The organism is Streptomyces sp. ISL-94 (genome assembly GCF_018614075.1).
GTDB lineage: Bacteria > Actinomycetota > Actinomycetes > Streptomycetales > Streptomycetaceae > Streptomyces.
Genome location: NZ_JAGGOZ010000042.1, coordinates 1 through 55,468 on the forward strand (window position 1 = coordinate 1; position 55,468 = coordinate 55,468).

A 55,468-nucleotide genomic window follows, 5' to 3' on the forward strand; every position below is an offset into this window, starting at 1 on the left:
CCGCCGCCGCCCCCGCCGCCGAGGCGGAGGAGCCGGCCGCCGCGGCCCGCCAGCCCGTCCTGGTCGGCTACGGGGTCTCCACCGCCTCCACCAAGCGCCGCCCGCGCAAGGCGGCCGCGGGCGCGCCCGCGCGGAACGGCAGCGCCCCGGCTCCTGCTGCGGCGGCGGCTCCGGCTGCTCCCGCGCCGGCCGCCGTCCCGGCGCAGCCGGCCGGCGAGCGGCCCCTGGCCAAGCCGCCGGTGCGCAAGCTGGCCAAGGACCTCGGGATCGACCTGGCCTCGGTGGTGCCCACCGGCGGCGGCGGCGTCGTGACCCGCGAGGACGTCCACGCGGCGGCCGCCGCGGCCGTCGCCCCGCAGGCCGAGGCCCCCGCGCCCGCCCCCACCCCTGCGGCCGCGCCGGCTCCGGCCGTGCAGGTCGCGCAGTCCGCGCGGGAGACCCGTATCCCGGTCAAGGGCGTCCGCAAGGTCACCGCCCAGGCCATGGTCGGTTCCGCCTTCACCGCACCGCACGTCACCGAGTTCATCACCTTCGACGTGACCCGGACGATGAAGCTGGTCCAGGAGCTCAAGGCCGACCCGGACCTGGCGGGGCTGCGCATCAACCCGCTGCTCCTCATCGCCAAGGCCGTCCTCGTGGCGATCCGCCGCAACCCGGACGTCAACGCGTCCTGGGACGAGGCGGCCCAGGAGATCGTGCTCAAGCACTACGTCAACCTGGGTATCGCGGCGGCCACCCCCCGCGGCCTGATCGTCCCGAACATCAAGGACGCCCACGCCAAGACGCTCGGCGAGCTGTCGACGGCCCTGTCCGACCTGGTCGCCACGGCCCGCGACGGCAAGACCTCCCCGGCCGACATGCAGAACGGCACCATCACCATCACCAACGTCGGCGTTTTCGGCGTCGACACCGGTACGCCCATCCTGAACCCCGGCGAGTCCGCGATCCTCGCGGTCGGTGCGATCAAGCTCCAGCCGTGGGTCCACAAGGGCAAGGTGAAGCCGCGACAGGTCACCACCCTGGCCCTGTCGTTCGACCACCGGCTCATCGACGGCGAGCTCGGCTCCCGTTTCCTGGCCGACGTCGCAGCGGTCCTGGAACACCCCCGCCGCCTCGTCACCTGGTCGTAGCGGACGAAGCAATCCCGAGGGCCGGTCTCCCCCACGGAGACCGGCCATCGGTCGTCCGGCGAGATCGTGGACGGCCGGGCCTGGCGCTGATCCGGTGAAATCGCTGGCCACGGGGACGGCCCCGTGTGACCATCCCCGGATGATTTTTCGCGCTGCCACCGCAGACCCCGCAGACATCCACCGCGCCCTCGCCTACCCGGCCGACGGCCCCGTCGCCGCCCTGACCGCCGAGCAGATCCGTGAGGAGCTCGCCGACAACCAGTTCCGGGCCGAGTGGATCTGGTTCGCCGAGGACGAGGACGGGCAGATCCTGGCCCGCGCCCTGTGGTGGGGCCGCGCCGACAGCGAGCGGCCCATCGCGCTCGACTGTCTCCAAGTGCGGTCCTCGATGGCCGATCCGGCCGCCGTGGCCGCCGGGCTGCTCGCGGCCGGGCACGCCGCCTTCGGGAATCTCCCGATCTACAACATCTCGCTGCCCCGCGGCTGGCGGACCGACCCGGAGCTCGCCGCGGCGGTCGCCTGGCGGCAGGAGGCCGCGTACAAGACCGGCCTCACGCGTGAGATCGAGCGGCTGCGCTACGAGTGGACCCCGGAGGCCGGGACCACCGAGCCCACCGGCCGGCTGGTCTTCCGGGAGGGCACCGACGAGGAGTTCCTGGACGCCTTCGTACGCCTGTCGGCCGGCAGCCTCGATCTGCACACGCAGACCGAGCTCCAGTCGATGGACGCGGAGCAGCTGGCCCGCGAGGACATCGAGTTCTACCTCGACTGCCCCGGCGAGCGCTCCTGGTGGCGCCTGGCCCACCTGCCGGACGGCACCCTGGCGGGCATGGCGATCCCCTCGGCGACCCCGTACCACCGCAACGTCGGCTACCTGGGCGTCGTACCGGAGCAGCGCGGCCAGGGCCTGATCGACGAGATCCTGGGCGAGATCACCCGCTTCCACGCGGGCGAGGGCGCCGAGCGGATCACCGCGACCACGGACACCGTCAACGCCCCGATGGCCGCCGCCTTCGACCGTGCCGGGTACGAAGTGACGGAGATCCGCCTGGTGTTGGAGGAACCGTCCGGGGTCTGAGGAGCGTTCTTTCCCTGGGGCACTGTTCGCACGGGAGGGGAACAGCCAATGGAATTGACGGAAGAAATCGCGGCATACCGGGATGGCAGGGGTGAACCCGGCCGTCTGGTGGGCGAGTTCCGGCGGGCGGTGCTGCTCGCCCCGCTCGCGAACGGGGCCGACGGAGGCCTGATGTCCGCCGTCCAGGGAGGTATCCGCTGGCTGTACGCCTTCACGGACGAGGCGGCCCTCGCCCGCTTCGCGCAGGCGCGCGGCGCCGGGGACCGGGAGTGGGAGTACCTCTCGGTCCTCGGCGCGCGACTGGTCGACGCGATGGTCCCGATGATCGACGGTCCGGCCGGGGTCGCGGTGAACGTGGCCGACGAGGACGGCTCGATGCTCTTCCCGCCGGTCGTGGGCATCGTGCCCGAGGCCTGCGCCGTCGACCGTACGGACGCTGCCTGATGGCGGGCGACGGGGACCTGGAGCTCGCGCCGGCAGCGGTCGCGGGCATCCAGAAGGGCCTGCGCGCGGCCATCGCGGAGCTGCGCGAGTCCTCGGACGCGGCGGGCGCCTCCCAGGGCGCCGGTTTCAGCGACCTGTCCATGACCGGCATGGAGGCCGGACACATGGGCCTTGCCGCCGACTTCGAGGACTTCTGCGAGCGCTGGGAGTGGGGCGTGCGCAGCCTCGTGCAGAACGCGAGCACCCTCGCGCGCTCCCTCGGCATCGCCGCCGGCACGGTGTGGGAGGAGGACCAGTACGTCCAGGGCGCGTTCAAGGTCGTGGTGAACGCCGGGTACGGCAATCCGCACGCGACCGAGGACGAGATCGAGCAGAAGGCCTGGGGCGACATCTTCCGGGCCGACGTCTACAAGCCGGACTACAGCGCGGAGTCCTTCGAGAAGAGCGCCGAGGACATCAAGCAGACCTGGTCGGACACCAAGGACAAGGTGACCTCGACGGGGAAGATCGGTTCGCTGAAGGATCTGCTGGACCAGGCCGACGGGGGTGAGGGCTGATGGGGTGGCGGGACTTCGTACCGGACTCGGTGGAGGACCTGGCCGAGGACGCGACCGAAAAGGTCGGCGATGCGATCGAGTGGGCCGGCGACAAGACGGCCGACCTCGCCGAGGAGGTCGGCCTGGACGACGCGGGCGACTGGATCCGCGACAAGAGCCGCTCGGCCGCCAACCAGCTGGGCGCGGACGTGGCGGAGCTGGAGCTCGGGCAGACCGAGGACCCGAAGAAGCTGGTCTACGGCAGCGTCTCGAAGATCCGCGCGCAGGTCTCGCACCTGAGTGACTTCGAGCTCTCCTTCACACTCGTCGGAAACGGCATCAAGGCCCTGCAGGGCGACGGCCTGAAGGGCAAGTCTGCGGACGCCTTCCGGGAGTCCATAGCGAAGGAGCCGCCGCGCTGGTTCAAGGCGGCCGAGGCCTTCGGCAAGGCCGCCGACGCGATGAACCGGTTCGCGGACACCGTGGAGTGGGCGCAGGGCAGGGCGAAGGAGGCCCTGGAGGACTACAACAAGGCGAAGAAGGCCTCCAACGACGCGCGCGACGCCTACAACAAGCAGGTCGACACCTACAACGACGCGGTGAAGGCGAAGCAGGAGCACCTGCCGCCCCGACCGGCCGACGATTTCAACGACCCGGGCAAGCTGATGGCTGCCGCCGCGCAGGACAAGCTCGACAATGCCCGCAAGCAGCGCAACGAGGTCGCCGAGACGGCCCGTGCGGCGGTCCGCGCGGCCCGTGACGCGGCCCCGCCGAAGCCCTCGTACGCCGAGCAGCTCGAAGACGGACTGGACTACCTGGAGCTGGCCAAGACGCATCTGGCGGGCGGAGTCCTCAAGGGCGCGGCCGGCATCGTCAACTTCGCCCGCGCGCTCAACCCGACCGACCCGTACAACCTGACCCACCCGGCCGAGTACCTGACGAACCTGAACTCGACGGCCGCCGGGCTGGTCACCATGGCCAACGACCCGTGGGGCGCGGGCAAGCAGATGCTCGACGAGTTCATGAAGGACCCGTCCGAGGGCGTCGGCAAGATGCTCCCCGAGCTCATCGGATCCAAGGGCCTGGGGGCGCTGAAGAAGGGCGGCTCGGTCGCCAAGCACCTGGACGACCTGGACGGCCCGGGCCGCAAGGGCACCGACAAGCACGGCCCGCACCACGGCGAGCGGTCCGACGCGGACAAGGCCAGCGAGGGCACGGACCCCGTCGACCTCGCCACCGGCCGGATGTACCTCCCGCAGACGGACGTGGTCCTCCCGGGCATCTTCCCCTTCGCGTTCCGGCGCCGTGCGGAGTCCGGCTACCGGGCGGGCCGCTGGTTCGGCCCGACCTGGTCCTCCACGATCGACCAGCACCTGGAGATCGACGCCAAGGGCGTCGTCCTGGTCTCCGAGGACGGTCTCTTCGTCGGCTATCCGCATCCCGCGCCCGGCGTGCCGGTCCTGCCGGTGTCCGCGTCGGGTCCGCGCCACCCGCTGGAGCGCACCCCGGACGGCGACTGGACGCTGACCGACGCCCTGACGGGCGAGGTCCGCCGCTTCACCCCGCCGGCGGACGGCGCCGAGGACGGCATCGCGCCGATCGCGCAGCTGGAGGACCGCAACGGAAACCTCGTCGTCTTCGAGTACGACGAGCACGGTACGCCGCTGGGCATCGCCCACTCCGGCGGCTACCGGCTCCGCTTCGAGACCGACGGCGGCCGGATCACCGCCCTGCACCTGGCCGGCGGCCCGCGCGTCCTCGCGTACGGCTACACCGACGGGAACCTGACCGAGGTCACCAACTCCTCCGGTCTGCCGCTGCGGTTCACCTACGACGACCGCGAGCGCATCACCGCCTGGACCGATACGAACGACCGACGCTACGAGTACGCCTACGACGACCTCGACCGGTGCGTCGCGGAGGCCGGCGAGGCGGGCCACATCGCCCTGACCTTCCGCTACGACGAGGCGGACCCGCAGACCGGCCACCGCGTGACGCGGATGACCACCGCCGCCGGGCACACCCGCAGCTACCTGATCGACGACCGGTACCGGGTGGTGGCCGAGACCGACCCGCTCGGCGCGGTCACCCGGTACGAGTACGACAGCCGGGGCCGCCAGATCGCGCAGACCGATCCGCTCGGCCACACCACCCGCAGGACCTATGACGACGCGGGCCGCCTGGTCTCCTACGTCCGGCCCGACGGCCGGGAGGCACGAGCCGAGTACAACGAGCTCGGCAAGCCGGTCAGGATCGTCGCCGTGGACGGCACGGTCGTCCGGCAGACCTTCGACGAGCGCGGAAACCGCACCTCGGTCAGCCGCCCCGACGGGACGGTCACCCACTTCGGCCACGACGAGCGCGGCCACCTCACCACCGTCACCGACCCCCTGGGCGCGGTCACCCGGGTCCGCACCGACCGGGCCGGGCTGCCGCTCGCCGTCACCGACCGGCTCGGCGCCACCACCACGTACGAGCGGGACGCCTTCGGGCGGACCACGGCGGTCACCGACCCTCTGGGCGCGGTCACCCGCATGGAGTGGACGGTCGAGGGCAAGCCGCTGCTCCGGACCGCCCCGGACGGGGGCCGGCGGTCGTGGACGTACGACGGCGAGGGCAACTGCCTGACCCGTACGGACGGTCCCGACGGCAGGGCGGTGCGCTTCGAGTACACCCACTTCGACCTGCTCGCCGCCCGGACCGACGCGGACGGCACGCGCCACGAGTACACGTACGACGCCGAGCTGCGGCTGACCGAGGTCCGTAACCCGCAGGGCCTGACCTGGGAGTACGCGTACGACCCGGCGGGCCGGCTGATCCTGGAGACCGACTTCGACGGCCGTGCGCTCGGCTACGACCACGACGCGGCGGGCCGGCTCGTCGCCCGCACCGACGCTCTCGGGCAGCGGATCATGTACGAGCGCGATGCCCTGGGGCACACCGTCCGCAAGGACGCGGGCGGCACGGTGACGACGTACGAGTACGACGTCTTCGACCGGCTCGCCTTCGCGCAGTGCGGGGACAGCGTGCTGACCCGGCTGCGCGACCGGGCGGGCCGGCTCCTCCAGGAGACGGTCGACGGCCGCACCCTCGCCTACACCTACGACGCCGTGGGCCGCCGCACCGGCCGGACCACCCCGACGGGTGCCGTCGCCGCCTGGGCCTACGACGCGGCGGGCCGCCACGACGCCCTGACCACCTCCGGCCGGAGGATCGGGTTCACGCACGACGCGGCGGGCCAGGAGCTCAGCCGCACCTACGGAGAGGCCGTCACCCTCGACCAGGCGTGGGACGAGGCCGGCCGGCTGGTGGAGCAGCGGCTCACGGGCACCGGGCCCGGCGTGGTGCAGCGCCGCGGGTACTCCTACCGGTCCGACGGGCTCCTGACCGGCATCGACGATGTGCTGGCCGGCCCGCGCAGCTTCGATCTCGACCCGCGGGGCCGGGTGACGGCGGTGCACGCCGAGAACTGGACCGAGCGCTACGCGTACGACGAGGCGGGCAACCAGAGCTCCGCGTCCTGGCCCGGCTCCCATCCCGGCGGCCAGGACGCCACCGGACCGCGCACCTACGAGGGCACCCGGCTGATCGGCGCCGGCCGGGTCCGCCACGAGTACGACGCCCTCGGCCGGGTCGTCCTGCGCCAGAAGGCGCGGCTCTCGCGCAAGCCCGACACGTGGCGCTACGAGTGGGACGCCGAGGACCGGATCACGGCCGTCACCACCCCGGACGGGACGCGCTGGCGGTACGCGTACGACCCGCTGGGACGGCGTACGGCCAAGGAACGGATGACGCCGGACGGGCTGGAGGTGGCCGAGCGCACCGTCTTCACCTGGGACGGCAACGTGCTGTGCGAGCAGACCGGCACCACGGCCGGGGACGACCGCGGGATCGCCGTGACCTGGGACCACCGCGGCCTGCAACCGCTCGCGCAGACCGAGCGGATCCTGACGGCCGACCAGGAGGTGGTGGACGAGCGGTTCTACGCCATCGTCACCGACCTGGTGGGCGCGCCCACCGAACTCGTCGACGAGCACGGCGAACTGGCCTGGCGCAGCCGCTCGACGCTGTGGGGCTCCACGGCCTGGAACCGGGACGCCACGGCGTACACGCCGCTGCGCTTCCCCGGCCAGTACTTCGACGCCGAATCGGGCCTGCACCACAACTACTTCCGCACCTACGACCCCGAGACCGCCCGCTATCTGAGCCCGGACCCGCTGGGCCTTGCGGCGGCCCCCAACCCGGTGGCGTACGTCGCCAATCCCCACCGGTGGTGCGACCCCTTCGGGCTGGCCCCCTACTCGGACAGCACCCGGGCGGCGCAGGGCGTCGACCACCAGCTCAACGAGGCGGAGAGCGGCAAGTCGAACCACTACCTGGAGGGCATCGGCGGCGACGAGGTGAAACTGGAGAAGTACCTGCGCGGCCACCTGCAATCGCCGGCCAACTACGTCGACGCGGAATCGGGCGCGCGGATCATCATCGACCGCAGCCTCGACCCGTCCAGGCCGGTGGCCATCATCCGCCAGGACCATATGATCCACGCATACCACATCGATCCCGAGGACCTCTCCAACTACATCACTCCGCGGGACGGCAAGGACACGGCGAAGTGGCGGACCCCGAATGCGGACGAAGTGAATGAGTAGCCCCGGACCCACACCCCGGAACCCGGCGCCCGGCTGGCCGGGCTACCGCGCCGAGCCGTCCTACGACCCCGGCCAGAGCCGGGTCTTCCCGGCCCCGGTACCGGCGGGCCTGCGGGCCCTCGGGGACGAGGTCCGGGCGGCCGACTGGCCGGTGCGGCTCGCCTTCCGCGGTTCCCGGATCGCGCTGCTCGACACCCTCTGCCGCTGGCAGACCCTGCGCGCGCTGGCCTACGTACACCTGCTCGCCGCCCGCACGGCCGACGAGCGGCTGGTGGCCGACCTGAGGGTGGTCCCCGGCCCGGACACGGCCGGCGATCCGGGCCTGCCCGAGCTGCTGGCGCGGCTGGAGCGGGCCGCCACGGACCTCCCGGCGGACCTGCTGGACGCGGTCGTCTGCGACAGCGGCGGGCTGCTCGCGGACAACCGGTTCGCGGCGTCGGTGCTGGCCGCCGGGCTCACCGCCGATTCCCGCCCGGTGGACGGGGACGAGGCGGTCTCCCGCGCCGTGGTGCTCACCAGCTACTGGTACGAGGTCCCCGGGCAGCGCGGCGCACTGGCCCTGGCGTGGAGCGCGAACCTGTTCGTCCGCTCCTGGCTGTGGTGGTCGCAGCGGTTCGCGTACGGCGACCCGGCGGGCGGCATCGGCATCACCAGCGACCCGCGCCCGGCCCGCCCTGCGGCGTCCGCCCTCCCGGACTGGGCGGCGCCCCTGCTCGACCGCGTCGCGCGGGGTGACGGGTAACCTCCTGCTCTGGGAAGGGGGTTGGGGTGCCCATCGCCGAACTGCAGGTGTACTCCGTCGAGGAGGCCGACGTGACGGGCGGCGTGTGCGTGGTGCGGTGCATCGGCGGGGTGGCGCGCGCCGGGCAGGTCTACGCGGCGGGGGAGCTGCGGCTCGGGCTGCGCCGCATCGAGCGCTACGGGCGCAGCGTCGGCTTCTTCGATGCCGGGCACGTGGCGAAGGTGCACCTCACGGGCGCCGTGGTCGCCCTGCTCACCCGCGGCCAGGTGCTGACCTCCGTACCGCCCGACGGGCACTCCCTGCAGGAGCTGGAGGACTGGCTGGCCACCGACCCGCCGCTGGCGGACGAGCCGCATCCGCGGACCCTGCGCGTCCTGGCCGACGCGCGGATGCGGGACGACGGGCTGCCGGACGCGATCCGCCTGCGCTGGGGCCGGGTCGCGGTGGCCGCGACGCACCGCTGCGCGGCGGCGGAGGGCACGTCCGGGCTGGCCTGGTGGGCCGAACTGGCCTCCGCGCGCGGGTACATGATCCGGACCTTCGGCCCGGAGCGCGGCGGCGACCCGGCCGCCCTGTGCCGGGAGGTGCTGGACCTGTTCGACCTGACCCCGTCGCAGGCCGCGGCGCAGGCCCGCACCTGGCGCGACCTCCCGCCACCCCGGATCCTGCACCTGCGCCGGATCAAGACCCTGATCGCCCGCCTCGCCTTCGTACGCTCCTGCCTCCAGGACACCGACCCCCTGGCGGAGGCGGTCGACGCCTGGTCGGAGGTGCGGCCGCACCTGCCGTAGGGAGGCGGGTGGGGGTGAACCACCGAACTCCGCGGGCTGCCGCTGGGGTTGCAGGTGGAGAGGACGGCGGGGTGCGGGGTGTCGAGCAGCCCTCGTACGGTGTCGTCCAGCGCAACAGCCGTGCCGACCAGGCTGGTTGCCGGTGGCGGTCAGCTGTTCGTCCGGGTCTCCCAGCTGAGCCTTTCGCCGCACGACTCCGCGAACCTGATCGACGCCATCAACAAAGGTATGTAAGCCCATGAGCGAGTTCGAGTTCGTGAAGTCCAGCTACAGCGGCGACCAGGCCAACTCTGAGTGCGTGGAGGTGGCGACCAACGTCCCCGGCACGGTCGCGGTCCGGGACAGCAAGCGGACAGCCGGGCCGGTCATCCGGGTCACCGACGCCGCCTGGGAGGCCTTCGCGGGGGCCCAGTAAGCGCCGAGCACTCTCTAGGCGGGGCTTTCTGCGGTCTCCGGCCGGTTTCCCGTTGTGTTCCGGATGTTCGGCACGGTCTTCGGGTACGCCACCCACTCCCTTGACGGGCGGAACCTGGGGGAAGTCGCCGTGGTCGGCCCCGTGACTCCTGGTGTCGAGTGGGGCCGGTTGTGGCAGATGGCCCGCACCATGTGCCGTCCGCACACGGGGGACGACGAACGCGCCCGCTGGATCACGGCGCAGGCAAACCGCTCGTTCATCTGCGGTAGCGATGTCGTCGTGAGGTTTCCCCAGGGGACGTGGAAGCTGGCGCGCGGCAAGCGGGCCGATCTCGGCGGGTACTGCAACCGTGACCACCTCTGGACCGGGGCCCTGACCGTGGAGGAAGCAACCCCTGACCAGATAGCTGCGTACGCGCCGATCTACACGGCGTAGCCAGGGGCGTCCCCGGCCGGCCGGGGCTGTGACCTGACGCCGTTCCTGGTGGCAGCCTCGGAGACCAAGCCCGGCGCCACGCTCGTCGCCCTCCTCACCGCGCTCGGCCTGCCGCTCCCGCCCCTCCCCGTCCCGATGCCCGTCCCGCTCCCCGGGTCCTGACGGCGAGCGCCGCCTCCAGCCGTGCCACGTCCTCGGCGTCCTTCGGACGCCGGGGGCGGCCCGGTACCCACACCGGCATCATCCGCTTGATCTCGATCTGTGCCGCCGGGGACACCACGGGGCACTCCAGCCGGCCCAGGCGACCGAGGACGACCGGCTCCAGCATTCCGCCCGGCCACGGAGTCCCCGCCCACGGGCCGCCCGCCACCACGACCCGGCCCGCCGGATCCCGTGTGACCAGCGCGAAGCTCAGGTCCTCGCCGTCGCGCGCGAGGTCCAGCTGCTGGTCGTCCGCACGCTGGACCTCGTATCCGCGTGTCATGAGCAGCTCCGTGAGCCGCTCCGTGTCCCGTGACCACGCGAACCAGTCCACGTCCTCGTGGTCCCGCGTCGGCCCGCCGCCGAGCCAGAAGTCCATGGCCCAGCCGCCCCGCAGCCACACCTCCACGCCCAGGCCGAGTGCCTCCTCGATCGCCGCCAACTGCCGTTCCGTACGCGCCTCGTCCATCACCGCACCCTACGAGCCCCCCGTGCGCCCGCGCGACCGCGCGGACCCCCTTGACCGCTACCGGGGGCAGGGAGACGCTCCCGGGGTTCGGATCCGAACGGGTGCAGCTGGGGGGCCGCCATGCCGGAGGAGTCTGTCCAGACGGTGGGGGAGTTGCGGGCGCAGCTCGTGGCGCGGGGGGCGCGGTGGTCGGTCATCGAGCACCTGGCCGGCGAGGAGCCCGTGCCGCGGCCCTCGCTCGGCCTGGAGCCCGGGGCGAACCTGACGCCCGCCGAGGCGGTGCGGGACGTCGATCTGCGGGTGCTCATCGGGCGGGAGAGCGCCAATCCGCACCTGACCCGGCGCAGGGCCGCGCACGGGCTCCTGCCCGGCGGGCCGACCGCCGGCGCGCCCCGCCCCACGGCCGTGGACTGGCGCAGCCGCTGGGGATGGCCCTGGATCACCAAGGTCAAGGACCAGAACCCGTGTGCTTCCTGCTGGGCCTTCGGGGCCGCCGGGCTGGTGGAGTCCATGGCCCGCATAGAGCACGCCGTGTGGGCGAAGCGGTCCGAGGGGGACGTGCACGACGGCATGCGGTTCACCTGCGGGCAGGGCTCCGATCCCGAGACGGCCCTGGACTGGATCAAGACCAACGGCGGGCTCGCCGACCCGGACTGCCGGCCGTACAGCACCCCGCCCGCCGGTCTGCCCGCCGCCCGCCGCGACGCCTGGCGCGCCGAGTACACGCCCAGCTGGGACCGCTCCGGCCGGACCGTCCGGATCACCGACTACGTCCGGCTCGGCGACGTCGAGCAGCAGAAGGTCTGGCTGGACACGGTCGGCCCGCTCACCGCCTGCTTCGACGTCTACGACGACTTCTTCGGCCTGGGCTCCGGGGTCTACCACCGCACCAGCGACCATCTCGCGGGCAGCCACTGCGTGTTGATCGTCGGATACGACGACGCGGCCGGCTGCTGGCTGTTCAAGAACTCCTGGGGGACGGGCTACCACGTCGGCGGCTACGGCCGGATCGCCTACGGCGAGGTCGACATCGACTACTGGGCCAAGTGCGGCCTGCGCGGCACGAACATCGACCCGTGGAGCAAGCGCCGCCTCCACACCGGGAACATCTACGAGAGCGGCAACGGCCGCGCCCACCGCAACTTCGAGCTGCTCGCGGCCGGCGGCGCGGGCCGCCTCCAGCACTGGTGGCGCGAGGGCGACGCCCCCTTCGCGTGGGCCCGCGCGGGCACCTTCGCGAACGACGCCTCGGGCCAGCCCGCCTTCACCGGGACCACGTACAACCGGAACATGGAGTCCCTGCACGTGACCACCGGCGGCCGGCTGCGCCACTGGTACTTCGAGCAGTCCGTGCGCGTCTGGCGGGACGGCGGCGCCTTCGGCCCGGGTGACGCGGCCGTCGGCTCGACCCCGGCGTTCATCCAGAGCGACTACGGCAAGCCGGGCAACTTCGAGGTGGTCGTCCGGACCGCCGACGGCCGCCTGAACCACTGGTGGCGGATCAACGGCGCCCCCTGGACCTGGAACGACGGCGGCCGCTTCGCCTCCGGCATCGCCCACTACGGCCCCGCCCTCGTCCAGACCCGCGGCCGCCACCTCGACCTCGTCGCCGCCCGCACCGACGGCCGGATGCAGCTGTGGTGGCGCGACGACGCGAACGGCTTCGCCTGGTGCCCCGGCGAGGTCTTCGGCAGCGGCACGGCAGCCATCTCCGCGCCCTGCCTGATCGAGGGGCAGTACGGGGCCGCGGACGAGGACACCGCCGGGAACTACGAGCTGTGCGTGGCCGTGGCGGGCGGGCGCGTCGAGCACTGGTGGCGCGGCAACGCGGGCGGCGCGGCCTGGAGCCGCAGCGCCGTCTTCGGACACGACGTCCTGTCCGTCACCGGGATGCTCCAGGGCAGCTTCGGGTTCAACCTGGAAGTTGTCGTCCTGCGCACGGACCGCCGGCTCCAGCACTACTGGCGGGACTGCGGGGGCTGGCACGAGGGGGCGGTGATCGGCCCCGCCTGAGAGGAGCGCGGTGGAGGTTCGGAAGGTGGTCCTGGGCCCCGGTGAACCGTACGAGCTGCGGCTCACCGGGCGCGGGGCGCGCGGCTACGTGTGGACCTGGCAGGTCACGGGTGACGCGGACGCGGTGGAGGTCGCCGAGCGGGCGCCCGCGCCGGAACCGGTGCCGCCGGGCGCGACGGTCGACCGGCTCTACGTCGTCCGCGGCCGGGCGCCGGGCGGGCGGGCCGGGATCCGCTTCGCGCAGGTCCGGCCGCCCTACCCGCAGGAGGCCCCGTACGACGAGTTCGTGCTCGATGTGACCGTGACCTGAACGCTGCCTGGCGCAGCCGGGTTCTGGAGTCTTGGATGCTGAGACGGGATACGGGTGTATCTGGCATGTATCTATGCTGTACGCATGCAAGCCCCAGCCCCTTCCCCCGCATCCGTGCACGCCGCACCCGCACCCGCACCCGCACCCGCACCCGCCGCCGACCGCGTCTACCGGCACATCAAGCAGGGCGTCCTCGACCGCCGCTACGAGGGCGGCACACTCCTCACCGAGGGCGAGGTCGCCGAGGCGGTGGGCGTTTCACGCACCCCGGTGCGCGAGGCACTGCTGCGCCTGGAGACGGAGGGCCTGATCCGGCTCTACCCCAAGAAGGGCGCGCTGGTGCTGCCCGTGTCGGCGCAGGAGATCGCGGACGTCGTCGAGACCCGGCTGCTGGTGGAGGAGTTCACCGTACGGCGGGCCGTCCCGGCGCCGGCCGCGCTGCTCGGGCGCCTGGAGGAGCTGCTGCGGGCGCAGGAGCGGCACGCGGACAGCGGCGACCTGGCGGCCTTCGCGGTCGAGGACCGCTGCTTCCACGCCGAGATCGTCCGGCACGCCGGCAACCAGATCCTCTCCCGCCTGTACGACCAGCTGCGCGACCGGCAGCTGCGGATGGGCGTCGCGGTGATGCACGCCCACCCGGACCGGGTCGCGCAGAACCTCGTCGAGCACCGCGAGATCCTGGCCGCACTGCGCGCGGGCGACGCCGACCGCGCGGCGGCGAGCGTACGGGCGCACCTGGGCCGGGTCGGCACCCTGATGCGCGGTGACGCCCGATGAGCACGAGCGCCGTCGACCCCGCGGGCGCCCGGAGCGCGCTCGACCCCGCGGGCGCCCGGAGCGCGCTCGACCCCGCGGGCGCCCGGAGCGCGCTCGACCCTCCCGGCGGCCGCAAGGCCGTCGCCGTCTGGTGCATCGGCGTCGCCGTCTACTTCGTCGCCGTGATCTTCCGTACCAGCCTGGGCGTGGCCGGACTCGACGCCGCCGACCGCTTCCACGTCAACGCCTCGGCGCTCGCCACCTTCTCGCTGCTCCAGCTGCTGGTCTACGCGGGCATGCAGATCCCCGTCGGCCTGATGGTGGACCGGCTCGGCACGAAGAAGGTGCTGACGCTCGGCGCCGTGCTCTTCACCGTCGGGCAGCTCGGCTTCGCGCTCTCGCCCTCGTACGGGACGGCGCTCGCCGCCCGGGCCCTGCTGGGCTGCGGCGACGCGATGACCTTCATCTCGGTGCTGCGGCTCGGCACCCGCTGGTTCCCGGCGCGGCGCGGGCCGCTGATGGCGCAGCTGGCCGGGCTGGTCGGCATGGCGGGCAACCTGGTCTCCACGCTGGTGCTGGCGCCCGTCCTGCACGGTGTCGGCTGGGTGCCGGCCTTCGCGGGCAGCGCGGCGGCGGGGCTGATCGTGCTGGTCCCGCTGGTGCTGTTCCTGCGGGACCACCCCGAGGGGCATGCGGCGCCGCCGGTCGCGCGGGGCGCGGGCGGGGGCTTCGTCCGCCGCCAGATCCGGGAGTCCTGGGCCGAACCGGGCACCCGGCTCGGCCTGTGGGTGCACTTCACCACGCAGTTCCCGGCGATGGTGTTCCTGCTGCTGTGGGGGATGCCGTTCCTCGTCGAGGCGCAGGGGCTGTCGCGGATCACCGCGGGCGGGCTGCTGACCCTGGTGGTCGCCTCGAACATGGCGCTCGGGCTCGGCTACGGCCAGATCGTCGGCCGCCGCCCGTCCTCCCGGATCCCGCTGGCCCTGGGCACCGTCGGCCTGACGGCGCTGCTCTGGGGCTCCGTCCTCGTCTACCCGGGAGACCGGGCGCCGATGTGGCTGCTGGTCACCCTGTGCACGGTCCTGGGCGGCTGCGGCCCGGCGTCGATGATCGGCTTCGACTTCGCCCGCCCGGCCAACCCGCCCGAACGGCAGGGCACCGCCTCCGGGATCACGAACATGGGCGGCTTCCTCGCCTCGATGACCACGCTGCTGGCGGTGGGCATCCTGCTGGACGCCACCGGCGACAACTACCGGATCGCCTTTTCGACGGTGTTCGTCCTGGAGGCGCTCGGCATCGCCCAGATCCTGCGCCTGCGGCCACTGGCCCTGGCCCGCGAGGCGTGGCGCACGCGCGTCACGATCCCCGCGCAGCAGGCGGCCGCGGGACCGGACCCTCGCGCGCGTCCCCTGCCGGAGACCGCGGGGCGCGAGGCATGCGGCCCCTCCAGCCCCGCCGGCGTTTGAGGAGCGGGTCTGGGGCGGAGTCCCAGGTCCCGGCGGAGCCGGGCTCGCCTCGCCCGGCCCTGCTCCCGCGTCACGCGGTCCCGGCGGAGTCCCAGGTCCCGGCGGAGCCGGGCTCGCCTCGCCCGGCCCTGCTCCCGCGTCACGCGGTCCCGGCGGAGCCCCAGGTCCCGGCGGAGCCGGGCTCGCCCCGGCCGGCCCCGCTCCGTGTCACGCGGTCCCGGCCCGCCTACGGCGTAACGGCAAAGTTGGCCAGGATCGCGTCCGCCAACTCCCCATCCCCCTCGACCTTCACGCGGTCGGCGACCGAAGCCGCCCGCACCCGCCCCGCCGCCAGCCGTACGTACGTCTCCCAGTCCAGCGTCAGCGAAACGGCCGGCCCCAGCGACGGCGCCTTGTCCAGGGTGCCCTTGCCCTCCGCGTCGACCCGTACCGTCCGCATGAACTCCAGCGGACCGTGCACGTCGATCACCACCGCCGAGTTCGCCGGCGCCCCCGCCCGCTTCGCGACCACCTTCGGCAGCCCCGCCAGCAGGATGTCCCGCGCGACGTACGCACCCGGCGAGTCCCAGTTCCCCGGCACCCGCAGCGCCGCCCGCAGGTCCTGCTCGTGGATCCACACGTCGAACGCCCGCAGCCGCAGCGCGTGCTCCAGCGTCACCTGGTCGCCCAGCGGCCCCCGCACCAGCGTGGCCGGATCCCGCTTCTCGTTCCGCAGCTGCCGCGAGCGGCGGATGACGGTGTACTCCAGCTCCGAGGTCATCTCCGGCGCCGTGTGGTGGCGCCGTACGTCGACCTGCACCTCCATGTACCGGCTGAACTCGTCCACCACGTGCCGCAGATCACGCGCCACGGTGTGGATCGGCCGCGGGTCGCCGAGCTGCTCGCATTCGATGCCGATGATGTGTGACACGACGTCACGGACCGACCATCCGGGGCACGGCGTCGCCCGGTTCCACTCGCCCTCCGGCAACGGGAGGACCAGCTCGGATATCGCCTCGATGGAATGGGTCCACGCGTCGGCATAGGGCTGGAGGCTGGGATGGACGGTCAACGGGACCCCTCGCGTGCTGTTCAGTGGCGCGTTCTGGAAGCTCTGGACATCGGAGACTCGGGTTCCAAAACTACGCTGCCGGTGAGCACCCCGGCAGTGCTTTCGTGTGACGATCGTAGGCCCGAGTTGACGGCTTGAATGCCAGGACGGTGGTAGTGTGCGCGCCTCGCTGATCCAAATCGCAGTGAATGAGGGCGAGTCGGTGTCTTCCCGGCGGGCCCGGGCGGCCGACCTCGTACGGGACCAAGGCGGCTCCGACCTCGTGGTCCTCCCGGAGCTGTGGACGGTCGGGGCCTTCGCCTACGAACAGTTCCAGACGGAGGCGGAACCGCTGGACGGCCCGACCTACCAGGCCATGTCCAAGGCCGCGCGCGACGCCGGCGTCTGGCTGCATGCCGGCTCGGTCGTGGAGCGCGCGGGCGACGGCTCGCTCTACAACACCGCCCTCGTCCTCTCCCCGGCGGGCGAGCTGGCCGCCACCTACCGCAAGATCCACCGCTTCGGCTTCGACCAGGGCGAGGCCGTGCTCATGTCCGCGGGCGACTCCCTGACCACGGTGGAACTGCCGGAGCAGACCCTCGGCATCGCCACCTGCTACGACCTGCGCTTCCCCGAGCTGTTCCGCGGACTGGTCGACGCCGGGGCCACCACGATGGTCGTCGCGGCCGGCTGGCCCGCTCGCCGCCGCTCGCACTGGACCCTGCTCAGCCGGGCGCGCGCCGTGGAGGAGCAGTCGTACGTCCTGGCGTGCGGGCTGGCCGGCACCCACGCGGGCGTCGAGCAGGCGGGCCACAGCCTGGTGGTGGACCCCTGGGGCGAGGTCCTGGCGGAGGCCGGCCCCGGCGAGACCGTCCTGACCGTCGACCTCGACCCGGCAAAGGTCTCCGACACCCGCACCCAGTTCCCGGCCCTCAAAGACCGCGTACTGGGCGTTCGCCCCCCGACCCGATGACCACACCCACCGCCCCCCGTCCGTAGCCTCGGCCCGCCCCGATCACGCGGTGGCCGGTTCCGTCTCGTCCACCGGAACTAAAGATCATGAACTGGTTCCGGCGCACTAGCCTGTTCCGGAACCACTGGGGGGTGGACACATGAGCGGTGACACCGGCAGTGACCTGGAGATGGATCCGGTCGCGGTCAAGAACATCACGGACGGGCTCCGCGCAGCCGTAGGTGAGCTGCGTGAGTTCGGCCAGGCAGGCCCGTCCTCTATGGGCGCCGGCTTCAGCAAGCTGGTGCTGACGGGGATGGAGGCCGGGCACGACAATGTCGCATCCGTCTTCGCGGACCTCTGCATGCGCTGGGAATGGGGTGTCCGGGGTCTCGTCATGGAAGCGAGCAAGCTGGCCGGCGATCTGAAGATCGCGGCGGGGCTGGTCTGGGAGGAAGACCAGTACCGCGGGGGCACGTTCAAGGTCGCGGCCAATGCCTTCGTGGGAAACCCCCACGCGGACGAGGACACGGTCGAGCAGCAGTCCTGGGACTCGATCGTGCGGAACCCGGTCGTGCGGGAAACTCCGGAGCAGGCCCAGCAGGCGACGGAGGACTTCGACGCGGCCTGGGCCGACGCCAAGCACAAGGTGCTGAACGAGGGCTTTGTCGGCGACCTGGTGGAGCGGAGCACCGAGTTCGCCGGGATGACGCCCGAAGAACTCGAACGGATCCGCAATCCCGACGGGGCTGAGCGCTGATGGCCGGCAAGGGGTGGCTGGAGACCGGCGCCGACCTGGTGGGCGAGGGCCTCGAATGGGCCGGAGACAAGGCGGCGGACAGTCTGGAGGGGATGGGCTGGCAGGGCGGCGCGAAGACGCTCCGCGGGGCGACGAACTCGGTCGCGAACCTGATCAGTGGCGAAGCCCACGAACTGCAGCTGGGTGAGACCGACGACCACCGTCGGCTGGTCCACGGCAGTGTGTCCGCGCTCCGCGCCACGGTCGCCCACCTGCGCGACTTCCAGAATGCCTTCGACCAGACCGGGCTGGGCCTCAAAGGCCTCGACGAGGACGGGATCACGGGCGCCTCGGCGGCCGCCTTCCGCGCCACGGCACAGAAGCAGCCCCCGCGCTGGTTCACGGCCGCGGATGCCTGCGAGACGGCCGCCGGCGCGCTGGAGCGGTACGCGGACACGGTGGAGTGGGCCCAGGGGCAGGCCCGCGAGGCCCTCGACGCGTACCGGACCGCGGTGAAGACGTCCCAGGCCGCTCACGCCGCGTATGCCAAGTGGTGCGACACCTACGAGGCCGCGGTCCGCGACCGGCAGGACCCGCTGCCGGGCCGCCCCATGGGCTTCACCGACCCCGGCGCGGACGGCATCGCGGCCGCCCGCGACAAGCTCGCCGAGGCCCGCCGCCAGCGCGACGAGGCGGCCAGGGCGGCGGTCGGCGCATTGGAGAAGGCCCGGGACGCGGCTCCGCCGATGCCTTCGCTGGCCCAGCAGCTCCAGTCCGACGCGTATGTCGAAGGCGTCAGTAAGACCCATCTGCTCGGCGGCGTCGTCAAGGGCACGGTCGGCATGGTCTCCTTCGTTCGCTCCCTCGACCCGAACGACCCGTACAACCGCGCGCACCCGGTGGAGTACGTCCAGCAGCTCAAGCTCACCGGCGTCGGCCTGATGACCACGGTGAACGACCCGGTCGCAGCCGGTTCGGCCATGCTCGACCAGTTCAAGAAGGACCCGCACGAGTTCGTCGGCAAGCTCCTGCCCGAAGCCCTGGGCTCGAAGGGCGCGGGCACCGCCAAGAGCCTGACGCGGTTGACCAGGCTGGCGGACGATCTGCCAAGCGGGCCCCGCAAGCCGACCCCCGGTGAGGAGCTGCGGGAGGCACCGCACGACAAGTCCCGCGAAGCCGACTGCAAGTCCTGCCGGGACGACCCGGTCGACATCGCGACCGGCCGGATGATCCTCCCGCAGACGGACCTCGTCCTGCCGGGCTCACTACCGCTGACATTCGGCCGAACTTTCGAGTCCTCGTACCGCTCGGGCCGCTGGTTCGGCCCCACCTGGGCTTCCACGGTCGACCAGCGCCTGGAGTTCGACGCCGAGGGCGTGGTACTGGTCCGCGAGGACGGCAGCCTGCTGGGCTATCCCCACCCTCAGGAGCCCGGCATCCCGGTGCTCCCGAGCCTCGGCCAGCGCTGGCCCCTCACCCGCGACCCGGACGGCGGCTACACGGTCACGGATCCGGAGTCCGGCCGCGTCCGCCACTTCTCCGAAGACGGCCGCCTCACCCAGCTCGACGACCGCAACGGCGCGTGGATCGCCTTCACCTACGACGAGGAGTCGGGTGCCCCGCTCGCCCTCTCCCACAGCGGCGGCTACGAGGTCCGCCTGACCTCAGCGGACGGCCGTATCACCGGCCTCGCCCTGGCCGACGGCACCCACGTACTCCGCTACGGCTACACGGACGGCCACCTCACGGAGGTCACCAACTCCTCGGGCCTCCCGCTGCGCTTCGCCTATGACGAACTGGGCCGGATCACCTCCTGGACGGACACCAACGACCGGCACTTCGACTACGTCTACGACGAGCGGCACCGGTGCATCGCCCAGTCCGGCACCAACGGCCACCTGAACGTCCGGTTCGCCTACGAAGACGGCCTCACCACCCACACCGACTCCCTGGGCCACCGCACCCAGTACGTGGTCAACGATCGGGCGCAGGTCGTCGCGGAGACGGACCCGGCCGGGGCGACCACCCGCTTCGAGCACGACGCCTACAACCGCCTCCTCTCCCGCACCGACCCGCTGGGCCGCACGGTCCGCCTCGCGTACGACGAGTCCGGCCGCCTGACGTCGGTGACCCGCCCGGACGGCCGGGTCTCGCGCGCCGAGTACAACGAGCTGGGCCTGCCGACACTGGTCGTCAACCCCGACGGCACGACGATCCGCCAGACGTACGACGCGCAGGGCAACCGCACCTCCCTGACGGACCCGTCCGGAGCCACGACCCGCTTCGGCTACGACGCCCGCGGCCACCTGGCCTCGGTGACGGACGCCCTCGGCCACACGACCACGGTCCACTGCGACCCGGCAGGCCGCCTCGTGTCGGCCACCGACCCCCTGGGTGCGACGACGACCTACACCCGAGACCCCTTCGGCCGCCCCACCGCGATCACCGACCCCCTGGGCCGCACCACCCACCTGACCTGGAGCGTCGAGGGCCGCCTCCTGCGTCGAATCAACGCCGACGGCAGCTCGGAATCGTGGACGTACGACGGCGAGGGGAACTGCCTGACCCATACGGACGAGGTGGGCGGGGTGACGGCATTCGAGTACGGCGACTTCGACCTCCTCACCGCGCGCACCGACCCCGACGGTGCCCGTTACTGCTTCACGCACGACACGGAACTCCGCCTGACCGAGGTCACCAACCCCCAAGGGTTGAACTGGCGTTACACCTACGACGTGGCGGGCCGGCTAGCCGCGGAGACGGACTTCGACGCGCGCACCATCACCTACGACTACGACGCGTCGGGCTCACTCATCTCCCGCGCCAACGCCCTGGGCGAGGCGGTCGCCTACGCCCGCAACGCCCTCGGCCAGGTCATAGCCAAAACGACGTCGGCTGGTACGACCACGTACACGTACGACGCCTGCGACCGTCCGGCAGCGGTGTCCTCTCTCGACTCCACCATCACCTGGCGACGCGACGAGGCCGGCACCGTCCTCTCGGAGACGGTCGACGGCCGCACCCTCACCTTCGCCTACGACGTGATGGGCCGTAGGACCACCCGTACCACCCCGACCGGCGCCGTCTCCCACTGGACGTACGACGCAGCCGGCCACCGCACCGCACTCACCACCGCGGGCCGCACGCTCACCTTCGAGCGCGACGCCGCGGGCCAGGAACTGACCCGCACGCTGGGCGCAAGCCTCTCCCTCACCCAGGAGTACGACCTCTCCGGCCGCCTGACCGCACAGACGGTCATCGGCCAGGACGGCCGTACGCTACAGCGCCGCGGCTATAGCTACCGAGCCGACGGCTGCCTCACCGGCATCGACGACTCCCTCATAGGCCCCCGCACGTTCACCCTCGACGCGGCAACCCGCGTCACCGCAGTCGAAGCCCCTCGCTGGTCAGAGCGGTACGCCTACGACGAGGCCGGCAACCAGACCCATGCCACCTGGCCGGAGCGCCACCCGGGCACGGAAGCCCAGGGCGGGCGCACCTACACCGGCACCCGCATCACCCGCGCCGGCGCGATCCGGTACGAGCACGACGCCCTCGGCCGCGTCATCCTCCGCCAGAAGACCCGCCTCTCCCGCAAACCGGAGACCTGGCGGTACGAGTGGAACGCGGAAGACCAGCTGGCGGCCGTCATCACCCCGGACGGCACCCGCTGGCGCTACACCTACGACCCGCTGGGCCGCCGGACAGCCAAGCAACGCCTCTCGGCCGAGGGCACGATAGTCGAGGAAACGCTCTTCACCTGGGACGGCACCACCCTCTGCGAACAGACCAGTGGCCCGGTCACCCTCACCTGGACCCACAAGGGCCTCCACCCCCTCACCCAGTCCGAGCACATCGACGACGATTCGGTCGACGACCGCTTCTTCGCGATCGTCACGGACGTGATCGGCACCCCGACCCAGCTCCTGGCCGAAGACGGCACCACGGCGTGGCACACCCGCAGCACGCTATGGGGCACAACAACGTGGAACCGCGACGCGACGGCCTATACCCCGCTCCGCTTCCCGGGCCAGTACTACGACCCGGAGTCGGGCCTCCACCACAACTTCTTCCGTACCTACGACCCCGAAACAGCCCGCTACCTCACCCCGGACCCCCTCGGGCTCATTCCGGCCCCCAATCCGGCGACCTACGTTCACAATCCCCACACATGGTCCGACCCTCTGGGCCTGGCCCCGTGTGTAGAGGTCACTGAAGGAAAACTGGACTATCTGTTCGACAAGGACATCAAACAGGATTCCCATAACTCGGCTCGGGCCAAGCAGAACGCCCAACAGCTTCGCAGTATTGGATTCGATGACACCCCTGCATCACGTGAGTACGTACGCGCCCACCTGGAGGAGGCTACTTCACGAGGGTTCGACCGTACGTTCAGCAATGAATGGGGTGATTATGGTGTGACAACCTCGGTCATAGAAGGGAGGTTCGGAAGGAGAGAGGTCGAATCCAGCTGGCAAATCATGCCGGACGGCACGCATCGCCTCACTTCGGCAATCTTTAGGGGAGGTAGCTGGTGGACGACCATAACCCCTCCTCCGAAGTAGGGCGGCAGGCTCCGTTTCCGAGTAACAAGCGACCGCATCAGGAAGCAGGCAAATATCCATGGGTGCAGAATTCATCACGCCGGATCCGGACGAGTTCTTGATTGCTTTCGGCGTTGATGCGGAAATCGTAGGGGATACGTGCCGAATGCTCAGATTCAAGGAGGTTTCCGGCGAAGAGCTGGAGTTGTCGTACGACAGCATCGCGTGCTCCGTCAATCTGACCTGGAGGCCCACGCCTGGAGTGACATCCCTGAGGATCTTCCGAGAAGGCGCCACGCTGCTGCGCATCATCGACGAACCGGATGGGGCGGGCGTCCGTGTCGCCTATGCATCAAGCGACACCGCTGGAGAACTGACAGTGAAGATCTTCCCGAGTGTCGTGATCTCCGATGAGAGTTTGTACACGTAATCGCGTCGACGCTGCCGAGACAGCCCGGGCGAAGCTCTGAACTGCCCAGGAGGCGGATGTGGGACGGTACGGAGAAGGAAGAAGAGTTTGGAAAGATGCCTCAAGCGGTGCTGGCAGATTCGGCGACGGGCCGGCAGCTGGCGCTGATGAGAGAGCTGTCGTCCGGGGGTGTTCGGCCCGAGGAATTCGCCTCCTTGTGGCTGGGTGCGCGGAGGGAGGCGCTGCGCGTGGGTGAAACGGATCAGCCCGGTCCTGTCCCACCAGCTCGATCAGGTTCTGTATGCATTGGATGACTATCCGATCGATTCAGCCCTTCGGGAAAGCGGGACGTGACGGAGGCGGAGCTGCTCGCCGTCGTGCGGCAGGTGCTCGCTGCCCTCGACGGGCGGGGCCTCACCGAACCGCGCTGATCCGGGCCCGCGATAGGTTCTGGCCATGGCTCTGCTCTACGTGACCGATCTGGCGTACCCGGCGCGCGGGCGTCGGTACTGCGATGAGGACATATTCCTTACCTCTCGGCTGCGGGCGCACTTTCCGATCGCTCTGTGTCATCCCGCCGACGCCGAGGCGCTGATGCCCGGCTTCGAGGCCGTCGTCGTGCGGAACAGCGGGCCGGTCCTGCACTACCAGGAGGCCTACGACTCCTTCCGCGCGGCGGCGTTGGCCGCCGGGATCCGGGTCTACAACCCGCTCACCGGGCGCGGCGACATGGCGGGCAAGCAGTACCTCCTCGACCTGACGGCCGCCGGCTACCCGGTCATCCCGACCGTCGACGACCCGGCCCGGCTGTCGGAGCTGCCGCAGGTCCCCTCGTACGCGGTCAAGCCCAAGCAGGGCGCGGACTCCATCGGCCTCGCCTTCACCGCGGACCCGTCCGGCCCGGCCGGGGAGATCCTCATCCAGCCGCGCATCGACTTCGCGTACGAGGTGTCCTTCTACTTCGTCGACGATGCCTTCCAGTACGCGCTGTACGCCCCGGACCCCGAACGCCGCTGGGAGCTGCGGCCCTACGACCCGACCGGGGCCGACCTGGCGTTCGCGCGGACGTTCATCGAGTGGAACACCCTCACTCACGGCATCCAGCGGGTGGACGCCTGCCGGGCGCCCTCCGGCGAGCTGCTCCTCGTCGAGCTGGAGGACCTCAACCCGTACCTCTCCCTGGACCTGCTCCCGGCCGAGACCCAGGACGACTTCGTCACCGCGCTCACGGGCTCCCTTCGTTCCTTCCTGTCCTGATCCGGGTCGGTTGAGCAGGGTTGGCGGAATGCCTGCGTCACCTCTGCGGGGCTTGGCAGACTTCCGGAAGGTCTGTCCGACGGCTTGCGCCCTCTCGCCCCTAGGAGCATCTCGTGTCGTCGCAGGAACTCGACTTGACGATCACCCCCGAACAGTCCACCTACGGCGTGATCATGACCGTGACCCTGCCGACCGGCCCCGTCCGCCTGCGCATTCCGTCCGGGACGCGGGACGGCGACCTGGTGCGGGCGCGGGTCGGCGGGCAGGAGGTCTTGGCGCGGATCAGGGTGGCCCCCGCTCAGGGTCAGGGTGCTGTGGCCGCGCCGAGTCCGTTCCTAGCTTCGACCCAGGCGCAGTCCCAGGTCCCCGGGTGGCCGCCGGCCGGGGCCGCCGGACCGCCGCAGCCCGGGCAGCCCGCCAAGAAGGGCGCCGCCGGATGGCTGGTGGCGGTCGGGCTCGTCGTGGCCGTGATCATCAGCCTCGTCGTGGTCGGCTCCGGGGACGACAACACCGACGGCAAGGCGTCAGCCTCTTCGACGCCGACGGCCACGGACACATCCACGCCCACGCCCTCGGGCAGTGCCTGGTCGCCTTCTCCTTATCCGTCCTACAGCCAGTCCTACAGCCCCTCGTACAGCCCGTCGTACAGCCCCTCGGCCAGGCCCTCGTACAGCCCCACGTACCCGGCGACCCCCGCCGCGCCCACCCCGTACGACCGGGGCACCTGCCTCAACGGGACCCTGCCGGACTCGACGACCGCGACGCGTGTCGACGACGTGGAGGAGGTCTCCTGCTCGGCGTCCGACGCCCACTACCGGGTCATCGGGAGCATCCCGATGACCTCCGACATGGACCGCTGCGACGACTACCCCAAGACCGAGTACGCCTTCTCGCACCGCTACACCCTCAACGGCGCCGTCATCAACGAATACGTGTACTGCCTGGTCGGCATCGGCTCGTACGCCCGCTGACCGAACCGCTGACCGGCCTGCTGACCGCAATGGCCGTCGTACGGCCGTGACCGGGCGTTTACGGGCGGATGGCAAGCTTGAAGCATGAACGATGCCGTCCCGGCGCCCACCCCCGCGCCCGCACCCCGCCGTGCCCGAGTCCGTGCCCCCGAGCTGATCGGCAAGGGCGGCTGGCTCAACACCGGCGGGAAAGACCTCACCCTCGCCGACCTGCGAGGACGCATTACGATCCTCGATTTCTGAAAATAGACAACAGACCACCGAACTCTTCGTCACACTGAGTGTGTGCACCAAGACGCGATCTGTGACCTGTACCTTCGCTTGTCCCTTGACCGGGACGGCAAGACCGCAATCGAACGGCAGGAAGCCGACTGCCGTGCCTGGGCCGAACGTAACGGACTGACCGTCCGCAAGGTCCACATAGACAGAGGGCGCTCCGGTTACAAGACCGTTGAGCGCAAGGGCTTCGACGCCGCACTGGCGGCCGTCACGGCGGGCGTCGTCGGCACGTTGATCGTCTGGAAACTGGACCGTCTGTCGCGCAAGGGCATCGGCCAGGTGGGCAAGGTACTGGACGGCATCGAGAAGGCCGGCGGCCGTCTCGTCTCGGTCGTGGACGGTCTCGACACCTCGAACGACTCGGCGCGCATGGTCGTGGCGATGCTCGCCGAACTCGCCCGGTCCGAGTCGAAGAATCTCGGCACACGCGTCGGCCATGCCAAGCGTTACCTACGCAGCAAGGGCCAGTGGATCGGCGGACAGCCTCCGTACGGGCTACTCATCGACCCGCAGACCAAGAAGCTCGTCCACGACCCGGAGCACGCCGTCTACGCCCGTCTGATCGCGGATGAAGCGCTCGCCGGAACGTCGTTGGTCAAGATCGCCCGGCTTCTCAACGAGTACGAGATCCTTTCGCCCAGAGGCGGGCAGTGGAACGCGGCCAGCATCATGCAGCTCCTGCGCTCCCCAGCGTTCGCCGGCCTGATGCCGGAGACGGAGACCGTCGAGACGGACGACGGCGAGCGCAAGTACACAGGCAGGGTCTTCCCGTACCGCGATCCCGAGACTCTGGACACCGTCGAGATCGGCGAGGGGATCATCGCGGTCGGAGAGCGTGAACAGATCATCCGCACCCTGGAATCCAGGACGTTTGTACACGCAGGAAAGCGGCGACCGAAGCCCGAGGGGACGGCGCTGCTCACGGGACTCGTCTTCTGCGCGGTTCCTGGCTGCGGTCGCCGGATGCACCGTGTGGGAGGCAGCTACCAGTGCATGGCTCGCCGCGCGGGCAACCAGTGCATCGGAGCGTCGGCGCTGTCTGAAGCGGTTGACCAGTACGTGACGGAACAGTTCCTCACGAAGCTCCCAGCACTCGAATTGGACGACCCGTTGCTTGTCGCGATCGCAGACCGCTGGGTGCACCGTGTAGACCCGGAGACCTTTGCGAAACGTGATGCGCTTACTGCTGAGATCCAGGATGAGGAAGCCCGCCTCGCCGATCTGGAGGACGCGCGTTACGTGCGCGGTGAGTTCAGCGGCGCAGCAGCAGTGGAGCGTTACAACCGGCTTGCGGAGCGCCTGAGAGGACGCATCGAAGGGCTTAGCAGCGATCTCCGAAAGCTCCCCATGCCGTCCGTGGACGTGTCACCGATGCTCGACGGCCTCACTCTGCGTGAGGCGTGGGCGGACGCGAACAACGAAGACCGGCGTGGCCGGTTGTCGCTTGCCATAGACCGGGTTGAAGTGACCAAGGGGGTGCGCGGCCAGCGGATCATTCCAGAGCAACGCATTCAGATCCACTGGGCGAAGCTGGGCGCCGACACCGCCACCTGAGCACCGGGGTAAACCCCCTTCTGTCGGCAGCGGACACGCGTGACGAAGTGACGAAATGACGCTCTCGCCCGGTTACCTCTTATAGAAGTGTTGTTGTTTCCATGAGTGGATCAGAAGTAATCGTCATTCCGTCACTTCGTCACCAGGGATGTCCAAAGTTCAGGCGCAGCCCTCACAGCGACCCCGGCCCCAGCTCGAAAAACGCGCCCTGGGTGCGGCTCCGTTTTTGGACTGCCGACGCTTGCGGCCACTGGGAAATGGCCTCTTTGAGACCCTGAGAATCCCCCCGTTAAGGGGTCGACAGGCTGTGCGAAGCATTGCTGAAGCCCCGATGGCTGCCCGTACTGGGTGGCTGTCGGGGGCTTCGTCGTACCCGCACCCTGCATCAACAAGCTTGTCCTGACGCCCTCTTGCGCCGGTCAGCCACAGGAGTGAGGCTCGTGCACGTTCGTGCAACCGACTCGACACCTGGAGTGATCGTGAACCTAAGGTTCCTCGGCATCATCCCGAACACGCCGACCGACGAGTCCCCGACCATCTGGCTTGATGAAGAGACCGGTGACCTGTTGATCCAGTCGTACAAGGCGACGGCGGAAGAGGTGAAGGCTTGCCAGGAGATCGGCTCGATCCCCGGGCACTCCACGGACGTGCCGGACCACGAAACGATCATCAGGCTCCCTGCGGTGATGCTGAAGTGCATCCCGCGCCCGGACGAGAACGGAGAAGCCGGAAGTGCAGCCACCCGCGCGTAACGCACTGGCCCGCGCGCAGCAGTCGGCCGTGCATCTTGAGTTGCGTGACAGCTACATGCTCGATGACCCGGAGTTCCTTGCCTGGCAGCAGGGCAAGCGGCTGGACCCGGCTGATCGGTCGTCGTGGTGGGGCGGCTGGCACGACGCGGTGAGCGCTGCCACGGCGCGCGGGGTGGTGGTCCGCCGGGTCCGCATCGTGTCCGAGCCGATCAGTGACTACGTGCGCTACGAGTGCGACTGCACCTTCACCAATCTCGCTGCGGGTGAGATGGTCCGGTGGCTGCCCCGCCGGCAGACGACGGACTTGGCGTTGCCAGGTACGGACTTCTGGGTCTTCGACAGCAGCCAAGCCCTCTTCCACCACTTCACCGGAGAGGGCCAGTTGGACGAAGACGGGCGGGAGTACACCGACGATCCTGCGCGGGTCCACCTGTGCGCCACGGCGTTCGAGGCTGTCTGGCAACGCGCCATCCCGCACGAGGAGTACAAGCCGCGCTGACCGGTCACCACCATGGCTGTCTCTCCCTCTTCGAATGCCCAGCAGGCCCGGCAGGCTCTGGCGAACCGACTCGCTGAGCTCTGCCGGGACTCCGGCCTGAACGGGCGCGATCTCGCCCGGCTCTGCGGATGGCACCCGTCCAAGTCATCCCGGATCATGAACGCCCGTACGCCTCCGTCCGCCGACGACATCCGGGCTTGGTGCCGCGCGTGCGGGGCCGAAGGGCAGGCGGACGATCTGATCGCCTCGCTGCGGACCGTCGAAGATATGTGGATCGGCTGGCGACGCATGGAGCGCGCCGGGCTCAAGCAAGCACAGGAAGCCCGTCTGCCGCTCTTCGAGCGAACCCGCCGGTTTCGCTCCTACTCCTCGTGGTTCGTTCCGGGCCTGATCCAGACCTACGGCTACACGGAAGCCGTCTTGCGTGCCGTTCAGCGCAGACGGGTCGAGGTCGATGACGTGGCCGATGCCGTCGCCGTGCGCATGGAGCGTCAGCGCGTTCTCTACGAGGGTGACCGCCGGTTCGCGTTCCTGGTTGAGGAGTCGGTCTTGCGTAACGGTCTCGGCGGGCCGGACGTGCAGGAGGAACAGCTCAGCCACCTGCTTACGGTCGGCTCCCTGCCCAGCGTCAGTCTGGGCGTCGTGCCCACCCGGACCGATCGGTCCCGGATGCCGGTGGAGGGGTTCTGGATCTTTGACACCGCACAGGTCAACGTGGAGTTGGTCTCCGGGTACCTCACGTTGACCCAGCCGAGTGAGGTTGCCGGATACGCGGACACCTTCACCGAACTGGCCGACATGGCCGTCTACGGAGTCAAGGCCCGCTCGCTGATCACGAGCGCCATTCAGGCTCTCAGGTGACAGCCGTGCAAACTCGTGCAATCCCCTGGGAGTTGCAGCTCCGACGTTTCTAGCGTGGTCGCTACACGGACGACACGAGGAGCGGGGCCGTGAAGGCGATCACGTATGCGCAACCCCCGGTAGAGCTGCCGTTGCGCACGGACCCGGAGCCCGTACCGGTGGCCGGTTGCGGGGTCTGCGCCGCCCTTGCCGCACAGCGCCGGGAAGCCCGTCTCCGGGGCGACCACTCCACGGTCAGCGATTGCAACGTGGAGCTCCGGAACCACCCGCACCCCGAGGGAGCGGCATGACCGTGAGAGCTGTGCTCCGGTACGTCAGCTACGTCATGCACCGCCACCCCTCGGCGGAGACGACGGCCACGGCACGGTGCCTGAACCCGGACTGCCAGTGGACTGCCGCGCCGACCGGGAACGCGGACGTGTGCACCGACATGTGCATCGAGCACACGGGGAGGACCGGTCACATGACCTTCCTGCGGGAGTTCTCTGAAGTCGCTGTGGTGGAGCGCATGCCCTGAGCAGGCGGTTCGCACCGGCGTGATCCTGCGTCCACGGGCGGATGGCAAGCTTGAAGAATGAACGATGCTGCCCCGGCGCCCACCCCCGCGCCCGCACCCCGCAAGCGTGCCCGTCTCCGCGCCCCCGAGCTGATCGGCAAGGGCGGCTGGCTGAACACCGGAGGCAAAGAGCTCAGCCTCGCCGAGCTGCGAGGTAAGTGCGTTGTTGTGGATTTCTGGACCTTCTGCTGCATCAACTGCCTGCACGTCCTCGACGAGTTGCGCGAGCTGGAGGAGAAGCACCGCGACACCGTCGTGATCATCGGCGTGCACTCGCCGAAGTTCGTGCACGAGGCCGAGCACGCCGCCGTCATCGATGCCGTCGAGCGGTACGAGGTGCACCACCCCGTGCTGGACGACCCCGAGCTCGCGACCTGGAAGCAGTACGCCGTACGGGCCTGGCCCACGCTCGTCGTGATCGACCCCGAGGGGTACATCGTCGCGCAGCACGCCGGCGAGGGGCACGCGCACGCCATCGCGCGGCTCGTCGAGGAGCTGGAGGCCGAGCACGAGGCCAAGGGGACCCTGCGGCGCGGCGACGGGCCGTACGTGGCGCCCGAGCCGGTGGCGACCGATCTGCGGTTCCCCGGGAAGGCGCTCCTGCTGCCCTCCGGGAACTTCCTGGTGTCGGACTCGACGCGGCACCAGCTCGTGGAGCTGGCCGCCGACGGGGAGAGCGTCGTACGGCGGATCGGCAGCGGGGAGCGCGGATTCACCGCGCAGAGCTTCAGCGAGCCGCAGGGCCTCGCGCTGCTGCCCGACGGGCGGGTCGTCGTCGCCGACACCGTCAACCACGCGCTGCGGACGTACGACCCCGCGACCGGGGCCGTGGAGACGGTCGCCGGGACCGGGCGGCAGTGGTGGCAGGGCTCGCCCACCTCCGGGCCGGCGCTGGAGGTGGACCTGTCCTCGCCGTGGGACGTGGCCTGGTGGCAGGGCCGGGTCTGGATCGCGATGGCCGGTGTCCACCAGCTGTGGACCTGGGATCCGGAGGCGGGCACCGTGCAGGTCGCCGCCGGGACGACCAACGAGGGCCTGCTCGACGGGCCCGCCGCCGAGGCGTGGTTCGCCCAGCCCTCCGGGCTCGCGGCGGCCGGGGACCGGCTGTGGATCGCCGACTCCGAGACCAGCGCCCTGCGGTACGTCGAGGACACCCCGGACGGCTACGTGATCCGGACCGCGGTCGGCACGGGCCTGTTCGACTTCGGGCACCGCGACGGGGAGGCGGGCCAGGCCCTGCTCCAGCACCCGCTCGGGGTCACCGCCCTGCCGGACGGCTCGGTCGCGGTGGGCGACACCTACAACCACGCGCTGCGGCGGTTCGACCCGGCGACCGGGCAGGTGACGACGCTCGCCACCGATCTGCGCGAGCCCAGCGACGCCGTCCTGGCGGGCGCGGACATCGTGGTCGTCGAGTCAGCCCGGCACCGGCTGACCCGGCTGCGGCTTCCGGAGGAGGCCGTACGGGTCGAGTCCGTGGCCCACCGCACGCAGCGGGCCGCGACCGAGGTGGCGCCCGGCACGCTCCGCCTCGACGTGGTGTTCCAGGCGCCGAGCGGGCAGAAGCTCGACACCCGCTACGGCCCTTCGACGCGCCTGCTGGTCTCCTCTACCCCGCCCGGGCTGCTGGCGGCGGGGGAGGGGCCCGGGACCGACCTCTTCCGCGAGCTGGTCCTCGCGGACGGCGTCACCGAGGGCGTCCTGCACGTCTCCGCGATGGCGGCGTCCTGCGACGACACTGAGTCCGACAGCGGCTCCGCCGCGGACGCCAACGAGTACCCGGCCTGCCACGTCCACCAGCAGGACTGGGGCGTTCCGGTCCGGGTCTCGGCCGACGGCGCCTCCCGGCTGCCCCTCGTCCTCGCCGGGATGGACGACGAAGGGTAGCCCGACACGGGGCCCGTACGGGGGCCTTCCTGGGGACTCAGCCCTCCAGGAAGGCCACCAGCGCGTTGGCGAGCAGGTACGGGTCCTCCGCGCCGCACAGTTCGCGGGCGCTGTGCATCGACAGGATCGCGACGCCGATGTCCACGGTCTGGATGCCGTGGCGGGCGGCGGTGATCGGGCCGATCGTCGTGCCGCACGGCATCGCGTTGTTGGAGACGAAGGTCTGCCACGGCACGCCGGCCCGCTCGCAGGCGTTCGCGAACACGGCCCGGCCGCTGCCGTCCGTCGCGTACCGCTGGTTGACGTTGACCTTCAGGATCGGGCCGCCGTTGGCGCGCGGGTGGTGCGAGGGGTCGTGCCGCTCCGCGTAGTTGGGGTGCACGGCGTGGCCGGTGTCCGAGGACAGGCAGATGGTGCCGGCGAAGGCCCGCGCGCGGTCCTCGTACGTACCGCCGCGCGAGAAGACTGAACGTTCCAGCACGTTGCCCAGCAGCGGGCCGTCCGCGCCGGTGTCCGACTGCGAGCCGTTCTCCTCGTGGTCGAAGGCGGCGAGCACCGGGATGTGGTCGAGCTTGCCGGCCGTGGAGACGGCGGCCAGCGCGGCGACGCCCGCGTGCACCGACAGCAGGTTGTCCATGCGCGGGCCGGCCAGCAGCTCGCGGTCGCGGCCGAGGTAGGCGGGCGGCTCGATCGAGTGGACCATCAGGTCCCAGCCGGCCACCGAGCCCTGCTCCAGGCTCTCTTCCTCCTCCAGGAAGGCGATCAGGTCGCCTTCCTGCACCTCGCCCAGGCCCCAGATCGGCTGCATGTGGCGCTGCTTGTCCAGCTTGAGGCCCTCGGTGTTCACCGACCGGTCGAGGTGCACGGCCAGTTGGGGTACGCGCAGCAGGGCGCGGTCCACGTTCACGAGGCGCTCGGTGCCGTCGCGCAGGGTCAGCCGCCCGGCCAGGCCCAGGTCGCGGTCGAGCCAGGTGTTGAGCAGGGTCCCCCCGTAGATCTCGACGGCGATCTGCCGCCAGCCCTGCGAGCCGGTGTCCGGCAGCGGCTTGACCCGCAGGTTGGGGGAGTCGGTGTGCGCGCCGACGATGCGGAACGGGGTGTGCGCCGCCGCGCCCTCGGGGACGTACCAGGCGATGAGCGCGCCACCGCGGAGCACGAACTTGCCCCCGGTACCCGCGTCCCAGGCGTCCGTTTCCGACAACTGCCTGAAGCCTGCCTTTTCCAGCCGCTCGGCCGCGTTGGCCACGGCGTGGTACGGCGACGGACTGGCCGTCAGGAAGGTCATCAGATCGTCGGTGTGGCCGCGGTCGAAGCGGGCGGGAGAGCTCATGTGGTTCACCTTAACGACGGTCGTGTACGCCATGGCCGGACTGCGGCGGATAGCCGAGAGGACTGGTCCCGCGCCTGTGATTCGGCGGTCCCGTCGATTCTCAGCCCGGCGGGCGCTCGAATCTGCGCTGCAGCTGCCTGCGCTCGCCCCGGCGGATGCGCGGGAGCATCTCCGGGGTCTGCGCGGAGCGCTGCGCGCGTCTCTTGCGTCCGGCGCAGAAGATACAGGCCTCACCGGGCGGTGCGTCGGGGTCGATGGGCGCTCCGGGGTGTTCGGAGCAGCCGGAGGCGTTGCGGGGCCGGGACAGTTCGCGGGCGACGATGAAGGCGCGGTGCAGGTCGTCGGCGATGCGGACGAAGTCCTGGGCGGGGGAGCCGATGGTCAGGTGGAAGCGCTGTTCGTCGATGGTGCGCAGGTACCGGCGGAGGACGTCGAGGGTGTACGGGCCGTCCGGTACGGGGTAGCCGAGGCGTCGCTGCCCGCCCGGCGCGGCGGTGGCCGTACGGCCGCCCTGGAGCCGCTGTCCGAGCCGGCGCCGGTTGTTGCAGATGAGGCAGCGGCCCCAGCCCTCGGGCGCCTCGGGGTCGAGGGCGCCGTTGGGGTGCTCGGGGCAGCCGGTGTAGCTCTTGGCGGGCGCCAGGGCGGCGGCCGTCTGGAAGGCCACGTACAGGGCGTCGGCGATCGCCTCGTATTCGGCGGGGTGGGAGCCGTCGTACAGGTCGGTGACCCGGTCGCCGAGCGCGCCCACGTTCGCCTGGAGCTCCTTGAGGGCGTACGGCCGCCCGGTGGGGACGGAATACCCCCTGCTGCGCTGCTGCTCCTGTGCACTCATACGTACGAGAGTCCCATGAAGCACCGACAACGGGGAAAGCCGCAGGGCACGGGCCCGCACACCGGCGAGCGGGGCCGCGCAGACCGGCGGCCGGGCCCCCGTGCGGGAGGGCCCGGCCGCTAGTGGTTTCGGCGTCCTGCGTTCTGCGTTCTGCGTTCGGCGTTCGGCGTTCGGCGGGCGGAGCCTAGAAGGCGGCCTCGTCGAGCTCCATGAGGGAGTTGTCGACGCCCTCGGCCAGCGCGCGCTGGACCGAGACGCCCGGCAGGACCTGCGCGGCGAAGAACTTCGCGGCGGCGATCTTGCCGGTGTAGAAGGGGACGTCCTTGGCGGAGGCGGTCGCGAGCTTCTCGGCGGCCACGGCGGCGCCCTTGAGCAGCAGGTATCCGACGACCACGTCACCCGAGGCCATCAGCAGGCGGGTGGTGTTCTGGCCGACCTTGTAGATGTTCTTGACGTCCTCGCCGGTGGCGGTGAGGTCGACGATCATCTGGCCGACGATGGCCTCCAGGTCGACGGCGGCCTTGGCGAGCGCGTCGCGGGCCGGGGCCAGCTCCTCGCCGCCGACGGCCTCGGCCAGGAACTTCTTGATCGTCTCGGAGAGGACGTTCAGCGAGGCACCCTGGTCGCGGACGATCTTCCGGAAGAAGAAGTCCTGGCCCTGGATCGCCGTGGTGCCCTCGTAGAGGGTGTCGATCTTGGCGTCCCGGATGTACTGCTCGATCGGGTATTCCTGGAGGTAACCGGAACCGCCGAAGGTCTGCAGGGACTGCGCGAGCTGCTCGTACGACTTCTCCGAGCCGTAGCCCTTGACGATCGGCAGGAGCAGGTCGTTCAGGCCGACGAGGGAGGAGGCGTCCTCGCCCGCGGCCTGCTTGAGCTGGATCTCGTCCTGGACGGAGGCGGTGTAGAGGACGAGGGCGCGCATGCCCTCGGCGTACGCCTTCTGCGTCATGAGCGAGCGGCGCACGTCGGGGTGGTGCGTGATGGTGACCTTGGGCGCGGTCTTGTCCATGAAGTTGGCCAGGTCCGGGCCCTGCACGCGCTCCTTGGCGTACTCCAGCGCGTTCAGGTAGCCGGTCGACAGGGTGGCGATGGCCTTCGTGCCGACCATCATCCGGGCGAACTCGATGATCATGAACATCTGGCGGATGCCGTCGTGCTTGTCACCGATCAGCCAGCCCTTGGCGGGGTGCTGGTCGCCGAAGGTCATCTCGCACGTGTTGGAGGCCTTGAGGCCCATCTTGTGCTCGACGTTCGTGGCGTAGACGCCGTTGCGCTCGCCCAGCTCGCCGGTCTCCCAGTCGAAGTGGAACTTCGGGACCAGGAAGAGGGACAGGCCCTTGGTGCCCGGGCCGTGGCCCTCGGGGCGCGCGAGGACGTAGTGGAGGATGTTCTCCTCCATGTCGTGCTCACCGGACGTGATGAAGCGCTTCACGCCCTCGATGTGCCAGGAGCCGTCGGCCTGCTGGATGGCCTTGGTGCGGCCGGCGCCGACGTCCGAGCCGGCGTCCGGCTCGGTGAGGACCATGGTGGAGCCCCAGCGCTTCTCGACCGCTATCTGCGCGATCTTCTTCTGCGCCTCGTTGCCCTCGTCGAAGAGGACACCGGCGAACGCCGGGCCGGAGGAGTACATCCAGACGGCCGGGTTCGAGCCGAGCAGCAGCTCCGCGTAGGCCCAGATGAGGGAGCGGGGCGAGACGGTGCCGCCGATCTCCTCGGGCAGGCCCAGGCGCCAGTACTCGGAGTCCATGAAGGCTTCGTAGCTCTTCTTGAAGGACGCCGGGACGGGCGCGGTGTTGGTGGCCGGGTCGAAGACCGGCGGGTTGCGGTCCGCGTCCGCGAAGGACTCCGCCAGCTCGTTCTCGGCGAGGCGGGCCAGCTCGGACAGGACGCTCTTGGCGGTGTCGGTGTCCATCTCCTCGAACGGACCGGTGCCGTACAGCTTGTCGCGGCCGAGCACCTCGAAGAGGTTGAACTCGATGTCGCGGAGATTCGACTTGTAGTGCCCCATGGCGACGGCTCCGTTAAGGCTCGGGGAGACAGGTTCCTCGTACATACCAATCGGTAACGTAATGATGCTACCCGCGAGTAATAAGGCGCAACCCCTACCGCCTGGACTGTGACGACTCTCTCGGCAGCTCGCACCACACCGTCTTGCCGTTCCGCCTCCGGCGCACGCCCCAGGCCAGCGATACGGCGGCCAGCAGGGCCAGCCCCCGCCCGGACTCGTCGGTGTCGGCCACCGCCTGGCGGAGTACGGGCCACGCGTGCGGATCGGGATCGGTGAGCTCGACCCGCGTACGGGTTGCCCTTCCGGTGATCCGCAGGGTGACGGGCGTGCCTTCGCCCAGATGGGTGATCACGTTGCTCAGCAGCTCGCTCACGCAGAGTTCCGCCTCGGGGCAGGCGTCGGCCCCGAGGTGCTCGCGCACGGCGTGGCGGAGGAGGGCGGCGGCCTTGGGGACGGCGAGCAGCCGGATGGTGAGGTCGTTCACCGGCCGCCGGCCAGGGCGTCGGCCAGCCGCTGGGCGGTGGCCAGGTTGCAGTTGCCGAGGCTGATCAGGGGCGGGGTCCGGTAGCTGCCCGCGTAGGAAAGGAGGTGGAGGTCGAGGGAGGGGAGCGTGATGCCGTGTGCCGCGAGGGCGGCGCGGAGCCGGTCGAGGCATTCGGTGGCCTCGCGGTCGTGGGGGTGGGTGCTCATGGGGATGCCTTCCTGTGCGGACTGTGACGAACTGCTCACAGGCTGGCGTGGGTCGGCGTAGCGTGGGAAGGGTTTCGGGCTCCACAGTGCGAAGTGTGGAAGGCGGGCGATTGTGGCCGCACGCAAGGACATTGACGGCTCAGCGAGCGTGCCGGCCCTGTACGGCAAGGAGCTGCGCTGGAAGCGGGAGGCGGCGGGCCTCACCCTTCAGCAGACGGTGGAGGGCAGCTTCTACGGCGTCAGCTACCTGAGTGAGATCGAGCGCCCCCAGCGGCGCATGCCGATGGATCTGGCGCGGCATGTGGATCAGGTGCTGGCGACGGACGGCTTCTTCGAGCGGCGCTGCGAGGACGTCAGGAACGCCCGGCGGGGCGTGCACGCCGAGTACTTCGCGCCCGTCGCCGAGATGGAGAAGCGGGCTCGGTCCATCGAGGAGTGGGGCCATGCGCTCATTCCCGGACTGCTTCACACGGCCCCGTACACCCGGGCGATCACGCACGTCACGCACCCGCTGGACCTGCCGGAGGAGGTGGATACGAAGGTGCGGAACCGACTCCAGCGGGGACGGCTCTTCGACGACCCGCAACGGCCGGAGTACTGGGTGATCATGCATGAGCCGCTGCTGCGGAGTCCGCTGTTGCCGCCCCGGGAGATGGCGGACCAGCTGGACCACGTGGCGGCACTGGCGCGGCGTCGCCGGATCGTTCCACAGATCCTCCCGTGGAACGCGCCCCTCAGTCCTTTCATGGCCCACTCGATGAAACTCATGGAGTTCGATGACGAGCCGCCGGTCATGTACACCGAGGGCCCGTATCACGGTCAACTCATCGATGATCCGGCCACCGTGAAGCGGTATAGGAAGGCATACGATCGGCTCAGGGCCGCCGCACTGTCGTCTGAGGTGTCCCTCGCCATGATCGAATCGACAGCCGAGGACCTCCGAAATGGCAAGCAGCGGGACTGATTTCACCAAGGCCGTCTGGCGGACGAGCAGCTACACCAATGGCGACAACGGCGACTGCGTCGAGGTAGCGGACGGCCTCGCCGGACTCGTCCCTGTCCGGGACTCCAAGAGGCCGGGCGGCCCCGCCCTGATCGTCGCGGCCCGCGCGTGGGTTCCGTTCGTACGGGCGCTGAAGGCCGGGGACCTCTCAGGCTGAGGCCCCGCCGGGCATCGGTGGCCAGTACCGGCCGGTACGGCTCCGGCCGCTCGGTAGGGTGGGCCGCATGTACGGCTACGACCAGAACCCGGGTGCCCAGCAGCAGTATGCGCAGCAGCCCCCGCAGGGCTACGCGCAGCAGGCGCCGCCGCTGTACCCGGAGCCGTCCCCGCCCTCGCTCGGGGACGCGGTGCGGGCCTTCACGACCGGGTCGCTGTCCGCCGAGGACTTCCAGCAGATCTTCGCCACCTCGAAGGTCTACTGCCCGCGCGGCGACACCCCGGGGTTCCTGGCGCTGCACAACACGCAGCAGCCGGTCATCCCGATGTTCACCACGCTCAAGGAGCTGCGCCGGTACGCCGGCAAGGAGTCCAAGTACTTCGTGATCACCGGCGCCGAGGTGATCGACCTGCTGCCCACCGGGTACGGCTTCGTCCTCGACATGGAGGGCGACCACCGGATGGTCTTCGACGCGAAGGCGGTCGAGCAGATGGTCGACTACGCGATGCGCCGCATGTACGGCTGACGCCTTTCCGCCTTACGCACGGGGGCAGACCTTGCTGAGGGTGCACTTCACGGCCGAGGACCTCTTCAACGTCACCTTCGCGAGCGAACCGCTCCCGCTGGTGGAGCTGGCCCTGGCACTCGTCGCCTGGCAGCGCACCGACGAACCGGCCGTCTTCGGGCGCTGGCGCAGCCGGGTCGGGCGGGAGCTGCCGGGGCGGGCGCGGCCGCTGCTGGACCTGCTGCGGCCGGACGGCGACAATCCGGAATTCGTCGAGCCCTTCGTACGGGACTTCGAACAGGGGCTGGCGCTGGTGCGCGACGCGGGCCCGCTGCTCACCGGGGAGCAGCTGCACCGGGCCGCCGCCCGCGCCCCCGGCTCGGCCTCCTGGCTGCGCGCGCTGTGGGGTCAGGACCGCGAGGCGTGGGACGTCCTGGACGGCGCGCTCAGATCCGCGTACGCCTCCGTCGTGGCACCGCAATGGCCGCGGATACGGCGTTCCTTCCAGGCGGACGTCGCCTGGCGCACCCGGCTGCTGGCCTCCCACGGCATCAAGGCTGCCCTGGCGAGCACGCATCCGGCCGCCGGCTGGTCCGGGACGGCCTTCGAGGTGGGCAGGCCGCCGGACTACGAGCTGCACCTGGGCGGCCGCGGACTGACGCTGATGCCGTCGTCGTTCTGGACGGGCCGCCCGCTGCTCGCCGGCCAGCCCGACGGCTCGCACGTCCTGCTCTACCCGGCGCTGACCCCCTTGCCGCTGGCCGCGACCGGCGCGGCGGAGGGCGCGCTGGACGCGCTGCTGGGCCGGACCCGGGCGGCCGTGCTCCAGCTGCTGGTCGAGCAGCGCACGACCAGTGAACTGGCCCGGGACCTCGACATCAGCCTGCCCTCGGTCTCGGAGCACACCCGCACCCTGCGCGCGGCCGGGCTGATCACCACGGAGCGGGACGGCAAGGCGGTCCTGCACTCGGTGACGGGCCTGGGCGTGGACCTGCTGCACAGCGGCGGCTGACCTTTCGGCGGTGCCCGAAATGATCGCGGGGGCGGCTGCGGCTGCGGAGTATCGGTGCTGCGGGGGAACCACGGGGGGTCCTCCGCCCCATCTACGAGGAGGCAGTGATGGCTCGTACGTCGATCCGCACGAAGCTCGCCGCGGTTGCGGCCACCGGGATGCTGGCGCTGGGCACGGGGGTCCTGGCGGCAGGCCCGGCCCAGGCTTCCGATCACGAGGTCCTGGGGTGCCCGTCCGGCTTCGCGTGCATCTACACCGAGGGCTGGTACTCGACCACCGTGTCGCAGAAGTGGGACGGGGCCGGCACGTACAACCTCAGCAACCAGGAGAACGGGCACTGGGTCCTCAACAACCAGACTCAGAACTGGAAGTTCAAGCTCTGCACGGGTTACGGCGGCACGGGTAGCTGTGAGGACATGCCGCTGGACAAGTGGCAGTGGCGGAACCTCACGCCGATCAACTCGGTGATCGTCTCGCCGTAGTACGCAGCCCATGGGGCCCGTCCCCGCCGCACTCCGCGGCGGGGACGGGCCCTCTTTTGCGAGGCGGCGGCGAAGCGAACTTCCCACTGCCCCTCTGTTGCCGGCGGCGCGGCACGGTCGCCGCGTCCCGCAGTCACCTGGTGAGCTCGAAGGGGTGGCCGTGATGGGAATGTGAGGCGCGGGACCGCTGTTCTGCGGGGTGTGGCAGAAAGTTCGAGTTTCAACTAAACTCGGATCACAAGGAGGTCCTGACCATGCCCGCAGTGACTGTTGAGAACCCGTTGACGCTCCCCCGAGTGGCCGAGCCGCAGACGGCGGCCGTCCCGCGCAAGGTGCTGGCCGTCACCACCGCGCCCGGTGGGTTCGAGGGGGAGGGATTCCCGGTGCGCCGCGCGTTCGCGGGGATCAACTACCAGTACCTCGACCCGTTCATCATGATGGACCAGATGGGCGAGGTGGACTACGGAGCCGGGGAGCCGAAGGGGACCCCGTGGCACCCGCACCGCGGCTTCGAGACCGTCACGTACCTGATCGACGGAACCTTCGTCCACCAGGACAGCAACGGCGGCGGCGGAGTCATCAACGGCGGCGACACGCAGTGGATGACCGCCGGTTCGGGCCTCCTGCACATCGAGGCCCCGCCGGAGGCCCTCGTCGTCAGCGGCGGGCTCTTCCACGGTCTCCAGCTGTGGGTGAACCTCCCGGCGACCGACAAGATGATGCCCCCGCGCTACCAGGACATCGGCGGCGGCCAGGTCCAGCTGCTGTCCACGCCGGACGGCGGCGCCCTGCTCCGCGTCATCGCCGGTGACCTCGACGGCCACGCCGGCCCGGGCATCACCCACACTCCGATCACGATGATCCACGCGACCGTCACCCCGGGCGCGCAGGTCACCCTCCCGTGGCGCGAGGACTTCAACGCCCTGGCGTACGTACTGGCCGGGCGCGGCTCGGTCGGCGAGGACCGCCGCCCGGTCCACACCGGGCAGACGGCCGTGTTCGGCGAGGGCGGCTCGCTCACCCTGCGGGCGGACGAGTCCCAGGACTCCAACGCCCCGGACCTGGAGGTCGTGCTCCTCGGCGGCCGTCCGATCCGGGAGCCGATGGCGCACTACGGGCCGTTCGTCATGAACAGCCGGCACGAGCTCCAGCAGGCCTTCGACGACTTCCAGGCGGGCCGGCTGGGCACCATCCCGACCACCGCCCGGACCGGCCTCGGCCACCGGGGCGCGGGCCAGCCGGACGAGGACTGACCGTCCCCGTTACGAGGGCCCCGCGGGCCCTGGCGCCGCGTCGTCGGCGTACCGGGCCCGCAGTTCCGAGATCACTCCGAAGGCGGCCGCCGTCAGCGGTACCGCGAGCAGCATGCCGAGGATCCCGGCGACACTCGCCCCGGCCGCGATGGCGATCATGACCACCGCCGGGTGCATCTGCACGGTGCGGCTCTGCACCATGGGCTGGAGCACGTGCCCCTCGATCATCTGGACCACCAGCACCACGCCGAGCGCCCACAGGGCGATGGCCCAGCCCCGGTCCGCGAGGGCGACGAGGACCGCCACGGCGCCCGAGAGGATGGCGCCGAGGTAGGGGATGTAGGCCGTCACGAACACCAGGGCCGCCAGCCCCACCGCACCCGGCACGCGGAGCACCAGCAGACCCGCGCCGATGAGTACGGCGTCCACCAGGGCCACGAAGGTGGTTCCGCGCATGAAGCCCTCGACGGCCCCGAAGGCCCGCCGCCCCATGGCCTCCACCAGGTCGCCCGAGCGGCTCGGGACCAGCCCGCGCAGCGCCCCGGCGGACCGGTCGGAGTCGCGGAGGAAGAAGAAGATCAGCACAAGCGCCAGCAGGGCCGTCCCGATCACGGTGCCGACCACGCTGAGCCCGGTGACCACGCCCGAGGCGGCCGTGCCGCCGAACTTGGCGAGCAGGTCCTTGGAGTTCTTCGCGACGTCCTCCAGCGAGGTGCCGACCGCCCCGAAGTGCGCCGCGAGGCTCTCGCCGGCCCGCCGGAGCGCGTCGAGGATCTGGTCGCCGGTCTCGATGAGCGCGAGGACGACGATGTACGCGGCGCCGCCGACGACGGCGAGCACGGCGAGGCAGGTGAGGGCCGCGGCGAGCGAGCGGTTGACCCCCGTGCGCACCAGCCGCCGGTGCATCGGCCCGAGCAGGGCCGTGCCCAGCACGGCGAGCAGGACGGGCGTGACGACCGTCCGGAAGGCGGAGCACAGCCAGACGACGAGGGCCAGCACGGCGGCGACGAGGAGGACGACGGCGCACCAGGCGGCGAGCCGGCGCACGGGCTCGGGCAGCAGGGAAGCGGGCGGAGTGGGCGGAGTCGGCACCGACGTATCCAAGCACGGAGCCGGCCGCCGCCGGGGGCGTCAGTCCAGCGGGTCGGGGTCGGGTTTCGACCGCTCGTACAGCTCGAACCAGATCGACTTGCCCTCGCCCTGCGGGTCCACGCCCCAGGTGTCGGCCAGCATCTCCATCAGCAGCACCCCGCGCCCGCTGGAGGCCATCTCGCCCGGGTGCCGCTTGTGCGGGAGCTCGTCGCTCGCGTCCGCGACCTCGATGCGCAGCCGGCGCCCGCCCAGCTCGCCCACGGCCTCCGCCACCAGCAGGGCGTCGCCGTCGGTGTGCGTCAGTACGTTCGTCACCATCTCGGAGACCATCAGCACCGCCGAGTCCACCTGCTCCTCGTCGGCCCAGTCGTGCAGCAGCTCCCGGATCTGCCGGCGCGCGCCCGCGATCCGCTCCGGCTCGGCCTGGGCCACGGTCAGCATCGTGCGGCGGGCCGGCCGGGCCGGGTGCAGCAGCGAGGTGCCGCAGCCGCAGCTCTCGCCCTCGCGGCACAGCAGCACGACGGCTATGTCGTCCTCGCGGCGGTCGGCCAGCGGGCCGGTGGTGTGGTGCGAGGACGGCCCGTGCACGGCCTGGACCAGCAGGTCGGCCAGCCGTTCGAGGTGCCCGGGCGCCGGCCCCGCCCCGGACTCCTCCGGGTCGGCCTCCAGGATCGCGCGCAGCCGGGCCCAGCCGGTGTCCAGGTCGTGCCCGCCGGTCTCGATGAGCCCGTCGGTGCACAGCATCATCGTTTCGCCCGGCTCCAGGGTGAAGCTGGTGGTGGGGTAGTCGGCGTCGGGGACGATCCCGAGGGGGAGTCCGCCCGCGGTGGGGCGCATCAGGACGGTGCCGTCCGTCATCCGGATCGCCGGGTCGGGGTGGCCGGCGCGGGCCACCTCCAGCATGCCGGTCCGGGGGTCGCATTCCACGTAGAGGCAGGTCGCGAAGCGCGGGCTCTGGAAGTCGCTGTCCTCGTACGCGCCGTCCTCGTACGCGTCGGACTCCTGCGAGGAGCACAGCCCGGCGAGGAAGCGGGAGGTGCGGGAGAGCACGGCGTCGGGGCGGTGGCCCTCCGAGGCGTACGCCCGTACCGCGATCCGCAGCTGGCCCATCAGGCCGGCCGCGCGGACGTCGTGGCCCTGTACGTCGCCGATGACCAGCGCGAACCGTCCCGACGGCAGCGGGATCATGTCGTACCAGTCGCCGCCGACCTGGAGCCCGCCGCCGGTCGGGACGTACCGTGCCGCGATCTGCATGCCGGGGATCTCCGGGCCGAGCTGCGGCATCATCGACCGCTGGAGGCCGGTGGTGAGTTGCCGCTCGCTTTCGGCCACTCCTGCGCGCTGGAGCGCCTGGGCCAGCATCCGGGCCACGGTCGTCAGGACGGACCGCTCGTCGGGGGAGAAGGACACCGGGTGCTTGAAGGCGGCCATCCAGGCCCCCATCGTCCGCCCGGCCACGATCAGGGGCAGGAAGGCCCAGGAGATCCGCCCGAAGCGCTGGGCGAGCGGCCAGGTGGCCGGAAAGCGCCGTTTGTAGTCCTCGGGGCTGGGGAGGTAGATCGCCCGGCCGGTACGGACGACCTCCGCGGCCGGGTAGTCCGTCTCCAGCCGCATGTCCGCGAAGGGGGTCTCGTCCCCGGCGTCGTGCCCGTGGTGCCCGATGATCGACAGCCGGTCCCCGGACACGCCGAAGACGGCCAGCCCGTCCGGGCTGAAGCCGGGCATGGACAGCGAGGCCGCGACCCGCAGCACTTCCGCCGTCGAGCGGGCCTCCGCCAGCGCGCGCCCCGCGTCGAGGAGGAAGGCCTCGCGGGAGCGCCGCCAGTCGCCGGTGATCGGGGTGTGCGCGGCCGTGGTGCCGGGCTGCGGTTCGGCGATCTCCTGGATGGTGCCGATCAGCTCGTAGTCGACCTGGCCGTCGGCCGTCCGGTTCTCCACCGGCTTCGAGCGGCTGCGTACGGTGCGCAGGACGCGCCCGTCCTCGTCCATGATCCGCAGCCGGGCCTCGGCGAGCGTGCCCTCGGCCACGGCCAGGTTGACGATGCCGTTGACCTCGTTCCAGTCCACCGGGTGGAACCGCGACCGTACGGCGACCTCCGGGAGCACCACCGCCTCCGCGGGCAGCCCGAGGAGCCGGGCGGCCTCGCTGTCGAGGGTGACCGTCCCGGACGCGTTGTCCCACCGCCACAGGCCCGTCGCGATGGCGGCCAGGACGTCCTCGGTGCGCACTCCGTCATCTTTACAGGTCATCCGACTGACGTGCCTGTCCGGAGCCCTGTCCGGGCGTGCCCGCGAGCTGTCCCGCTCGGACGGTAACCTTGCAAGGGTTGAGTCCACCCTGGTATCGCGAAGAACTGGATGACTGATGCATCGGTACAGGTCCCACACGTGCGGCGAGCTCCGTGCCTCTGACGTCGGCGCCGACGTCCGGCTGAGCGGCTGGCTGCACAACCGTCGAGACCTGGGCGGCATCCTCTTCATCGATCTGCGTGACCACTACGGCATCACGCAGCTCGTCGCCCGTCCCGGCACGGCCGCCAACGAGGCGCTGAGCAGCGTCACCAAGGAGACCGTCGTCCGCATCGACGGCAAGGTCGTCTCGCGCGGTGCGGACAACGTCAACCCCGAGCTGCCCACCGGCGAGATCGAGATCGAGGTCTCCGGAGTCGAGGTGCTCGGCGCGGCCGCCCCGCTGCCCTTCACCATCAACACCGACGACGGTGTGAACGAGGAGCGGCGCCTGGAGTACCGCTTCCTCGACCTGCGCCGCGAGCGCATGCACCGCAACATCATGCTGCGCTCGGCCGTCATCGCCTCGATCCGCTCGAAGATGGTGGCCCTCGGCTTCAACGAGATGGCGACCCCGATCCTCACCGCGACCTCCCCCGAGGGCGCCCGTGACTTCGTCGTCCCGTCCCGCCTGAACCCGGGCAAGTTCTACGCCCTGCCGCAGGCCCCGCAGCAGTTCAAGCAGCTGCTGATGATCTCCGGCTTCGACCGGTACTTCCAGATCGCGCCCTGCTTCCGCGACGAGGACGCGCGCGCCGACCGCTCGCCGGGCGAGTTCTACCAGCTCGATGTGGAGATGTCCTTCGTCGAGCAGGAGGACGTCTTCCAGCCCATCGAGCGGCTGATGACGGAGATCTTCACCGAGTTCGGCAAGGGCCGCGAGGTCACCTCGCCGTTCCCGCGGATCCCGTTCCGCGAGTCGATGCTGAAGTACGGCAACGACAAGCCCGACCTGCGCGCCAAGCTGGAGCTCGTCGACATCACCGATGTCTTCGAGGCCTCGGAGTTCAAGGCGTTCGCCGGCAAGCATGTGCGCGCCCTGGCCGTCCCGGACACCGCCGCGCAGCCGCGCAAGTTCTTCGACGGCCTCGGCGAGTACGCGATCTCGCTCGGCGCCAAGGGCCTGGCCTGGGTCCGTGTCGGCGAGGACGGTGCCCTGACCGGCCCGATCGCCAAGTTCCTCACCGAGGAGAACGTCAAGGTCCTCACCGAGCGCCTGGGCCTGGCCCCCGGCCACGCCGTGTTCTTCGGCGCGGGCGAGTTCGACGAGGTCTCCAAGATCATGGGCCCGGTCCGGGTCGAGGCCGCCAAGCGCGCCGGGCAGTTCGAGGAGAACGTCTTCCGGTTCTGCTGGATCGTCGACTTCCCGATGTACGAGAAGGACGAGGAGACCGGCAAGATCGACTTCTCGCACAACCCCTTCTCCATGCCGCAGGGCGGCATGAAGGACCTGGAGGAGAAGGACCCGCTCGACATCCTGGCGTGGCAGTACGACATCGTCTGCAACGGCATCGAGCTGTCCTCCGGCGCGATCCGCAACCACGAGCCCGAGGTCATGCTGAAGGCCTTCGAGATCGCCGGCTACGAGGCCGAGACCGTCGAGCGGGAGTTCGCGGGCATGCTGCGCGCGTTCCGCCTCGGCGCCCCGCCGCACGGCGGCATCGCCCCGGGCGTGGACCGCATCGTGATGCTGCTGGCCGACGAGCCGAACATCCGCGAGACCATCGCCTTCCCGCTGAACGGCAACGCCCAGGACCTGATGATGGGCGCGCCGACGGTGCTGGAGGAGTCCCGCCTGCGCGAGCTGAACATCGCGCTGCGCAAGCCGGTGGAGACGAAGCCGGCGGACGCGAAGCCGATCGCGGAGGCCGTCCACCCGGACGCTGCGCGCTAGCGGTTCCGTACGCGTACGCGAAAGGGCCCGGGGTCTGACCCCGGGCCCTTTCGCGTGGTGCGTGCTGCTAGAACCGCTCGAGGATGCCCTTGAGGAGCGCGGCCGAGGCCAGCTCCGCGGGGGCGGGTCCGGCGTGGAAGAATCCGGCGTTCTCGGCGTCCAGCTTGCGCAGGAAGTCGAAGGCCTTGGAGTCGTGGTCGCCGAACGCGACGAACTGCCAGTGGATGCCGGGGGCGGTGGTGGACGCCTCGGTGATCGCCTGGCGGGCCGGCTGGCGGTTGTCGGGAGCGCCGTCCGTCTGGAACACGACCAGGGCGGGGCCCTCGCCGCCGTCCTTCTGGTAGCGCTCGACGACGGCCTCGACGGCCACGTGGTAGCTGGTGCGTCCCATCCGGCCGAGCTCGGCGTGGCGGGCCTCGACCCAGTCCTGGTGGTCGTCCAGGGTGAGGTCGGCGGTCCCGTCCACCTCGGTGGAGAAGAAGACGGTGTGCACGGTCGCCTCCTCGTCGAGGTGTGCGGCGAGGGCGAGGGCGTGGTCGGCGAGGTGCTGGGCACTGCCGTCCTTGTAGAACCCGCGCATCGACCCGGACCGGTCCAGCACCAGGTACACCTTGGCGCGCGCCCCGGCCTTCCCCTTGCCCCGCAGCACCTGCCCGGCGGCTTTGTAGGCCCCGACCAGGCCGGGTGCCTGCCGCTTGACGCCGGCCAGCGCGTGCGCGGGCCCCTCGGCGACCGCCGCCGCCTCGTCGTCGGGGCCGGCCTCGGCGGCCACGGGCTCCGGCTCCGCCGCGGGGGCGGGGACCTCGGCTTCGGCGGCCACGGCTGCCGGCTCCGCCTGGGGGGCGGTGTCGGGCTCGGGCTCCGTCGCCGCGGGTTCGGCTTCGGCTTCGGCTTCGGCGGCCACAGGCTCGGGCTCCGCCTCGGCGGCCACGGGCTCGGCTTCGGCCTCCTCCTGTGCCTCCGGCGCGGGGGTCTCGTCGGCCACGACCACGGGCTCGGCCGAGGCCTCCGCCTCGGGGGCGGCTGCCTCCGCTTCGGCGGCTGCGGTCTCGGGCTCCGCCTCGGGGGCGGCTGCCTCCGCCTCGGCGGCTGCGGGCTCGGGCTCCGGCGCGGTCTCAGGCTCCGCCTCGGGGGCGGCGGCCTCGGCGGCTGCGGGCTCGTGCGCGGTGCCGGAGTCCGCCGCGGGCGCGGGGGGTTCGGCGTCCGGACCGGGGGCGGGCGACTGCTGAACCGCCGGAGGCACGGGGCGGCGGGCTTCCGGGACCGTGGGGTCCGCGGCCGGGGCCGCGGCCGGGGCCGGATCGGGGGCCGGGGCCGTGAGGACCGTGCCGGGTTCGCGGTCCCGTGGAGCGGACTGCGGCGGAACGGTGGGGTTGTCGAAGGACGCCGCCACCAGCTCGGCCGCCACGTCCAGTGGGGTCCGTTCCGCCTGGCTCGGCAGGGCCGCAGAAGCGGAGTCCGACGTCTCCGGAACGGCTTCCGCAGTTCGTCCGAACACCTTGCGCAACAAGCTCCGAATACCCATGGGCCAAGCCTTTCGCATGAGTGCGTGCGTCATTTGTCCGTGCTGCGCGGATGATCCCTGCCCAGAGTGGACACGTAAGGTTATCGGCCGCCCGGCTGGAACTTCGGCAGGGGCGCCCTTCGTGGCGTCCAGCCACCCCGCACCATCGCACTGTCCACCGAACTGCCGCGCCGACGCGCCGGGTTCACCGGGCGTTCATCCTGCCGCCGCCGCTTCGGCGCAACCCGGCCCTAGCGTCACGCTGGATCGATTCCGACACGTTGTCGGCGCCAGCTACTCGGAGGACACTCGTGCGCAAGCTCCTGCCGCTCATCGGCAACCCGCATGGGAGCGGACGTTCCGCTCTCACCTGCCGCTACCGCTGCGGTGACGCCTGCTTCCACGAGGTGCCGAACACCAGCGACAACGAGTACGCGGGCGATGTCATGGCCCGCGCCTACTCCCGCCGCTCGATGCTGCGTACCGCCGCCGTCGTGACGGTCGCCACCGCCGCCGGTACCGCCGTCGCTCTCAGCGGCCCCGGCCAGACCGCCAACGCCACCCCCGCCGCCGACGCGGGGGCCGCCGGCGCGGGCAAGAGCGGCGAGGCCGCCCGCGGTCTGCGCTTCAAGGCCGTCGCGCCGAACACCGACGACAAGGTCACCGTCCCCGAGGGCCACGACCAGAACGTGGTCATCCGCTGGGGCGAGCCGATCGTCAAGGGCGCCCCGGCCTTCAACGCCGACAAGCAGACCGCCGCAGCGCAGGCCGGGCAGTTCGGCTACAACAACGATTTCCTGAGCCTCCTCCCGCTCGGCGGCGACTACGAGCGCCGGCAGCTGCTCGTGGCCAACCACGAGTACACGGACGAGAACCTCATGTTCAAGGGCTACGACCCGGCCAACCCGACCCGCGAGCAGGTCGAGATCGCCTGGGCCGCGCACGGCCTGTCCGTGGTCGTCGTCCAGGAGGACCACCGCAGCGGCAAGCTGACCGCGGTCACCCGCCACGAGCTCAACCGCCGCCTGACCGCGACCAGCGAGTTCAAGCTGACCGGCCCGGCCGCGGGCAGCGCCCTGCTGAAGACCTCCGCCGACGCCACCGGCACGAAGGTGCTCGGCACCCTCAACAACTGCGCCGGCGGCACCACCCCGTGGGGCACTACCCTCCACGGCGAGGAGAACTTCAACCAGTACTTCGGCAACGCCGGCCAGGTCACCGACCCGACCGCGGCCGCCCGCCTGAAGCGCTACGGCGTGAGCGCCGGCGCCACCGAGCGCAAGTGGGAGCGGTTCGACAAGCGCTTCGACGTGGCGCAGGAGCCCAACGAGCCGCACCGCTTCGGCTGGGTCGTCGAGCTGGACCCGTACGACCCGAACTCCACCCCGCGCAAGCGCACCGCGCTCGGCCGCTTCAAGCACGAGGCCGCGCAGCCCCGCCTGACCGAGGACGGCCGTCCCGTCGTCTACATGGGCGACGACGAGCGCTTCGACTACTTCTACAAGTTCGTCTCCTCGAAGCAGATGAAGAAGGGCAACTCGCGCGCGGCGAAGGAGCACAACCTCACGCTGCTCGACGAGGGCACCCTCTACGTCGCCAAGCTCACCGGTGACGCCCCGGCCGCCGAGATCGACGGCACCGGCAAGCTCCCCTCGGACGGCGAGTTCGACGGCTCCGGTGTCTGGATCAAGCTCGCCACCGGCAACGTCTCGCACGTCGAGGGCATGACCGCCGAGGAGGTGTACGTCTTCACGCGCCAGGCCGCCGACAAGGTGGGCGCGACCAAGATGGACCGCCCCGAGGACGTCGAGCCCTCCCCGCGCACCGGCCGCGTGTACATCGCGCTGACCAACAACACCGACCGCGGCAAGGCCGGCAAGGCGGGCGCGGACGAGGCCAACCCGCGCAACCTGAACAAGCACGGCCAGATCCTGGAGCTCGCCGAGAACTTCGACGACCCGGCCGGTGACGGCTTCGCCTGGCGGCTCTTCCTCGTCGCCGGTGACCCGAACGACCCGGCGACCTACTTCGCGGGCTTCCCGAAGGACAAGGTCAGCCCGATCTCCTGCCCGGACAACGTGGCCTTCGACCCGCACGGCAACCTGTGGATCTCTACGGACGGCAACCAGCTCGGCTCCCACGACGGCCTGTTCGGCGTCGCGACCGCCGGTGACCGCCGCGGTGAGCTGAAGCAGTTCCTGACCGTGCCGCGCGGTGCCGAGACCTGCGGCCCGCTGATCCAGGACAAGCGCGTCCTGGTCTCCGTCCAGCACCCGGGCGAAATCGACGGCGCGTCCGTCGAGAAGCCGCAGTCGGTGTGGCCCGACGGCCCCGGCAAGATCGTCCGCCCGGCGGTCGTGTCGGTCTGGCGCAAGGACGGCCGCAACATCGGCGTCTGAGCGGACCAGTTGACCAAGGGGCATGCAGGCATGTGGGCGTGTTTCACGTGAAACATGCCCCTTGGGCGTCCCACCCGCTCATCTCCCCTCCGAAAGCCTGCCGACGGGGAGCCGCAGGGTGGTCATCGCGCCCCCGTCGGGGGCGTTGGTGAAGCTGAGTGCGATCTCCAGCACCGCCGCCTGGCCGGCCACGATCGTCAGTCCCAGGCCGTGGCCGCGGCCGCGGCCCGGATCGCCGGTTCGGAAACGCTGCGGGCCCTGTTCGATGAGCTCGGGCGGGTAGCCGGGCCCGTGGTCGCGGACCACGATCACCGGGCCCTCCACGGTCACCTCGACGGGGGGCCGGCCGTGCTTGTGCGAGTTGACCAGCAGGTTGGCCAGGATCCGGTCCAGCCGGCGCCGGTCGGTGAGCACCGTCGCGTCCCGGACCACCGTGACCTCGGCGGCCAGCCGGGTCCCGGCGACCGCCCGCCGCACCGCCCGGCCGAGCTCCACCCGAGCCAGGTCGGCCCGTTCGACGCCCGAGTCCAGCCGGGAGATCTCCAGCAGGTCCTCGGTGAGCAGGTGCAGGGCGTTGAGCCGGTCATTGATCATCTCCTTGGGGCGGCCCTCCGGCAGCAGCGCGGCCGCGGCCAGCGAGCCCGTGAGGGGGGTGCGCAGCTCGTGCGCGACATCCGCGGTGAAGCGCTTCTCGGCCTCCAGCCGGTCCTGGAGCGACCCGGCCATCGAGTCCAGGGCCTGTGCCACGTCCCGTACCTCGTCCCGGTAGCGGGTGGGCCGCGTGTCGTCGGGGCCCCCGCCTGCCGGGAAGCCCACCCGGGCGTCCAGGTCCCCGGCACTGATCCGGCGGGCCACGGCGGCCGTGGTCGCGAGGCGCCGGCTGATCCGGTTGGCGAGGAATAGGCCCGCCAGCGCCACCACTCCGGCCGCGAGCACCGAGGAGGCGAGGATCGCGGCGTCGATGTCCCGCAGCCGGTCGCGGGTGCTCTCGTACGGGATCCAGACCGCGAGGGCCTTCTTGTCGGCGGGCGCGGCGGCCCACATGACGGGCTTGTCGCCGTGCTCGCCGACCATGCTGCCGGTCCGGCCTCGTGCGACCAGGTCGCGCAGGGGGCGGGGGAGGCCGGGCGGGTCGAGGGCCACGTCGACGTCGCCGTGCGTGGTGCCGTACTCGTAGTGGCCGAGGGCGTGGTCCAGTTCGGTGTTCACGTCCTTGCGGACCTCCCCGACGATCTGCCGGGCGACCACGTTGTGCACGAGGATGCCCAGGGCGGCGGCGACCAGGCAGCACACCATCGTGGTGGTCAGCGCGATCTTCCAGCGGAGGCTGCTCAGCGCGCGCATCGCGGTCCGTCGCCGGCCTGGGAGGTGTCCGGGAGAGCGGGGCATTCGTCGAGGGTGAGCTGGGAGAGGTTCATGGTCCCGGCCTTCGAGTCCCAGACGTAGTCGGAGACGGCGACGTACTTCGGGTTCGAGGTGGGTTCCCGGACCGCCAGGTGCTCGGCGGCCACCTCGACGCCCTCCAGGACCGCGCGGCGGGACAGCACGCGGGCGATGGAGCCGTCGTCCTGGACGGTGTAGACGCGCAGCTCGCTGAGGCGGCCGTCGATGTCGAGGGCGGTGATCAGCTCCTCCCGGCCGTTGCCGGTCAGGTCGTGCAGGACGCCGGGGCGGACCGGGCAGTCGGGGCCGCCGTCCACAGCCTGTGTGCAGAGCGCGAGCCGCTGGACGGCGTGGGGGTCGACGAGACGGCCGGTCCCGCCGTCCTGGGCGGTGGCGGAGGTGATGTCGGCGCGGACGACGGCCAGGGCGTCCACGCCGCGCATGCTGAGGTTGGCGACCTTGGGGAGGCCGGGCACGACGGCGGCCGTGCCGTGCTTCTGGCCGGGATCGGGTGGGGCGGGGCGGATGTTCTTCCACAGGCTCTGGGGGGCGTGCACGGTGCCGAGGTCGCCTTCGCTCCGGAGGCCTTGTACGTCGGCGCAGCCGGTCGCTGCCGCGAGCAGGGCGGTGAGGGCGGTTCCGGCCAGGGCGCGGTGGCTGCGCATGCGCATGTCCCGATGCTCCCCCGCCGCTCCCCGCGAGGCCCGGCCACGGACCCATCCGGGGGACCCCCGGCGGGGGCGCGGCTCACAGCAGCGGCCTGCCGGCCGCCCCGGGGCTCCGCCCCGGACCCTTGAGCCGCACCTGCCCGGCACGGCCGGCCTCGGCGTTTGAGGCGCGGGGCGGAGCCCCGGTTATCGGTGGGTGAGGGCGCGGGCCGCTGCGAGCTCCTGGTGGAGGGGGGAGAGGACGCCGGAGGTGGGGGAGGGGGGTTTCAGCGGGGCGTTGACCGGGGTTTCGTTGGTGCGGACCGCCTCCGCCAGGGAGCGGAGTTGGGCGGTGACGGCGGCGACCTCCGCCGGCGAGGGAGGGTCCGCGCCGTGGTTGACGCGGACGCGGGCGGCGGTGGTCGCGTCCACGATGCGTTCGACGGCGACGACGAGGGGCCACCACGCCGCGGCCCGCGCGCCCGTCGGGGGCGGTTCGGTCAGCGCCCGCTGGAACTCGCTGCGGACGCCCGAGAGCTCGCGGTAGATCCGCCGCCGCGCCTGCAGGCGGGCCGTGCGGGCCGCCTGCAGGCCCGCCTCGGTCTGCGGCTGGGCGCCGAACGCCCGCTCCACGTACCGCGCGGCATCGTCCACGGTGTCGGCGAGCCGGTCCCCGATCCGCGTGCGCCAGCTCTCGGGCCACAGCAGGTAGCCCGCGACGAGGGTGATGGCGCAGCCGATCAGGCTGTCCAGCAGCCGCGGGCGGATCAGGTCGAAGCCCTGGTGGTTGAGCAGGTCCGAGAGGAGGAGGATCACCGGGGTGATCGCCGCGGTCTGGAAGGCGTACCCCTTGGCGGAGAAGGCGGGGATCAGGGCGGCCAGGACCATCATGACCGGTACGTCCCACCAGCCGCGCGGCACCTCGGACAGCACGGCTGCGGCGATGACCAGCCCGGCCGCGGTGCCCAGGGCGCGCAGCACGGCCCGGGAGAACACCGAGCCGAAGTCGGGCTTCAGGACGAAGGTGACGGTCAGTGCGACCCAGTAGGACCGCTCGACCTCCACGAGGGAGACGAGGCACTGGGCGAGGCCGATGCACAGGGCGAGGCGCAGCCCGTACCGCCAGGAGGCCCGCGACATCATCATGTCCCGCACCGCGCGCCGGGCGCGGACCCGCAGGGCGGCGGGCCGGCCGAGCCGGTCGTCGACGTTGTACGGGTCCGGTTCGGCGAGGTGCACGATGCTCGCCGCGTGCCGCAGGGCGGAGTCGACGGCCCGCTCGGCCGGGGTGTGCGCTGCGGGCAGGTCCAGGACGGGGGCGCCGGTGCGGCCCTCCTCGACGGCGTCCGCCAGCTCCCGTACCGCCGCCGGGATCTCCGGCGGCAGCGGCCGGCCGCGCAGGTGCGCGGCGGGGGCGGCCTCCACCAGCGGGATCACCACGTTGAGCTGGGCCAGCATCCGCACCAGGGCGGGGCTGCGGCCGTGCACCCGGGCCCGGCGGCCGAGCACCAGGTCGTAGGCGTGGTTCAGGGCCTGGGTGACCTGGTGGCGGCGTTCCTCGTAGGCGGGACCGCCGGCGGCCTCCAGGTTGTCGGCCAGGGCCCGGTAGGTGGCCGCGACGGCGGCGCGCTCGGGCTGCCGGCCGCGCAGCGGCCAGCCGAGCAGGGTGAGGAGGAGGACGAACAGCCCGCCCGCGGTCATCAGCAGGGGGGCCGTCCACCAGGGGCGGGGCAGCGGGAGCCCGGCACCGACCACGGCGTTGAGGAGGAACAGCAGCCCGGACACGGAGGCGACCGTGCCGATGGAGGAGATCATCCCGGAGATCAGGGCGATGAGGGTGAGGGCGCCGACGGCGAGCCAGCCGTGCCCGAAGACCAGGGTGCCCAGCGCGACCCCGACGGCTCCGAAGAGCTGCGGGATCGCGATGTTCAGGATCCGCATCCGGTAGGCGTCGGCGGTGTCGCCGATGACCCCGGAGAGGGCGCCCATGGAGACGAGCGCGCCGTATTCGGGCTCGTCCAGGGCGAAGCCGACGGCGAGGGGCGCGGCCATCGCCACCGCCGCGCGCAGCACGGCGGCCCAGGGGATCGGCGCGGTGCCCGGCCGCAGTCCCTTGAGCAGCCAGGCGGGCGGAGCCAGCGGGTGCTGCCTGGTTCGCCCGGAGGGTATCTGTTCGGTGCTCATTCTCTCCCAGCTACCTCCCCCAGACTCCGTCCGGGGGGACCCCCACGGAGGTGCCCCCAGCTTCCGTGCGGCCGCTTGCGCATCGGTTCTTCTGGGCTCTTCTGCGTCGTTCTGCGTGCGTTGGTACCTTCCGAGCTTATGGGGTGCGGCGCAGTCGGCCCATCAGCCAGGCGCCGAGCGCGGCGGCGAGCCCGACGGCCAGCACCACCCAGGTGGTGGTGCGCAGGAACGAGGTGAGGGCGTCGTACACCGCCCCGGCGGCCGGCCGGTCGATGTCGGCGGGCAGATCGTCGAGGGTGAGCCGGCGGCACACGTCCACGGCGATCCCCAGCAGTACGGCCCCGACCGCGAGCCCCAGCCCGGTGGCCATCACGGCGCGCCGCCGGTGGAGGGCGACCGCGATGGCCGCCGCCGCCAGGACCAGGGTCAGTACGGGGAGCCAGATTCCGGCGACCTGGAGCATGTGGAACCCCTTCCGGAGCGCGGCGAGGTTGTCGTACTCCATGACCTTCACGGAGAGGTGGGTCACCGGGATGCGGTCGGCGAAGGGCACGCCGTCGGCAACGAGTTCCCACTTGACCTCGTCGATGACGGGAGCGAGGTCGATGGTGAGGGCGTCGCCGTGGCCGGTGGTGAGGGCGTCGAGGAAGGCGGTGTGGGCGGCGCGGTTGGCCGCGTCCCAGGCGGTGCGGTAGGCGGGGGTGCCGGCGAAGGAGCGCAGGGCCTCGCCGAGCAGGGCGTCCACCCCGCCCTGGAAGGGACCCGCGTCGATCTGGCCGGAGAGGGCGCGGCCGGCCTGGGTGACGACGACGTCCTGGACGGCCGGGTTGCGGGCGAGGGGGGACATGACGGCGGTGTAGCGGTCGGCGTCGCCCAGCTCGTGGTCGGCCCAGTACGCGACGGCGCTCGCGGGCACCAGCAGGGCCACGAGCGCGATGAGTACAGCCGACAGGATGGTGCGCACGTCACCAGGGAAAGCCGGTACGGGGCCCGGCGCCAGCATTGTTGGTGCGGGTGGGTGGCATGTCGTCAGCGTGGCCGCCCCCGGTCACAGCTGGTGCTGTGACCGGAAAGGT

At 71.3% G+C, this 55,468-nt stretch carries 48 protein-coding genes; 34 read left to right on the forward strand and 14 right to left on the reverse strand.

The genetic code is table 11. The annotated features are described in order from the left end of the window. The 9 genes from J7E94_RS15415 to J7E94_RS15455 all read left to right on the forward strand — a co-directional run. A partial coding sequence (locus J7E94_RS15415) for a dihydrolipoamide acetyltransferase family protein (RefSeq protein WP_215015882.1) occupies positions 1-1,130 on the forward strand: 1,130 nt, incomplete at its 5' end. Positions 1,131-1,269: 139 nt separating this feature from the next. Continuing rightward, positions 1,270-2,208, forward strand: coding sequence for a GNAT family N-acetyltransferase (locus tag J7E94_RS15420; RefSeq protein ID WP_215015883.1), 939 nt, complete (start codon positions 1,270-1,272; stop codon positions 2,206-2,208). Positions 2,209-2,256: 48 nt separating this feature from the next. Further along, positions 2,257-2,652, forward strand: coding sequence for an SseB family protein (locus tag J7E94_RS15425; protein WP_215015884.1), 396 nt, complete (start codon positions 2,257-2,259; stop codon positions 2,650-2,652). Continuing rightward, the gene (locus J7E94_RS15430) at positions 2,652-3,209 is read left to right on the forward strand and encodes a hypothetical protein (RefSeq protein WP_215015885.1); all 558 of its coding nucleotides are present in this window, start codon (positions 2,652-2,654) and stop codon (positions 3,207-3,209) included. Before J7E94_RS15425 ends, J7E94_RS15430 begins: the two co-directional genes overlap by 1 nt. Continuing rightward, positions 3,209-7,837 carry a putative T7SS-secreted protein gene (locus J7E94_RS15435; RefSeq protein WP_215015887.1) on the forward strand — a complete coding sequence of 1,543 codons (4,629 nt, stop codon included), beginning with the start codon at positions 3,209-3,211 and terminating at the stop codon, positions 7,835-7,837. The genes J7E94_RS15430 and J7E94_RS15435 overlap by 1 nt, the downstream gene beginning before the upstream one ends. Beyond that, complete coding sequence (locus J7E94_RS15440) at positions 7,830-8,579, forward strand: hypothetical protein (protein ID WP_215015889.1); 750 nt, start codon at positions 7,830-7,832, stop codon at positions 8,577-8,579. The genes J7E94_RS15435 and J7E94_RS15440 overlap by 8 nt, the downstream gene beginning before the upstream one ends. A 26-nt stretch (positions 8,580-8,605) precedes the next feature. Then, positions 8,606-9,370 (forward strand): hypothetical protein, encoded by a 765-nt coding sequence (locus tag J7E94_RS15445; protein WP_215015890.1) that lies wholly within the window; start codon positions 8,606-8,608, stop codon positions 9,368-9,370. A 238-nt stretch (positions 9,371-9,608) separates the two neighbouring features. Beyond that, the gene (locus J7E94_RS15450; RefSeq protein WP_215015892.1) at positions 9,609-9,785 is read left to right on the forward strand and encodes a DUF397 domain-containing protein; all 177 of its coding nucleotides are present in this window, start codon (positions 9,609-9,611) and stop codon (positions 9,783-9,785) included. Positions 9,786-9,848: 63 nt separating this feature from the next. Beyond that, on the forward strand, positions 9,849-10,220 hold the full coding sequence (locus J7E94_RS15455) for a hypothetical protein (protein WP_215015894.1): 372 nt from the start codon (positions 9,849-9,851) through the stop codon (positions 10,218-10,220). Between the two features lie 94 nt (positions 10,221-10,314). On the opposite strand, the gene J7E94_RS15460 is transcribed toward J7E94_RS15455, so the two are convergent. Then, complete coding sequence (locus J7E94_RS15460; protein ID WP_215015896.1) at positions 10,315-10,890, reverse strand: nucleotidyltransferase domain-containing protein; 576 nt, start codon at positions 10,888-10,890, stop codon at positions 10,315-10,317. 120 nt (positions 10,891-11,010) lie between these two features. On the opposite strand from J7E94_RS15460, the gene J7E94_RS15465 reads away from it, so the two are divergent. The 4 genes from J7E94_RS15465 (at position 11,011) to J7E94_RS15480 (ending at position 15,435) form a co-directional block, all read left to right on the forward strand. Further along, entirely contained in the window at positions 11,011-12,903 is a 1,893-nt protein-coding gene (locus J7E94_RS15465; protein ID WP_215015898.1) for a C1 family peptidase, read from the forward strand. A gap of 10 nt (positions 12,904-12,913) precedes the next feature. Then, the gene (locus J7E94_RS15470; RefSeq protein WP_215015900.1) at positions 12,914-13,213 is read left to right on the forward strand and encodes a protease inhibitor I42 family protein; all 300 of its coding nucleotides are present in this window, start codon (positions 12,914-12,916) and stop codon (positions 13,211-13,213) included. Between the two features lie 84 nt (positions 13,214-13,297). Then, positions 13,298-13,990, forward strand: a complete 693-nt coding sequence (locus J7E94_RS15475) for a GntR family transcriptional regulator (protein WP_215015906.1) — start codon at positions 13,298-13,300, stop codon at positions 13,988-13,990. After that, positions 13,987-15,435 (forward strand): nitrate/nitrite transporter, encoded by a 1,449-nt coding sequence (locus tag J7E94_RS15480; protein WP_215015907.1) that lies wholly within the window; start codon positions 13,987-13,989, stop codon positions 15,433-15,435. The genes J7E94_RS15475 and J7E94_RS15480 overlap by 4 nt, the downstream gene beginning before the upstream one ends. Before the next feature lie 226 nt (positions 15,436-15,661). Here J7E94_RS15480 and J7E94_RS15485 read toward each other — a convergent pair whose 3' ends face one another. Continuing rightward, positions 15,662-16,486, reverse strand: a complete 825-nt coding sequence (locus J7E94_RS15485; protein WP_215015908.1) for a maleylpyruvate isomerase family mycothiol-dependent enzyme — start codon at positions 16,484-16,486, stop codon at positions 15,662-15,664. 157 nt (positions 16,487-16,643) lie between these two features. On the opposite strand from J7E94_RS15485, the gene J7E94_RS15490 reads away from it, so the two are divergent. From J7E94_RS15490 to J7E94_RS15550, 13 genes are all read left to right on the forward strand, one after another. After that, positions 16,644-17,438, forward strand: a complete 795-nt coding sequence (locus J7E94_RS15490; protein WP_215015909.1) for a carbon-nitrogen family hydrolase — start codon at positions 16,644-16,646, stop codon at positions 17,436-17,438. Between the two features lie 139 nt (positions 17,439-17,577). Next, positions 17,578-18,177 (forward strand): hypothetical protein, encoded by a 600-nt coding sequence (locus J7E94_RS15495; RefSeq protein ID WP_215015910.1) that lies wholly within the window; start codon positions 17,578-17,580, stop codon positions 18,175-18,177. Next, a complete protein-coding gene (locus J7E94_RS15500) occupies positions 18,177-22,721 on the forward strand; it encodes a putative T7SS-secreted protein (protein WP_251056714.1) in 4,545 nt (1,514 codons plus the stop codon). The genes J7E94_RS15495 and J7E94_RS15500 overlap by 1 nt, the downstream gene beginning before the upstream one ends. A gap of 58 nt (positions 22,722-22,779) precedes the next feature. Next, positions 22,780-23,130 (forward strand): hypothetical protein, encoded by a 351-nt coding sequence (locus J7E94_RS15505; protein WP_215015912.1) that lies wholly within the window; start codon positions 22,780-22,782, stop codon positions 23,128-23,130. A gap of 435 nt (positions 23,131-23,565) precedes the next feature. Continuing rightward, positions 23,566-24,366, forward strand: a complete 801-nt coding sequence (locus J7E94_RS15510) for a hypothetical protein (protein ID WP_215015914.1) — start codon at positions 23,566-23,568, stop codon at positions 24,364-24,366. A 113-nt stretch (positions 24,367-24,479) separates the two neighbouring features. Then, on the forward strand, positions 24,480-25,337 hold the full coding sequence (locus J7E94_RS15515) for a hypothetical protein (RefSeq protein ID WP_215015916.1): 858 nt from the start codon (positions 24,480-24,482) through the stop codon (positions 25,335-25,337). 84 nt (positions 25,338-25,421) lie between these two features. Next, positions 25,422-25,580 carry a hypothetical protein gene (locus J7E94_RS15520; RefSeq protein ID WP_215016077.1) on the forward strand — a complete coding sequence of 53 codons (159 nt, stop codon included), beginning with the start codon at positions 25,422-25,424 and terminating at the stop codon, positions 25,578-25,580. Between the two features lie 42 nt (positions 25,581-25,622). Then, positions 25,623-27,170 carry a recombinase family protein gene (locus J7E94_RS15525; protein WP_215015918.1) on the forward strand — a complete coding sequence of 516 codons (1,548 nt, stop codon included), beginning with the start codon at positions 25,623-25,625 and terminating at the stop codon, positions 27,168-27,170. A gap of 479 nt (positions 27,171-27,649) precedes the next feature. Continuing rightward, complete coding sequence (locus tag J7E94_RS15530; RefSeq protein WP_215016058.1) at positions 27,650-27,922, forward strand: hypothetical protein; 273 nt, start codon at positions 27,650-27,652, stop codon at positions 27,920-27,922. Positions 27,923-27,950: 28 nt separating this feature from the next. After that, the gene (locus J7E94_RS15535; protein ID WP_215015920.1) at positions 27,951-28,421 is read left to right on the forward strand and encodes a DUF6879 family protein; all 471 of its coding nucleotides are present in this window, start codon (positions 27,951-27,953) and stop codon (positions 28,419-28,421) included. A gap of 12 nt (positions 28,422-28,433) precedes the next feature. Then, positions 28,434-29,282 carry a helix-turn-helix transcriptional regulator gene (locus J7E94_RS15540; RefSeq protein ID WP_215015921.1) on the forward strand — a complete coding sequence of 283 codons (849 nt, stop codon included), beginning with the start codon at positions 28,434-28,436 and terminating at the stop codon, positions 29,280-29,282. Between the two features lie 286 nt (positions 29,283-29,568). Then, positions 29,569-29,799 carry a hypothetical protein gene (locus tag J7E94_RS15545; RefSeq protein WP_215015924.1) on the forward strand — a complete coding sequence of 77 codons (231 nt, stop codon included), beginning with the start codon at positions 29,569-29,571 and terminating at the stop codon, positions 29,797-29,799. Between the two features lie 57 nt (positions 29,800-29,856). After that, complete coding sequence (locus J7E94_RS15550) at positions 29,857-31,725, forward strand: NHL domain-containing thioredoxin family protein (RefSeq protein WP_215015926.1); 1,869 nt, start codon at positions 29,857-29,859, stop codon at positions 31,723-31,725. 37 nt (positions 31,726-31,762) lie between these two features. On the opposite strand, the gene J7E94_RS15555 is transcribed toward J7E94_RS15550, so the two are convergent. The 5 genes from J7E94_RS15555 to J7E94_RS34570 all read right to left on the reverse strand — a co-directional run bounded on the left by J7E94_RS15555 (position 31,763) and on the right by J7E94_RS34570 (position 36,588). Next, entirely contained in the window at positions 31,763-33,055 is a 1,293-nt protein-coding gene (locus tag J7E94_RS15555) for a M18 family aminopeptidase (protein WP_215015928.1), read from the reverse strand. A gap of 100 nt (positions 33,056-33,155) precedes the next feature. Then, positions 33,156-33,887, reverse strand: coding sequence for a hypothetical protein (locus J7E94_RS15560; protein ID WP_215015929.1), 732 nt, complete (start codon positions 33,885-33,887; stop codon positions 33,156-33,158). 184 nt (positions 33,888-34,071) lie between these two features. Beyond that, positions 34,072-35,898, reverse strand: a complete 1,827-nt coding sequence (locus J7E94_RS15565; protein WP_215016060.1) for an acyl-CoA dehydrogenase — start codon at positions 35,896-35,898, stop codon at positions 34,072-34,074. A gap of 94 nt (positions 35,899-35,992) precedes the next feature. Continuing rightward, entirely contained in the window at positions 35,993-36,382 is a 390-nt protein-coding gene (locus tag J7E94_RS15570) for an ATP-binding protein (protein WP_308345094.1), read from the reverse strand. Next, a complete protein-coding gene (locus J7E94_RS34570; RefSeq protein ID WP_251056715.1) occupies positions 36,379-36,588 on the reverse strand; it encodes a hypothetical protein in 210 nt (69 codons plus the stop codon). The genes J7E94_RS15570 and J7E94_RS34570 overlap by 4 nt, the downstream gene beginning before the upstream one ends. A gap of 112 nt (positions 36,589-36,700) precedes the next feature. Here J7E94_RS34570 and J7E94_RS15575 point away from each other — a divergent pair, with 112 nt between their 5' ends. From J7E94_RS15575 to J7E94_RS15600, 6 genes are all read left to right on the forward strand, one after another. Next, on the forward strand, positions 36,701-37,552 hold the full coding sequence (locus J7E94_RS15575; RefSeq protein ID WP_215015932.1) for a helix-turn-helix transcriptional regulator: 852 nt from the start codon (positions 36,701-36,703) through the stop codon (positions 37,550-37,552). After that, positions 37,533-37,748: a DUF397 domain-containing protein gene (locus J7E94_RS15580; RefSeq protein ID WP_215015934.1), complete on the forward strand. Its 216-nt coding sequence runs from the start codon at positions 37,533-37,535 to the stop codon at positions 37,746-37,748. Before J7E94_RS15575 ends, J7E94_RS15580 begins: the two co-directional genes overlap by 20 nt. Before the next feature lie 67 nt (positions 37,749-37,815). Beyond that, on the forward strand, positions 37,816-38,274 hold the full coding sequence (locus J7E94_RS15585; RefSeq protein ID WP_215015936.1) for an SseB family protein: 459 nt from the start codon (positions 37,816-37,818) through the stop codon (positions 38,272-38,274). A gap of 40 nt (positions 38,275-38,314) precedes the next feature. After that, positions 38,315-39,265: a helix-turn-helix domain-containing protein gene (locus J7E94_RS35695; RefSeq protein WP_215015937.1), complete on the forward strand. Its 951-nt coding sequence runs from the start codon at positions 38,315-38,317 to the stop codon at positions 39,263-39,265. A 107-nt stretch (positions 39,266-39,372) separates the two neighbouring features. Beyond that, positions 39,373-39,747, forward strand: coding sequence for a hypothetical protein (locus tag J7E94_RS15595; protein WP_215015938.1), 375 nt, complete (start codon positions 39,373-39,375; stop codon positions 39,745-39,747). A 254-nt stretch (positions 39,748-40,001) separates the two neighbouring features. After that, complete coding sequence (locus J7E94_RS15600; protein WP_215015939.1) at positions 40,002-41,000, forward strand: pirin family protein; 999 nt, start codon at positions 40,002-40,004, stop codon at positions 40,998-41,000. A 9-nt stretch (positions 41,001-41,009) separates the two neighbouring features. On the opposite strand, the gene J7E94_RS15605 is transcribed toward J7E94_RS15600, so the two are convergent. Then, positions 41,010-42,092 (reverse strand): AI-2E family transporter, encoded by a 1,083-nt coding sequence (locus J7E94_RS15605; protein ID WP_215015940.1) that lies wholly within the window; start codon positions 42,090-42,092, stop codon positions 41,010-41,012. A 39-nt stretch (positions 42,093-42,131) separates the two neighbouring features. Next, complete coding sequence (locus tag J7E94_RS15610) at positions 42,132-44,321, reverse strand: SpoIIE family protein phosphatase (protein ID WP_215016062.1); 2,190 nt, start codon at positions 44,319-44,321, stop codon at positions 42,132-42,134. 136 nt (positions 44,322-44,457) lie between these two features. Here J7E94_RS15610 and aspS point away from each other — a divergent pair, with 136 nt between their 5' ends. Then, on the forward strand, positions 44,458-46,275 hold the full coding sequence (aspS, locus tag J7E94_RS15615; RefSeq protein WP_215015941.1) for an aspartate--tRNA ligase: 1,818 nt from the start codon (positions 44,458-44,460) through the stop codon (positions 46,273-46,275). A 67-nt stretch (positions 46,276-46,342) separates the two neighbouring features. Here aspS and J7E94_RS15620 read toward each other — a convergent pair whose 3' ends face one another. After that, positions 46,343-47,800 carry a VWA domain-containing protein gene (locus J7E94_RS15620; protein ID WP_215015943.1) on the reverse strand — a complete coding sequence of 486 codons (1,458 nt, stop codon included), beginning with the start codon at positions 47,798-47,800 and terminating at the stop codon, positions 46,343-46,345. Positions 47,801-48,090: 290 nt separating this feature from the next. Between J7E94_RS15620 and J7E94_RS15625 the strand changes: the two genes are divergently transcribed. After that, positions 48,091-50,178: a PhoX family phosphatase gene (locus J7E94_RS15625; RefSeq protein ID WP_215015945.1), complete on the forward strand. Its 2,088-nt coding sequence runs from the start codon at positions 48,091-48,093 to the stop codon at positions 50,176-50,178. A gap of 78 nt (positions 50,179-50,256) precedes the next feature. On the opposite strand, the gene J7E94_RS15630 is transcribed toward J7E94_RS15625, so the two are convergent. The 4 genes from J7E94_RS15630 to J7E94_RS15645 form a co-directional block, all read right to left on the reverse strand. Next, positions 50,257-51,522 (reverse strand): HAMP domain-containing sensor histidine kinase, encoded by a 1,266-nt coding sequence (locus J7E94_RS15630; RefSeq protein WP_215015947.1) that lies wholly within the window; start codon positions 51,520-51,522, stop codon positions 50,257-50,259. Next, the gene (locus J7E94_RS15635) at positions 51,510-52,232 is read right to left on the reverse strand and encodes a hypothetical protein (protein ID WP_251056718.1); all 723 of its coding nucleotides are present in this window, start codon (positions 52,230-52,232) and stop codon (positions 51,510-51,512) included. The genes J7E94_RS15630 and J7E94_RS15635 overlap by 13 nt, the downstream gene beginning before the upstream one ends. 183 nt (positions 52,233-52,415) lie before the next feature. Next, positions 52,416-54,392 carry an FUSC family protein gene (locus J7E94_RS15640; protein WP_215015949.1) on the reverse strand — a complete coding sequence of 659 codons (1,977 nt, stop codon included), beginning with the start codon at positions 54,390-54,392 and terminating at the stop codon, positions 52,416-52,418. Positions 54,393-54,528: 136 nt separating this feature from the next. Beyond that, positions 54,529-55,356 carry a hypothetical protein gene (locus J7E94_RS15645; RefSeq protein ID WP_215015951.1) on the reverse strand — a complete coding sequence of 276 codons (828 nt, stop codon included), beginning with the start codon at positions 55,354-55,356 and terminating at the stop codon, positions 54,529-54,531. Positions 55,357-55,468 lie beyond the last annotated feature (112 nt).

Excerpts from the sequence above, each read along its gene's own strand:
- J7E94_RS34570 (WP_251056715.1), bottom strand. The coding sequence starts at position 36,588 with ATGAGCACCCACCCCCACGACCGCGAGGCCACCGAATGCCTCGACCGG.
- J7E94_RS15540 (WP_215015921.1), top strand. The coding sequence starts at position 28,434 with ATGGCTGTCTCTCCCTCTTCGAATGCCCAGCAGGCCCGGCAGGCTCTG.
- J7E94_RS15480 (WP_215015907.1), top strand. The coding sequence starts at position 13,987 with ATGAGCACGAGCGCCGTCGACCCCGCGGGCGCCCGGAGCGCGCTCGAC.
- J7E94_RS15430 (WP_215015885.1), top strand. The coding sequence starts at position 2,652 with ATGGCGGGCGACGGGGACCTGGAGCTCGCGCCGGCAGCGGTCGCGGGC.
- J7E94_RS15620 (WP_215015943.1), bottom strand. The coding sequence starts at position 47,800 with ATGGGTATTCGGAGCTTGTTGCGCAAGGTGTTCGGACGAACTGCGGAA.
- J7E94_RS15585 (WP_215015936.1), top strand. The coding sequence starts at position 37,816 with ATGTACGGCTACGACCAGAACCCGGGTGCCCAGCAGCAGTATGCGCAG.
- J7E94_RS15545 (WP_215015924.1), top strand. The coding sequence starts at position 29,569 with ATGACCGTGAGAGCTGTGCTCCGGTACGTCAGCTACGTCATGCACCGC.
- aspS (WP_215015941.1), top strand. The coding sequence starts at position 44,458 with ATGCATCGGTACAGGTCCCACACGTGCGGCGAGCTCCGTGCCTCTGAC.
- J7E94_RS15555 (WP_215015928.1), bottom strand. The coding sequence starts at position 33,055 with ATGAGCTCTCCCGCCCGCTTCGACCGCGGCCACACCGACGATCTGATG.
- J7E94_RS15460 (WP_215015896.1), bottom strand. The coding sequence starts at position 10,890 with ATGGACGAGGCGCGTACGGAACGGCAGTTGGCGGCGATCGAGGAGGCA.
- J7E94_RS15635 (WP_251056718.1), bottom strand. The coding sequence starts at position 52,232 with ATGCGCATGCGCAGCCACCGCGCCCTGGCCGGAACCGCCCTCACCGCC.
- J7E94_RS15640 (WP_215015949.1), bottom strand. The coding sequence starts at position 54,392 with ATGAGCACCGAACAGATACCCTCCGGGCGAACCAGGCAGCACCCGCTG.
- J7E94_RS15520 (WP_215016077.1), top strand. The coding sequence starts at position 25,422 with ATGAACGATGCCGTCCCGGCGCCCACCCCCGCGCCCGCACCCCGCCGT.
- J7E94_RS15455 (WP_215015894.1), top strand. The coding sequence starts at position 9,849 with ATGTTCGGCACGGTCTTCGGGTACGCCACCCACTCCCTTGACGGGCGG.
- J7E94_RS15425 (WP_215015884.1), top strand. The coding sequence starts at position 2,257 with ATGGAATTGACGGAAGAAATCGCGGCATACCGGGATGGCAGGGGTGAA.
- J7E94_RS15505 (WP_215015912.1), top strand. The coding sequence starts at position 22,780 with ATGGGTGCAGAATTCATCACGCCGGATCCGGACGAGTTCTTGATTGCT.
- J7E94_RS15435 (WP_215015887.1), top strand. The coding sequence starts at position 3,209 with ATGGGGTGGCGGGACTTCGTACCGGACTCGGTGGAGGACCTGGCCGAG.
- J7E94_RS15550 (WP_215015926.1), top strand. The coding sequence starts at position 29,857 with ATGAACGATGCTGCCCCGGCGCCCACCCCCGCGCCCGCACCCCGCAAG.
- J7E94_RS15500 (WP_251056714.1), top strand. The coding sequence starts at position 18,177 with ATGGCCGGCAAGGGGTGGCTGGAGACCGGCGCCGACCTGGTGGGCGAG.
- J7E94_RS15560 (WP_215015929.1), bottom strand. The coding sequence starts at position 33,887 with ATGAGTGCACAGGAGCAGCAGCGCAGCAGGGGGTATTCCGTCCCCACC.
- J7E94_RS15595 (WP_215015938.1), top strand. The coding sequence starts at position 39,373 with ATGGCTCGTACGTCGATCCGCACGAAGCTCGCCGCGGTTGCGGCCACC.
- J7E94_RS15465 (WP_215015898.1), top strand. The coding sequence starts at position 11,011 with ATGCCGGAGGAGTCTGTCCAGACGGTGGGGGAGTTGCGGGCGCAGCTC.
- J7E94_RS15565 (WP_215016060.1), bottom strand. The coding sequence starts at position 35,898 with ATGGGGCACTACAAGTCGAATCTCCGCGACATCGAGTTCAACCTCTTC.
- J7E94_RS15580 (WP_215015934.1), top strand. The coding sequence starts at position 37,533 with ATGGCAAGCAGCGGGACTGATTTCACCAAGGCCGTCTGGCGGACGAGC.
- J7E94_RS15510 (WP_215015914.1), top strand. The coding sequence starts at position 23,566 with ATGGCTCTGCTCTACGTGACCGATCTGGCGTACCCGGCGCGCGGGCGT.
- J7E94_RS15495 (WP_215015910.1), top strand. The coding sequence starts at position 17,578 with ATGAGCGGTGACACCGGCAGTGACCTGGAGATGGATCCGGTCGCGGTC.
- J7E94_RS15440 (WP_215015889.1), top strand. The coding sequence starts at position 7,830 with ATGAGTAGCCCCGGACCCACACCCCGGAACCCGGCGCCCGGCTGGCCG.
- J7E94_RS15420 (WP_215015883.1), top strand. The coding sequence starts at position 1,270 with ATGATTTTTCGCGCTGCCACCGCAGACCCCGCAGACATCCACCGCGCC.
- J7E94_RS15475 (WP_215015906.1), top strand. The coding sequence starts at position 13,298 with ATGCAAGCCCCAGCCCCTTCCCCCGCATCCGTGCACGCCGCACCCGCA.
- J7E94_RS15450 (WP_215015892.1), top strand. The coding sequence starts at position 9,609 with ATGAGCGAGTTCGAGTTCGTGAAGTCCAGCTACAGCGGCGACCAGGCC.
- J7E94_RS15630 (WP_215015947.1), bottom strand. The coding sequence starts at position 51,522 with ATGCGCGCGCTGAGCAGCCTCCGCTGGAAGATCGCGCTGACCACCACG.
- J7E94_RS15600 (WP_215015939.1), top strand. The coding sequence starts at position 40,002 with ATGCCCGCAGTGACTGTTGAGAACCCGTTGACGCTCCCCCGAGTGGCC.